The organism is Embleya sp. NPDC025285 (assembly GCF_055558835.1).
In genome coordinates this window covers 115,343-161,018 of sequence record NZ_JBVHLU010000007.1, presented here as the reverse complement: position 1 = coordinate 161,018, position 45,676 = coordinate 115,343, and the positions used below count along the sequence as shown (strand labels likewise).

Genomic DNA, 45,676 nt, shown 5'->3' with positions numbered 1-45,676 from the left:
GGACCGCGACGGCAGCATCCTCAGAAGCGCCGAGTACCGGCCCGCGACCGCCGACTTCAAGGTCACCAACCCGCACAACGCCGACTTCCAGATCTGGGACCGCGACGGCAGCATCCTCAGAAGCGCCGAGTACCGGCCCGCGACCGCCGACTTCAAGGTCACCAACCCGCACAACGCCGACTTCCAGATCTGGGGACCGAACACCGCCGGCGGCGCCCACCCGGTGCTCAGGGAGGCCCGCGCCCTCGGCGACGGAACCCACCAGGTGTTCCACGCCCCCCGTACCGGGCCGACGCAGGGCTTCCAGATCTGGGACGCCCAGGGGGTCGTGCTCAAGAACGGCGCGCACATCCCGGGCAAGAACCTCTTCAGGGTCTCCGGCGTCGACGACGCGGCCCGGGACTTCCAGATCTGGGGACCTCGCCAAGCCGACGGCACGCACGCCGTACTGGCCGACGCACGCCGGCTGGCCGACGGTCGATACCAGGTGTTCGACGGCCCGACCGGCGTCGCGGGTCGCAACTTCGAGGTGTGGGCGAACGACGCCTTCAAGGTCGAGGGCCATGCCATACGCGGCCGAAAGGTCACCCATGTCGGCGAGCGCCTGTCCGACTCCGGCGAGTTCAGGGTGACCGACCGGCTGCACGGCACGTGGGAGAAGTGGGACGGCCCCGACCTGTTCGACCACAGACTGCTCGAGTACCCGCTCGGCGGTCCGATCGCCGGCGCCACCCGCCGCATCGATCACGTCACCCTCACCTGGCAGGACGTACGCCCCGCGGGCGCCTCGGTCGGCCACGACCTGGGCTGGGAACACATGCCGTTCCGCAAGGGCACGGTGGAGAAGTGGCCCGCCGGCCCCGACGGCAGGGACAACGGGATCCGTCGACTGGTCGACGGAGACGGCACGACCGTCTACACGCGCGATCCCTCCGGCGCCCACGAGGGGCACTGGATCGAGGGCTTCCGGGACCACGCGGGCAAATGGACGTGGGTCGAGAAGACCGCCGGGCACAGCCCGATCGCCTCCGGCACGCGCTACATCCGCTGGGACAACACCGCCTATGACGTCATCGACGGCGTCTTCGAGCTCAACGCCCGTCACCTGTTCGGCGGAAAGGTGCGCGACTTCTACCCGCAGCTCGACGGCGGGATCCTGATCACCGAGAAGACCGGCTTCCGGAACTGGAATTGGCACAAATGGGAGGCGAACGGCACGCTCCAGGCCCAGGGCGAGCTGCGCTTCCGGTTCGATCCGAACTTCGGCTTCAAGGCCCGGGTCACCCATGTCAAGGGCGATGCCGGTGCCGCGATGCAGGATGTGGCCGACCGCGGGCTCGTCGCCTTCGAACGATTCGCGCCGATGCGCGGCGGGCTGGGGAAGAAGTTCTTCTCCGCACCCGACAAGGCGCGAAGCACCAGGCAGTACACGTTCGAGCCGAGCGTGCAGCCGACCGAGCAGTTCAAGCACTACATCGAGCGAAACTACGTCAACGAGGAGTCCGCGACCTTCTCGAAGTTCGGCGACCTCGAGCTCAAGGCGCGCCGTATCTGGCAGCAGCGCTTCAACGTTCCGTTCTTCCCCGGCAAACCGGACTTCCCCGGGAACCTGTTCACTGGGGACGACCGACTCTTCCGGCACTGGGAGGTCTCCTGGACGGCCGCCGACGGGACGATCGAGCGTGCGGTGCGTTTCCAGCGCCTGGACGGCACGTGGCAGGACTTCAACCTGAACGGCGAGCTGCTGCGCGAAAGTCGCGTGCTGCTGGACGGCCGCAGGATCGAGTTCACCGCCGACACTCCGGGCGGAGGCGGAACCTGGCGCGAGGTGGGTGGCACCGAGACGGGGGTGCGCGAGTTCGGCGCGGATCGCCGCTGGGCCGACTACAAGACCGTCCCGGGGACCGATGAGCGCGTCCTGGTCCGCGAAGTCGTCGACCGCAAGGGCACGGTCCGCGAGTACCAGGGCGATCTGGGCCGCACCGGGCCCTGGGTGGACCGCAACCGATTCGGCCAGATCGTCGAACGCCGCGACGCGCTCGACAGCGGCGGTTTCGTGCACGCGAGGATGGACGGTAGGCCCGACGGCCGCTTCACCTGGCAGCGGTTGGACGAGCACGGTATGGCGCTGCCCGGCGCGGAGAACACCGGCTTCCGTACGACCAACCGCGGCGGCGCGCAGATGTGGGGCGAGGGCTTCGACGACGGGTTCAAGGACTTCCGCAGGATCGGTGATCGAGACGTCCTGGTGTACGAGCACAAGTCGCTCGGCGACGGCCGGATCGCGGTGATCGAACGAGGAGCCGCGGACCGGTACACGACCACGGTCAGGACCCGCACCGGGGAGATCCAGGCACATCCCGGCGGGCATTCGGTGAATCACGTCGACGCCGGTGGCAAGTACTGGCGCGACGAGATCGAGGTGGGCGGCGTCACCCACACCATCCGCGAGGGTCGCGGCGACGCGATCCGCGAATACCGCGTCGGCCCGGACGGCATCCCGAACACCCGGCACTGGGACGACCTCCGCAACGGCGCGAAGATCCGCTCGTTCGAGCCGATCACCCACCAGGGCAACGTCGTCGGCTACCTGGAGAAGGATCTCGCCTACCTCCAGCAGCGGTTGTACGACGCCGACGGCAACGTCGTGGTGCACCAGGGCTTCTCCACGAAGATCTTCGAGAAGATGCCGGCCGCCGACCCGGGTGTGCTCAACCGGATCAAGTCCTGGGCCCATCCGGACAAGCTCGGCGCCACGGGCGTCGACTCGCGGTTCAAGCTGGTCGGACGCGCCGTGGACCACCACGGCGCGTTGAACGAGTTCCGCGGCTACAACCGCGGCCTCGCGGACACCAACCGACGGCACTGGGGTGCGCCCGACGCGCTGCGCGGCACCAGGGAATGGACCTTCGAGCAGAAGGTGTGGACCAAGGTCGGCATGGAGTTCACCCAGGACTTCGGCCTCTCGGTGCTGGCCGGCATCATCACCGAGCTGATCAACGACGGGAACGTCTCCGGCACCGACTGGGGCAGGATCTTCCTCAACTCCGCGGTGTCCGCGAGCTTCGCCGGGCTGATGGCGCGCCTGCACGAACTCAAGTTCCGTCCCGGCTCGTTCTCCCCCAAGCAGTTCAAGGACGGGCTCACCGCGAACGACTTCGGCAAGCCGTTCAACACCAACCCCTACTTCGGCGACAACTGGAAGACCGACTGGGCCAACTTCGACACCGCGCTGCGCTGGCGGTCGGGCCTGTACAAGTTCGGCCTGGGCCTGGCGGTCAACCCGCTCGTGGCTTTCGTCAACGGCTCGATCAACGCCGCGGTGTTCGGCGACAAGAACGGTGTCAAGCACTACGGCCTGGACGCGCTCGCCTACGGCGGCGTTGCGGCGCTCGGCTCACTGGCCGGCGGCGCCTTCGGTCCCGGCGCCCTCAGGTTCGGCGTGGACGCCTACATGGCGGGCCGGTTCTGGCGTAAGTCCGGAGTCCTGGACATCGGCATCAAGCTCGGCGAGAAGCTGATCGACGCGCAGCTCAACAAGCTCTTCCAGGGGTGGCTCGGGTTGAACGACAAGTACCTCCCGCACCCCACACCCGAGAACGGAACCAAGCCGTGAGTGTGTTCGGCAACCGCGGCGGCGCCCGCGGCAATCGCGGCGACCGCGCCACGCGGGGCGCGGGAGCGCGCCGCACCATCGCCGAGCTGATCGACGCCGCCCCTGACGGCGCCCGGGTCCTGCTCGCGCCCGGCGAATACCGCGAACACGTCGTACTCGACCGCGCCGTGGTCCTGGTCGCCGAACAGGGGCCCGGCAGCGTACGCCTGACGGGTGCTCAGGATGTCGCGCTTACCGTGCGCGGCGGATCCGGGGCGGGCGTCGAAGGCGTCGTGCTGATCGCCGCCGACGCGGACGCGCCGGCCGTACGCGTCACCGGCACCGCCGAGGTGGCCTTCGACGAGTGCCGCGTCATGGGTGGCCGGGTGGCGATCGCCGACGACGCCCGGGTCCGGCTGAGCGGCTGCCGAATATCCGGCGCCGGCGTGGCCGGCGTCTCGGTGTCGGACCGGGCCCGGCTGGCGATGACCGGCTGCCGGGTGCTCTCCGTGGACGGCGCGGGCGTGCTCGCGGCCGGCTCGGCCGGCGTGACCCTGGCGGACTCGGTGATCGTCGAGGCGGTGATCGGGCTGGAGGTGCGGGACCAGGCAGGCGTGCAGGTGCGCGGCTGCGCCTTCCTGCGTTGTGCGCGCAACGCGGTACTCGCCGAGGACGGCGCGGCCCTCGGCCTGGACGCCTGCCGCTGTGCCGAGAGCGGCGAGGACGCGGTGCTCGTGCGCGGCGGCGCGAAGCTGACCATGCGCGGCACCGCGATCGAGCGCGCGGGCGCCTCCGGGCTGGCCGCGATCGGTCGGGCCCACGCGAGCGTGCTGGACTGCCAGATCGTCGCCTCCACGCTCAGCGGCGCGGTCGCCGACGAGGATTCCCGCCTGGACGTGATCGGCGGACTGATCCGCTCCACCGGCGCCAACGGCGTCTTCGCGCGCGGCCGGGCCCGGGTCGGCCTGGACGGGGTCGCCGTCGCGGACACCACGTTCACCGCCGTGCACCTGGACGAGCACGCGCACGGCGAGCTCGCCGCGGTCGTCCTGGGTCCGACCCCCGAACACGGCCTGTGCCTCGCGGGCGCGGCCGGCCTCGGCGCGGACGGGGTACTGGTGCGCTCCGCCGAGATGACCGGCATGCACCTCGGTGGCATCGGCACCGCCCGGTTGACCGGGTGCGCGGCGCACCACTGCGGCACCGGGCTGCGGCTCGAGGAGGATCTCGACGCCGGGGTCGAGGACTGCGCGTTCACCGTCACCGGGCGGGCCGGGATCGAGGTGGGTCCGCGGGCCCGGCCCACGCTGCGCCGGGTCCGGGTGGCCCGGGCCGGGACCGCCGGCGTGGTCGTGCACGAGGGTGCGACGCCCGTGTTCGAGGACTGCGCGGTGACCGACAGCGCGGGTTCGGCGATGGTGGTGTGGACCGACGCGGCGCCGGTGGTCCGGTCCGGCTCGCTGACCGGCGCGGGCAAGAACGGCATCTTCCTCAAGGGCGGCGCCAAGGGCGAGTTCACCGACTGCGTGGTGGGCGGATCGGCCTATCCGGCGGTGTACGTCGCCGCCGGGGCCGCACCGACCCTGCGTGACTGCTCCTTCCGGGACTGCCCGAGCGACGCCACGATCGAGGACCCGGACGACACGTCGGCGGTGTTCACCGACTGTGTCGCGCGTGGTGTGGCGGACACAACGGTGTCCGGTCGGAGTTCGTCCGCGACCGCGCCGCTCTCCGGGCGGGAGCCCGAGCCGGGCGACCCGGTCCCCGCGCCGGCGGATCTGACCTCACTGCTCGCCGAGCTCGACGACCTGGTCGGTCTGGCCCGGGTCAAGCACGACGTGGCCACGCTGGTGCAGCTCATGCAACTGGTGCGCCGCCGCGAGGAGGCCGGGCTGACCCCGCCGCCGCTCAGCCGGCATCTGGTGTTCGCGGGCAACCCGGGTACCGGCAAGACCACGGTGGCCCGGCTGTACGGACGGATCCTGGCCGCGCTGGGGATGTTGACGCGCGGTCATCTGGTGGAGGCCGATCGCGGCGCGTTGGTCGGCGAGTACGTCGGGCACACCGCGCCGCGCACCACGGCGGTGTTCCGCAAGGCGCTCGGCGGCGTGCTGTTCATCGACGAGGCGTACTCGCTCACCTCCGCGGGCGGGAGCGACTTCGGTCAGGAGGCCATCGCCACGCTGGTCAAGCTGATGGAGGATCACCGCGACGACGTGGTGGTGATCGTCGCGGGCTACCCGGACGAGATGCACCGCTTCATCGACTCCAACCCCGGCCTGGACTCACGCTTCAACCGCACCGTGGTGTTCGAGGACTACGCCTCCACCGACCTGGTCAGGATCGTCGAGCACCAGGCCGCGGCGTACGAGTACACCCTCGACGAGTCGGCCCGCGCGGGCCTGTTGGCCTACTTCGACTCGGTCCCGCGCGATCGGCGGTTCGGCAACGGTCGCTCCGCGCGGCAGGCCTTCCAGGAGATGACCGAGCGGCACGCCCGGCGGATCTCCGCGATGGCCGAGGTGACCGCGGCGGACCTGGTCTCGCTGCGCGCGCCCGACCTTCCCGATCTCGTTCCGGCCGCGCCCGATCAGGCGTGAGCGGCCGAACCGACCCGAAAGGCACGACATGGCCGAACTCCCCAACCCCGAACCCGACTTCGGGCACGCCTTCGCGCGCTCGGTGCGTACGCCCCGGCGGCCGCTGCGACCCGGCCGCCGGGTGTGGACGGTGAGCCTGGGCATGCCGGCGCTCGCGGCGGCCGGTCTGGCCGTGGTGACCATCGCCTCGGCGATCGAGTTCGGTGGTGACGACGGCGGTCACCGCAAGCCGGTCGCGCAGGCGGCGCCGATGCAGGACAAGCCGGTCCAGGTGACGCCGCCGAGCGCCTCGACGCCGCCGCAGAACACCGCGATCTCCGGGAGCGACACCGGCGTTCCGCCCGGCGATCCCGGCCCGGGCAACAGCGCACCCGGCGCGGGCGCCCCCGCCGGCGGCTCGGCGTACCCGCCCGACTACCCCACCGGCGGCAACGGTTCGTCCGGAACCGGCAATTCGGGTGGTTCGGCCTCGTCTGGCGGCTCGACCGGAACCTTCGGTGGCGGCGGCTCCACGCCCGGCGCGCGCGCTCCGCTCTCCGGTTCTCCCGGCGGCGGCACGTCTTCGAACCCCGGGACCACGCCGGGAGGTTCCGCCCCGAAGCCGGCCGTCCCGCCGCCCGCGCAGCCCGGCTCGCTCGCGCCCAAGCAGACCTTCACCGGCGTCTCGGGCTACGGCTGCGCGAACAGCGGCGCGAGCGGTTTCGCCGAGGTGGGCCGCTACAGCGACGGCTCCAAGGGCTGGTACACCGTGGGCAGCGGCGGCTGGAACAAGGACGGCTGCAACGGCAGGTTCGACGCGGTGCCGATGTCCGGCGACAAGAACAAGGACGACACGAGCGCACGGGTGTTGTGGTGGTTCGACGTCGGCTCGGCCACCCGGCGCTGTCAGCTCAGCGTGTACGTACCCGCCGGCAACGGCCGGGACGTGGGCGGCAATCCCGCGCAGTACTACGTGCTGCGCGGCAAGGAGGACGACAAGACGGGTACCTGGTACGACAAGTTCACCGTCGACCAGGTCTCCAACAAGGGTCGTTGGGTCAGTGCCGGCACCTTCCCGGTGAGCAACGGCAGGATCGCCGTCAAGCTGGTCACCCGCGGCGTGGACTGGGGCGGCACCGCGGGTGCGCATCTGGCGGCCGGTCAGGTGCAGGCGAACTGCACGGGCTGACCCGGGCCGAACGCGACGATGTCCGTGCCCGATCCCCACGATCGGGCACGGACATCCGTGCGCACGGCGGCCTCGGGTTCAGGAGACCTCTTCGGCCATCGATTCGCCCGCCGGCCGCTGCGGAGGCAACATCCGGGTCGGGTCGACCGGGGAGTGCGTGATCGGCGCGGTCCACACGATGGGTCTGGGCAGCGGGAACGTCTCGCCGCGGTCGAAGCGGGTGCCCCCGGGGCGGGCCGCGGCCTCCCGACCCGGGTCCTCCGCGGGCAGCGTGGCCACCGGCACCGGGAAGCCCGGGTTGACCCCGCCGGCGGCGGTGATCCCGGTCGGGCGCAACAACACTCCGATGGTGCGCCACAGAATGGTCAGGTCGACCCGGGCGCTGCGGTTGCGCACGTACCAGAGGTCGTATTCGATCCGCACCGGCCAACTGAGCGCGTTGCGCCCCTGGACCTGGGCCCAGCCGGTCAGTCCGGGCCGCACGTCGAGCCGGCCGCGCTGGCGCCGCGTGTAGTGCACCACCTGACTCGGCAGCGTCGGACGTGGCCCGATGATGCTCATGTGTCCACGCAACACGTTGATCAGTTGCGGTAGTTCGTCCAGGCTAGTGGTACGCAACAACTGTCCGGTGCGGGTGATGCGGGTCGCGTCTGGTTCGTCCGGAAATCGCGGGTCGTGCATGGTGCGGAACTTGAGGATCTCGAAGTCTCGGCCGTGCAGGCCGCTGCGTGTCTGGCGGAACAGTACCGGCCCACCCATGGTCGCGCGGATCATCACGTGTATCGCGAGCAGGACCGGCCCCAATAGGACCAATGCCAGCACGGCCACGGTGATGTCGAACAGTCGTCGCATGCCATGCCCCTCCCCTGGTGTGGCGTTCGTTGTGGCGTCTTCCGGGCGTCGGCGGTGTCTCCCTCACCGGTCGTCGCCCACTGTGTGCGTCAAGTCCAGCCCAGGCCGCGGCGCTTGGCCACGGCCCGGTAGGTGTCGATCGAGATGCCCGCGACCTTGCGCTGGTCGAACTCGGCAAGCGCGCGGCGCCGGGCCGCGGCGCCGAGTTCGGCGCGCAGGTCCGGTTCGGTGATCAAACGGTCGATCGCGGCGGCCAGTGCTCGAGGGTCGCCGGGTGGTGCCAGGAGCAGGTGTTCGCCGTGGGTGCCGATCTCCCGGCAGCCTCGGATGTCGCTGAGCACCATGGGCAGCGCGCAGGACGCGGCCTCCATGGCGGATCGTGAGAATCCCTCGCGGTGCGAGGGCAGCACGAACACGTCCAGCGCGTTGTACACGGCGGGCATGTCGGCGCGCGCGCCCGGGAATTCGACCTGTGACCCGTGCACGGCGCGGGACACCGCGTCGGTCTTGTCCGGGTCCTCGGGTCCGATCCACACGAATCGGGCCTTGCCCGCGAGCAGTCCGGCAGCTTCCACGTACTCGAGGATGCCCTTCTCGGCGACCTGCCGCCCGACTCCGCCTACCAGTAGTTCATCTTCGGCCACGTTCAGTGCGCGCCGAACGGCCGCGCGGGCCTCGGGATCGGGTCGAAAGCGGGCCAGGTCGGTGCCGTTGCCGACCACGCGCGATCGCCATCCGGGCACGGCCCGGCGCAGCGTGGCGTGGTCGGTGGCGTTCTGGTACAGCTCGGCGTGCGACGCGCGGGCGGCGATGCCCTCGGTGCCGAGCACGAACGCGCGCCGGACCCACGGATCGCCGGGGCGGATCCACAGGCCGTGGCAGGTGTTGACCACCACCGGAACGCCGGTGGCGCGGCCCAGGATCCGGCCCAGCACCCCGGTCTTGGGGTTGTGTGTGTGCAGCACATCCAGGCACAGTCGGCGCAGGGTACGCACCAGTTCGGCGGCGGCCGCGGCGTCGCTGCGCGGACTCCAGGCGCGGGTGAGCGAGTTCAGGGGTACGTGGGTGACGCCCAGTTCCTCGACCTCGGGGACGTAGGGGCCGGACGCGCTGATCCCGAAGGTCTCGAAGCCGGCCGCGACGTCCTCCTCGAGTTCGGTGCGCAGGAGCAGGGCCAGGCTCATGTCGATGGTGGTCAGGTGCGCGACCCGCAGGGGTCGGCCGCCCGGACCGCGCGGCTCACGCATGCGCACCGGCTTTCTTGCCCAGGCCGACCACGGCCGCGTAGGCGCGTTCCTGGGCGAGCCGGCCGCCGAGTTTGGCGCGGAAGAACGCGGGTGGGTCGGTGCGCCGGACCGGGACCCGGCGCAGCCGGATCGGGTCGCAGCCCGGGAGGTTGCGGCCGAGCACGCCGGTGGCGGCGCTGCGGAATCGGCAGCGCAGCGCGTGTTCCATGTCCGGGACGGCGATGCCCCACGGATAGGCGAAGTGCGCCGGCCGCAGGCCGAGTCGGCGCTCGATGTCGTCCGAGGCGGTGTCGAGTTCGGTCGCGGTGAGCGCCTCGGGGCGGGCGTGGCTGTGGGTGTGGTTGCCGATCGTGGCCAGGCCGGATTCGGCCAGTTCGGCCACCTGGTCCCAGCTCAGCGCGGGGGATCCGCCGCTGGTGCCGGTGGAGCCTTCCCAGCGCATGCGTTCGCCGATGCAGCCGGTGGCGAGGTAGAGGGTGAACGGCAGTTCTCGGCGCTGAAGTTCCGGCCAGGCGTTGGCGTACACATCGGCGAAGCCGTCGTCGAAGGTGAGCACGATCGAGGGCGTGCGGTCTCCGGCCGCCAGCCGGTCCACGGCGGTGTCCAGCGAGACCACGTGCGCGCGCGGGAGCAGATCGAGTTGGGCGCGGAACGCCTCAGCGGGCAGGTCCAGTTCGTCGCGTGTGCCGCCGCCGACCCGGTGGTAGATGAGCAGCGTCGCGCCGGGTGCGGGCTCGCGGGCGAGGGCGGTGGCGGCCAGGCCGCGTTTGAGCGTGGCGCGCACGCGGTCGCCGCTGATGGCGGTCATCGGGTGGTGCCCTTCGAGGTGAGCCGGGTGGGAGCGGTGCGGGCGACCGGCCACGGGACCGGTTCGGGTTCCTGGCGGAGCGGGGTGCCGGGGGTGCCGGCGGGGTCGAGCGGGTACAGGCGCAGGGTCTCGCCCAGGGCGGTGGCCACGCTGCGGGCCGCCTCGTCGGGGTGTGGGGAGTGCGGTCGCTCGCGGTCGGTGCCCAGTGCGGCGATCGTGTGCACGGTGCGGTCGGCGCCGAGGTGGACCAGGGTGTGCGGTTGTTCGCCGACCAGCCACCACGTCTCGCCCCGGGCTCGGCCGGCGTCGACCACGTCGGTGCCCCGGTAGCCGCAGGCGAGGGCGATCGGGCGGTTGTCCTCGATGCCGGCCTCGTGTACCGGGTCGAGTTTGTGGCCGGCTTCGCCCTGCGGGTTGATCGCGGGCGCGATCACCGTCTCGGCGACCAGGGTCGGTTCGGGGCCGGCGGACTTGGCGCGACGGACCCGCAGATGTTGTTCGACCGACATCCGGGTGGCCCGGGCGAAGCCGCGCGCGGGCAGTGTGGCGGCGAGCAGGGGCCGGTCGCGGACCGCCTCGATGTCCCACAACGCCGGTCGTTCGGGCGCCAGCCGCAACTTCTGCGGGGTGCGGGTGGGCATCAGGTCGACCAGGCGCGGGCTGCTGCCGGCCGGCCAGGGTTCGCTCAACACCCGCTCCTGGGCCTGCCATTGCACGACGGTGCCGATGCCAAGGGCGGCGAAGCGTTCGTCGTAGGCGGTGGAGTGCCAGGTGGCCACGTCGCCCAGGCGGAACCACAGGTGCATCGCGGCGGGTACGCCGTCCACCCGCAGGATGTACAGCCGTGCCCAGTCGTGCCGCACGGCGCGGGCGATCAGGTCGCGTCGTGCGTCCGCCGCGGCGGGCTGGAGCGGGCCCTTCCAACTGCGGGCGAACAGGTCGGTGTAGATCGCGAATCCGGCGTCGAGGTCGCGCTCGTGCGTGCGTCCGGCGCCGCCGATCTCGTCGACGGTCAGCTCCCAGTGCGCGCGGACCCGGGCGGCGAAGCGGTGCGCGTAGCGGTCGAAGCTGCGGAACCGGGCCTTGTGGCCGGCCCAGCCGCCTTCGACGCCGGCGAGCATGTCGCAGGCCTTCTCTCGGGCGGAGACGGTGTAGCCGCACGCGCGCAGCCCGGCGATCAGTCGGTGGGTCTCCGGGTCCCGGCTGGGCATCCGGTGCAGGCGCAGTTCGCGGATGCCGGTGCGGGCGAGCGCGTCGGCGATCGAGTCGGCGCCGTGCGGTTCGTCGGGGTGTACGACCACGTGGCTGCGCGGTCGGCGGTGCGCGGAGAACACGCCCCAGCGGTCGGCGCCGATCCGCTCCAGCGGGAGCAGCGCGCGCGGCTGGTCTGCCTCGTCGAGCACGGACACCACGCGGATGTCGTCCAGCGGGTCGTGGTGGCCGTGCAGCGTGGAGGCGAACCACGCGTGGGTGTCGAACGGGTCGGCGTGTACGCCGCGCGCGGCCACGAGCCGGTCCCAGGACGCGGCGAACGCGGTGTCGATCTCCAGGGGGTGCATCGGGCGGGCCCGCATCAGGCCCCCTCGGCACGGCTCAGCGCACCGCGTGTGCGCGCGCTCGCGATGGCGGACACGGCGGCGGCCGACGGTGCGGCGGGTTCGATCGTGGGCGGTCCCCACGCGCGGGGCCAGCGCAGGCGCGGGTCGCGCACGGGCACCGCGTCCAGATAGCGGACGGGCGACGCGAGCAGGTCGGCCAGCATCAGCGCGATCGCCTCCAGGGTGTAGGTCGGGTCGTAGCGCACGACCTCGCGCAGGGTGGGAACGACTTCGCCGGTATCGACCCGGGCCACCGCCAGCGGAGCGGCGCCGATCCGGTACCAGCGGTCGTGCGGGCCCCATTCGGCGCGCATCTCCTGCGGGCCCCTGCGTGCGCAGGCCACGGTGAGCAGGCGCAACGTGGGCTGGTCCAGGATCAGTTCCGGACTGGGCAGGGCGGGGACCTCGGTCGCGGGTCTGGCCTCGAGCCGGCGGGGGATGCCGGATGTGCCGGGTTCGCTCGCCGTCGCCCGGGCGCGCAGGCCGCGGACCCGGGCTCGGGCGGCGATCGGTACCGCGCGCTGCACCTCGCGGGCGCCGCGCAGCAGCGGCAACACCCGGCGCGGTACCCGGGCCGCGCACACGTCCAGCAGCGGGGGCCTTTCGGTGCTGATCCGGTCCTTGAGCGGGCTGGCTCCCGGCAGCAGGTCGATCAGGGTCAATCCGCCCTCCGCGAAGGCCAGTTCCTGGGCGCGCCAGTGCACCACGTTGCCCGGTGAGAGCATCGCGGCCGCCGGATCGTAGGCGACGGTGTGCCAGTGCACGACCGGGCCGATCCGTACGCCCAGGCACGACGCGATCGCGCGGTCGTCGGCGTAGAGCACGTACAGCCGGGCCATGCCGCGCGCGTCGAGCGCGTGGGTGAGCAGTCGGCGGCGTTCGGGCGAGGCGCCGAGCCGCCCCTTCCAGCTCAGGTCGAACAGTTCCTCGTGGTCGGCCAGGCCGGCCGCGAGCGGCGGGGTGCCCGGTGCGCCGAACGCGGCGACCCGCAACTTCCACAGTTGTCCGGCCCGGCGGGTGGTCTGCCCGACCGCGCTGTCGAAGCCCCGGTGGCGGGCCCGGTAGGCGGACCAACCGTCGGTGGTGGTCTCGATCATGTCGGTCATCCGCTCGCGCACGTCCACCGCGTAGCCCGCCTCGCGCAGCGCGTCCAGCAGGGCGTGCGTGGCGGGGTCGCGGCCGGCCATTCGATACAGGGTCAGTTCCCGGATGCCGCCGCGGCGCAGCTCCGCCGCGAGTTCGTGGAGCACGGCGGGTTCCGGGTCGGTGGTGCCGATGACGACACGTGTCCGCTCGCGTTGGCCGCGCCCGAGTTCGTGCGCGCGGCCGGCCGAGTCCAACTCCAGAGGGAGCAGGGCCAGCGGGTGGTCACCGTCGAACACACCGGGTATGCGCACGTGTTCGGCCCGATGCGGACGGCTCGCCAGCCACGACGACGCCCAGGCGTGGGTGTCGAAGACGTCTGCCTGAACCCCCCGCCCGACCACCAATTCGTCCCACGCGCGTGCGAGATCGACCTCGATCTCCTCGGCGCGCAGGGTCGATGCACGATTGACCATCGCCCGGCCCCCACCTCGCGGTCCCGATGTGAGCAGCATCGGAACGTTTGTGCCCGACCGGCGCCCTCCGCCCCCACACGGTTGGGACACGAGTCGCCCGCCGACCAGATTAGGCCGGATGGGTCACGCGTGAAGGGTGTTTCGCAATCCGTCCACGAGTCGTGCGTGATGTTCCCCGATATCCGGGGTCCGTGGTCTTGCCCGGATGTGACCGGCGGGCGGACGTTCGGTGACCGGCTGACGGGAGGTGACCCCGCTGTTACGGTTCCGGCAGCGGGAGCCGCGTGGCTGGGGAGGCTGGGGTGGGCGGTTCGATGGTGGGGTCGGTACGGGCCGGGGGCGACGCTTTGTTGCGGCGGTCTCCGGCGCAGGTGTGGTTCGTTCGCCGTGCCCGGCTGCGGCTGGCGGTGCTCGGGTACCACGGGATCTCTGATCCGGCGACGTTCGCGGGGCAGTTGGACCGGCTGCGTCGGGTCGCCCGGCCGGTGTCCCTGGACGAGGTGGAGTCGGCGCTGGAGAAGCGGCGCGCGTTGCCCGCCAAGGCCGTGCTGTTGACCTTCGACGACGGTGAGCGCAGCATCCTGGAGCACGGCCTGCCGCTGCTGCGCGAGCGCGGCGTCCCGGGCGTGGCCTACGTGGTGGCGTCGGCGATCGACTCGCGTACGCCGTTCTGGTGGCACGAGGCGGACCGGTTGGTCGCCGCAGGGGCACGGGTGGCCGGGGAGCCGGAGCGCTCGCCGAGCGGATGGGTGGCGTATCTCAAGACGGTGCCGCAGGAACGGCGATTGAGCCTGCTCGCCGCGCTGCGAGCGGGCCACGAGGCGGTGGACACCCCGCAGTTGACCGGCGCGGACCTGCGCACCCTGGAGTCGGGCGGGGTGCGGGTGGAGAACCACTCGCTCACGCATCCGCTGCTGGACCGCTGCGCCGACGCGGACGTGCGGGCCGAGGTGGTGGACGCGCACGAGCGGTTGACCACGCTGCTCGGTCGCGCACCGAGCTCGTTCGCGTATCCGAACGGGAACTGGGACGTGCGGGCCGAACGACTGCTGGCCGAACTCGGCTACCGCACCGCGTTCCTCTTCGATCACCGGCTCGGGCCCCGGTTGCCCGACCATCCGCTGCGAATCTCCCGCCTGCGGGTCGGGTCCAACACCCGTCCCGACCGGTTCGCGACGATCCTGTCCGGGCTGCATCCGGCCGTACACGCGCTGCGCGGCGGACGTTGACCTGCTTGAATCGGCGGGTTGTTCGGGCCGGCGGGACGGGTCCGATCGACGGAGAGATCCGGGGGGATCACCGTGCTTGCTCTGCCCACGCTGTTGCGCTCGCCCGGCGAGTTGGCGGCACTGGTTCCGTCCTGGCGCGCGCTGGTCGCCGCGACGCCCGGGACGTCGTACTTCACCACGCCGGATTGGGTGTTGGGCTGGACCGAGTCGTTGGGCCGGGACCAGGCCGGGCGGGTCGTGGTGGCGGTGTGGCGCGCCGAGGACGGCGGCGCCGAGGCGGTGGTGCCGCTGCTGCGCACCCGTGAGCGGCTGCACCCGCGGCTGCCCGGCGGCGTGTCGAGTTGGACGCTGCTGGGCACCGGGCCGGGCGCCGCCGACCACTGCGGGTTCGCCGTGGATCCGCGCCGGCATCAGGACGTCCGCGCGTGGCTGGCTTCGCTCGCCCGGCGGCGCACGATGGTCTTCCCGCATCTGGACGCCACGACCGGTGATCCGTTCCTGCCGCCCGGCGCGCGCGAGATCGAGCGCACCGCGTGCCCGGTGATGCCCGCCGACCCGGCCGCGCTGGGTTCCGCGCGGCACCGGCAGGGCGTGCGGCGCAAGGCCAAAAGGCTGGCCGAGGACGGGGTCACGTTCACGTGGGTGCCGCCCGAGGCGATGACCGCCGAACTCTTCGACGAACTGCTGCGGCTGCACCGGGCGCGGCGGGAGGCGATCGGCGGATCGAGCGCGTTCGACGCGACCCGACGCCCGCTGCACGCGGCGCTCGCGGCGCGCTCGGACGCCGGTCGCGGGCCGTGCGCGCTGGTCGCACGCGATCCGGCGGGCCGGCCGGTGGGAATCCTGTACGGGTTCCTGTGGCAGGACACCTTCGCCTACTACCAGTTGGGCTGGGACCCGGCGTACGCGAAGGCGAGCCTGGGCACGGTGCTCTTCCACGAGACGCTCACCGCACTCGCCGCGCGCGACGTGCGCACCTTCGACTTCCTGCGCGGGGCCGAGGAGTTCAAGCACCGGTTCGGTGCGACGGATCGTTACGACACGACATGGCTGGTGGCCCGCGGGCCGGGCGGTGCGCTGCTGGGCGCCAAGTCCGCGGCCCGCCGGGTCCGGGATCGCCGGTCTCGGCCGGTTCGGGGGGAAGCGTGAAGGACCGCATCAGGCTCGTGCACGTGGTGTGGCGGTTGAGCGTCGGCGGCGGGATCCCGCAGGTGAGCCGACAGGTGCTGGCCGGGCTCGACCCGGAGCGCTTCGACTGTCACGCGATCATCGCCAGGCCGGCCTGGGAGGAGGACGAACTCGGCGAGTTGGGGCCGAATGTGACGGTGCATTCGCTCGACCACGAGGGTCCCACCCGGCCGCCGGACGAGATCCGGCTCGGGATGCGGATCGCGGGCCGCGTCCGCGAGTTGCGGCCCGACGTGCTGCACGCGCACAGCGGAACGGCCCGGCTCTCGCTGCCCGCCGCCCTCGGCTCCCCCGGGCTCCCCCGGGTGTTGGAGGTGCACGAGCCGCTCAAGGACGGTCTGCACTCGCGGCTGACCAACGGCATCGAGGTCGGCATGGTCAAGGCCGCCGGCTTCCGCCCGTTCGCGCACTCGACCCATGTCCGGGACGCCACGGCGGCGATCGTCGGGTGGCGGCCGGAGCGGATCCCCCTGGTGCCGTTGGGTGTCCCGGTCCATCAACCGGACCCGGCGGCCGGGGTCGCGCTGCGCGCCGAGTTGGGCATCCCGGCCGAGGCGCTGGTGGTGGTCGGTGTCGGCCGGGCTCCGCAGAAGAACATCCCGCTGATGGTGCGCGTCGGCGCGGACGTGGTGCGCAAGCTCGGCGACGCCGGTCCGCCCGTGGTGTTCCTGGTGATCGGTCGTCAGGAGCCGGAGGTCCCGGCGCTGATCGCGGAGCTGGGCGTCGGGAAGCAGGTCCGGGTGGTCCCGCCCCTGGCGCGGCTGAGCGACGCGTTCGACGCGGCCGACCTGTTCCTGTCCACGTCGCACTACGAGGGCTTCGGGCTCGCGGTCGCCGAGGCGATGATGGCGGGCGTACCGGTGGTCGGCACCGCGGTGGGCGGCGTGACCGACGTGGTCGCGGACGGGGTCACCGGCCGGCTGCTGCGCGCGGGCGACCGGGGCGGGTTGGTGATGGCGTGCCGCGAACTCCTCACCGACGACGCGCTGCGAGCCCGAATGGGCGCGGCGAGCCGGGAACGGGTGCTGGCGCGCTTCACCCGGCAACACATGCTCGACGGCTTCGCCCAGGTCTACGAGCGCGCGGCGCTGCGACGTCGCCGGGGGTAGGTGGACGGCGGGGCCGGGCCGGGGGGCGGTCGACCCGGCCCGGCCCGACCGCGCGCCCGGTTGCGCGAACGGGCCCGAGCCGGACCGGCTCGGGTCGGAGCAGGCCGCGTCGGCGCGCGGGTCAGCCGGTGGCCGGCCAGTCCCAGTGCGGGACTTCGCGGAGCGGGTGCAGTTGTTCGTCGGTCTCGGCGTGCGAGTTCTGCTTGGCCACCTGCGTACCGAACTCCACGTGGGAGCGCAGCGCCTCCCGAAACGGTGCGTCGGCGGGGAGTTCGGCCGCGTCGGCGGCGGCCAGGTACAGGTCGACGAAGCGTTGGCGCTGTTCCTCGGTGATCCGCAGGCCGCGATGCACCTCGATCAGATGCGGGAAGCCGCCCATGTTCCGGCTGAAGTCGTCCGGGCCGCCGAAGGTTTCGGCGGTGAAGGCGGTCAGGTGGTCCACGTGTTCCGGGCGTCCCGCGCCGAACAGGGGCTGAAGCAGCGGGTCGGTCAGGACGCTGCCGTAGAAGATGTCGATGAACCGGCGCAGACCTTCGTGTCCGCCCGCGTGCTCGAAAAGCGTCTCCATGGCCCCTCATCCCAGACAGCGCGGGGGCCGGCTGTCAACTACCCGTTACCTGCCGAGTTCGGCCAGGATGCGATCGGCGACCGCGGGCCACGTCATCGTCGCGCGCAGTTCCACGCCTCGCGCGAGCGCTCGGTCGCGAAAGCCGGCGTAGTCGGTGCCCAGCCGCGCCAGAGCGTCGGTCAGCGCGTCAACATCCCCCGGCGGCACGGTGATTCCCGCGTTGCCCACGATCCACGGCTGATTGCCGACCGTGGAGGCCACACACGGCAGGCCCCGGGTCAGACCCTCGACCAGGGCGATCCCGAACGCCTCCATGTGCGTGGGGATCACCACCGCGTCCGCCGCGTCGTACGCCGCGCCCATCGCCGCGTGCGGCACCCGGCCGAGCACCCGCACCCCGGGCGGCGGTGGGCCGTCCGGGCCACTGCCGACCAGGGTCAGCCGCCGGCGCGGGTCGCGCGCGTACAGCCGGGCGAAGGCCTCGAGCAGGATCGGGCCGCCCTTGAGCTCCCACTGCGTGCCCACGAACAACAGTCGGGGCGGATCCGCGGCGCGCGGCCCGGGGTCCGCCGCGGCCGGGTCGACGTTGGTGCCCGCGCCCACCACGTGCACCCGGTCCGGCGCCAGGCCGTACTCGGTGACCAGCACGTCCGCCGTGCTGGGGCCCATCACGAACACCCGGTGCGCGCCCAGGAGCAGCCGTCGCTCCCGGGCCAACCACCCTGCCGTGTAACGGGATCGGTGGATACCGCCGACCGCCGCGCCCTCCAGGCCCACCCGGTCGGTGTACACGCCGTAGCGCACCCCCGCCGGCGGCACCAGCGCGGGCAGCGTCTGCACGATCAGCACCGGGTCGCGCACACCGAGCAGCCCTCGGGCCCGCACTCGTCGGTCCAGCGCCGCCGTCCAGGCGTCGGTCTTGGTCCACGGCGTCCCCGCTCCGGCCCGGCGCGCCTCGCGCACGGCCCGCAGCCGCGCGCCGGCCAGGCCCGGTGCGCGGGCCAGCGGCATCAAGTCGTGCGCCCGCACCGCCGTGCGCTCCGCCAGCGCCCGGCGCAGCGCCGGCACCGAGCCGGAGAACGCCCCGACATGCAGCATGGTCAGGCCGGTCGGCTCGCTCATCCGGTCGCGGTCCCGCGCCGGTCGCGGGTCCGCCGGCGCAGGGCCTGGCCGCGCTGGGTCGCCTTGAAGCCGACCAGTCGGCCGCCGACCCGGACCGCCTCGCCCACCCGGCCGCGCACGACCGGCCGTTCGGTGCGGGCCTGTTCGTACCACTCGACCACTCGCTCGGCCTGGCGTTCCAGCGCGAATCGCTCGTGCACCAGGTCCAGCGACCAGGTGCCGATCCGCTCGCGTTCGGCCTGGTCCCGCAGCAGCGCGCCGAGTTGGCCGACCAGCGGATCCCGCTCGACCGGTTCCCGGCCCGCGCCCAGGCCGTAGAAGCCGAGCGCGTCGAAGTCGCCGATCGTCTCCGGTGTCACCGGCTTGCTGAAGCCCTGTTCGCCGACCACGACGGTGGGCTTGCCGAAGGCCATCCCGCGCAGCACCGAACTGCCCATGCCCACCACGATGTCGGCCAGCGCGTAGGCCGGGCGCGGGTCGGCCATCTCGCCGGTGAGCACGATCGCGCGCCGGCCCAGGGCAGCGTTCAGCCCGGCGGCCCTGGCCTGGAGTTCACCCTCGATGGAGCCGCCACCGACCATCACCAGGCGCAGTCCGGAGACCTCCGGGGACAGCCGGGCCACGGCGTCCATCGTGCGCTCCAGGTGTTCCTGCTTGAGGTGCTTGGCCAGTCGCGACACGATCACCACCGTGGGCGCGGGTTTGAGCAGCCCGTGCTCGGCGGCGAACGCGTCCACGTCGACGTCGGGCGCGCTGCCGTTGACCGCCGAGGTGACCGGGTGGTCGATCGCGGTGTCCACGGGCGGTTCGAGCAGGTGCACCCGCGCGCCCTCCAGGCCGCGCAGCTCGCCGGTCTCCTCGTACAGCTCGCCGTAGCCCACGGTGAGCGGAACGCCGGTGCGCGGGAAGTACGGCGGCAGGCTGCCCATCGACATGACGGTGCCCAGCACCGGCGTGCCGCGCGGCACGAACGCGCCGAGGAACGCCTCGACCAGTGGCCAGTACTCGTAGGTGTGCACGACGTCGATCCGATGGCGGCGCACCGCCGCGGCGATCGTCCGGGAAACCGCGGGCGAGGGCCGCACGTGCGCCCGCTCGGGCAGTGCGAGCAACGGCAGCCCGGCGGCGGCGACCCTTTGCCGCAGCGGGCCCTGACGACCCATCACCCACACCTCGTGGCCCAGGTCGCGCACCGCGCGGGCCAGGTCCACGGCGTTGATCGAGCTGCCGCCGAGTTGCATGTCGTGCGGACACACCAGGATGCGCACGCTCGTTCACCCCTCCCAGGTGTGGTCGACGTACACCGGCGCGGCCAGCACGACCGCGCGCGGCGGGGTGTCCAGCTCGGGTCCGGCCACGTCGAATTGCTTCGCGGGATGCCACGCGGTGAGCGGATGGCCGTCCCGGTCGTACACCCCGATCCACAGCGCGTAGCGCCCGCGCGGCAGCGGCAGTCGGTCCAGCGTGCACTTGACCCGGTTGCCCGACCAGCCGAACTGCACGTCCCGCCGGGTGGTGAAGACCGGACTGGCGGTGCCCTCGGTGACCCCGATGTGGACCGTGGCGGGTCCGCGGTAGTCACCCGCGAAGTCCGCCTCGACCACCATCGAGCGGTTCGTGGTGGGGCCGGCGGTCTCCACGCCGCGTACGTCCACGTACGTGGTCCGGATCGCCTCGTCGGTGCGGGTGCGGGCCTCGGTCTCCTCCTCGACGCTGTCGCGATATCCGCGCAGCGCCTGCCGGATCGGTCCGTCGGTGCGGATCTCGCCCTGTTCCAGCCAGATTCCGCGCGTGCAGATCGACTCGACCGACGCGAGGTCGTGCGAGACCAGGACGAGCGTGGTTCCCTGTTCCAGCACCACCCGCATCCGGTCCAGGCACTTCTGCTGGAACAGCGCGTCGCCGACGGCGAGTACCTCGTCGACCAGGAGCACGTCCGGTTCCAGGAACGCGGCGACCGCGAAGCCGAGCCGCATCTGCATGCCGGAGCTGTACCACTTGACCTGCCGGTCGATCGCGGTGCCCAACTCGGCGAAGTCCACGATGTCGTCGAACCGCTTGGCCACCTCGGCCCGCTTCAGACCCAGCAACGAGCCGTACAGGAAGGCGTTCTCACGCCCGGTCAGGTCCGGGTGGATGCCCGCCCTGACCTCGATCAGCGCGCCGACCCGGCCGCGCACCTGGAGTCGGCCGGCATAGGGGTACATCACGCCGGTGAGCATCTTGAGCAGCGTGGACTTGCCCGACCCGTTGGAGCCGATCAGGCCGACCGCCTCGCCGGGGTCGATGTGGATGTGGATGTCGCGCAAGGCCCAGCGCCAGTCGGCCTGGTCGCGGCCGGAGAGCTTGCGCGCGATCCGGCCGAGGTTGTCCCGCAGCAGCATGCGCTGGCTGTCCGCGCGAAAGCGTTTCCACAGGTGCTGGGCCTGGATGGTGCCCAGCGGGAGGGTTCCCGGTTTGCCCGGCGCGGCCATGGTCGTGGTGCGGCTAGGCGACATCGGCGATCCCCGCCTCGAGCTTCTTGAAGATCTTGTATCCCACGAACAGGAGCACGGTGGCCGACGCGGCGGCGGCTCCGGTGAGTTCCCAGTCGGGTTGTTGTCCGTACAGGATCGCGCGCCGGTAGCCGTCGATCACCGCGGCGAGCGGGTTGAGGATCACGTACGGGAGCAGCCAGTCCTTGGTGATCTGGTCCATGCCGTAGGCGACCGGGGTGGCGAACATGCCCATCTGCATGAGCAGGGGCAGCACGTGTCTGATGTCGCGGAAGTAGACCACCGCGGCGGACAACACGAGCACCACGCCGAGGGTGACCTCGAATTGGATCAGCAGCAGGATCGGCAGCGCCCAACTGGTCGCCGCGGGTGGTGTGGTGTACGCCGCGAAGAGCACGGCCAGCACCGAGGAGGCGATCAGCATGTCCACGGTGGCCACGATCACGGTGGCGAACGGGAAGACCTCGCGCGGGCAGTAGACCTTGTTCAGCAGCGGCCCGTTGGACACCAGCGACGACGAACCCTGGGTCACCGAGGACATGAAGAAGGTCCACGGCAGGAGGCCCAGGTAACTGAACAGCGGGTAGGGCACGTTGTACTTGTGCGCGGTGTCGCTGAGGTTGCCCACCCGCTGGAAGACGACGGTGAACACCACCATCAGCAGGACGGGCGTGATGATCGCCCACGCGAAGCCGAGAACGGCTTGTTTGTAGCGGGCCTTGAGGTCGCGCTCGGCCAGCGTGCGGACGAGTTCGCGCGAGTGCCACAGTTCGCGGACGCCTCGGATCAGGCTGGTGCGGCGTTTGAACTTGAGTTCCGGTGGTGGCCCCTTGATCTCGGGGTCGGGTGCCTGCGCTGCGGCGATCCGGCCCGTACCGCTGCCCACGCCCGCTTGCGGGGCCGCGTGTCGTCCGGTTCCGGTGCGACTGTCGATGGTCGGCGTGGTCGCTCCCCCGTGGCCCGCGTCGGGCGCTCCGTTGACGTGTGTTCGGTGGTCGGCGGGTTCGTCGACACTGCCGCCCGGCCGCGCGTGCCGGCCCACCCGGCCGACACCGTCGACCCGGCCCAAGCCGTCGCCGGGCATGCCGACGGCACCCCCCACATACTCCCCCACGGACTCCCCCTCCCTGGTTCGACAACAACCTTGGCACATGCGATCTCCCCACGAGTCGCATTCGGCCGTTCGGGAACCGGCGCTCCCGCCCTACCTCTTCCCCACCATGCGGTTGCGGGCGGTCACCGGCTCCGCTCGTCCAGCAGCGTGATCCACGCGTCCACCACGGTGTCCATCGCGTGACGTTCCAGGCAACGCTCCCTGGCTGCCCGGCCCATGGCGTCCCGGTCGGCCAACACCCGGCGGATCGCGGCGACCAGCGCCCGCGGGTCGCCGGAGCCCGGGCCGACGTCGGCGAGTGCGCCGGTGACCCCGTCCACGACCACGTCGCGCACGAAGCCCACATCGGTGGCCGCGGCCGGGACCGCGCTCAGGCCCGCCTCGACCAGGACGCCCGGGACACCCTCGCTGGTACTGGACAACACCAGCGCGTCGGCGGCCCGGTACACCGGGCCGAGGTCGGCCAGGTTGCCGGTGAAGGCGACCCGCCCGGGCGAGCGCCGCTCGGCGAGCGCCTCCAGGCTCGACCGCTCGGGGCCCTCCCCGGCCACGAGCAGGTGGTACAAGGGCCGTTCGCGCTCGGTGGCCTCGGTCTCGGCCTGTTCGGTGACGGCACCCGACGCGGTGTCCCGCTCGCCGTCCTCGAGCAGCGCGAACGCCTCGATCGCCAGCGCGACCCGCTTCTCCGCGGCCAGCGCGCCGACCACCGCGAGTACCCGCGCGCCGGCCGGCAGCCCCAACTCGGCGCGAGCCTTGGCCCGGTCGTCGCCCTCCGGCGGCAGGAAGCGTTCCGGTCGCCGTCCGTTGGGGATCGCCCGGACCCGATCCGGGGGCAACCGGTAGGTGCGCAGCAGCACGTCCCGGCCCATCGGCGACACCGAGGCGATCGCCGCCGCCCGGCGCAGCATCAGCCCGACCCGGGCGCGGCGCAGCGCGTCCCGGGCCCAGTGTCGGGGGTCGCCGATGTTGACGTAGACGAACGGTGTCCCGGTCCCGGCGAGTGCGATCCCGCAGGCGTCCAGCGTGGTCGAGCCGTGCGCGATCACCAGGCCCACGCCCGCGGCCCGGCGGCGCAGTTCGCGCAGCGTGCGCGGGTGCAGCCGGCCCGGTCCGAGCACCGGGATGTCCATCTCGCCCGTGCCCGCGAGCGCGACGACCGACGACGCACGGCCGCGGTCGCGCAGCGCGGCGTCCAGGTCGTGGGCGAACGCCTGTGAGCCCCGGCGTCGGGGGTCGGTCACGACGTGCAGGACCCCACGCCGGTCCGTCGTTGTCCCCATGAGGTGACAGGTTGTCACGAATCCCGCCCCGCCGGGGGCGTATCGATGACATGCTCAGCCGTGAGGGGTGGGGGCGCCCTGTGGTCGGCGTTTTTCGGGGAGTTGGCGGGGGATGGCAGAGGTGATGCAGTGCACGTGCTCCAGGTGATCGACAGCGTGGATCGGGTCGGCGGCGCCGAGCGGGCGGCGGTGGCGATGGCCCCGGAGCTGATTCGTCGGGGGATCACGCTGGATATCGCGTATCTCCTGGATCTGGACGGATTTCAACCGGAGTTGGCCGAGGCCGGGGTGACGCTGTTCGGCGTGCACCGGAATTCGCGGGCGGGTTCCGCACGCGGGCTGGCGCGGGTGATCCGCGATCGCCGACCGGACCTGGTGCACACGACCTTGTACGAGGCGGACATCGCGGGGCGAATCGCCGCTCTGGCCAGCGGTGTTCCGGTGGTCTCCAGCCTGGTGAACAACTCCTACGGTGCCGAGATGCGGGATCAGCCCGGGATTCGGCCGTGGAAGCTGCGCGCCGCCCAGGGCCTGGACGCGGCCAGCGCGCGCGGCGTGCGGCGGTTCCACGCGTTGACCGAGCACGTGGCCGGTGTGATGTCCCGCCGACTGGGGGTGCGCCGGTCGCGGATCGACGTGGTGCCGCGCGGGCGTGATCCTCGACCGCTGGCCGCCGCCCGCGAGCGCCGCGAGCGCACTCGGGCCGCGCTGTGCCTGGGGCCGGACGTCCCGGTTCTGGTGACGGCCGCTCGGCAGGAGTACCAGAAGGGCTTGGACGTACTGATCACCGCGTTCGCCCGGGTGCGTGCCGAGGTGCCGGACGCGGTCCTGCTGCTGGCCGGTCCGGCGGGTGGTCGCACCGAGTCGTTGCGCCGACTGGCCGCCGAGACCGGCGGAATCGGGGATTCCGCCGGCGCGGCGGAGCCCGTACGGTTCTTGGGACACCGCGACGACGTGCCCGATCTGATGGGCGCGGCCGATGTGTTCGTGCTGCCCTCGCGCTGGGAGGGGTTGGGCAGCGTGCTGATCGAGGCGATGGGTGTGGGGACGCCGATCGTCACCAGCGATCTGCCTCCGGTGCGCGAGATCACCGGGGCGGGCGACTGTGCGGCGTTGGTGCCGCCGGACTCGCCCGAGGCGCTGGCGGCGGCGCTGGTCTCGGCCCTGACGGAGCGGGAGAAGACCGCGATACGCACGGAGGCGGCGTATCGACGTTTCGGCGAGGAGTACACGATCGACAGCGTTTGCGACCGGATGGTCGCGTTCTATGCCCGGGCACTCGACCCGCGAGCCGGCCGTGACGTGTCGTCAGGTCCGGTGCGGTGACCGCCACCCGAACACGTCCGGTCGGATCTCGACGGAATCTCCACACTTCCGGCACAGTCCTGGGGTCGTTCGGCACCCCGTTTGCTCTACGTTTGGCCTGCCCCGCGGTCTGCTCTCGGGGCGGCAACTCGAACCGGAGGGGGACCGGTGGAAACCTCTAGCTACTTCTCCGTTCTCCAGCGCCGTTGGCCGCTGGTGCTCGCGTGTCTCGCGATCGGACTGCTCGCCGGGTTGATCCTGACCCCCTCGGACCCCAAGGGCACCGGGAACCAGTGGACCAGTTCGGTCAACGTGGTGCCGGCGCCGAACTCGGCGAAGGAGTTCAACCTCGCGCCCGTACAACTGATGACGGACGGCGGCGAGGTGGCCCGCCGGGTGGCGAAGCGGCTGAACAACCCCGATCCGGCCGTGCTGGCGTCCAAGGTCACCTCGCAGCTCAACCCGGACCTGGGCCTGGTCCAGATCTCCGCCAAGGCGCCCACCCGCAAGGTGGCCGAGGAACTGGCCACCGCGTGGGCGCAGGAGACCGTGTCCGCGTTCGCCGACTCGCAGCGCAGGACCCGGCAGGGTCAGGCGGACAGCATGACCGCCCAGTTGGACAAGCTCAAGACCGACATCGACGGTCTGGAGAAGAGCACCACCAACGCGCCGGTGGGCAAGAAGGCAACGCTCCAGGCGGAGTTCGACGCCAAGCGGGTGCAGTACACCACGCTGGTGGGTCAACAGCAGGAGTTGGTGAACCCGCTGAACGACCCCAAGGTCGAGGTGATGGACGGCCTCAAGAGCACGCCGGACTCCACCACGAGCATCCTGGCGCCCACCTCGCGGCCGTTGCGGATCGCCCTCGCGGCGGCGCTCGGGCTCGCGCTCGGGCTGATCGCGGCGCTGATGGTGGACCGGATGGACGTACGGCTGCGCGGGCGCATCCAGTTGGAGGACGCGTTCGGCCTGCCGGTGATCGCCGAGGTACCGCGGGCGACCCGGCGCCAGCGGGCGGGACACGCGGTGCTGGTCGCGGGTCGACCGGACAGTCCGGTCGCGGAGGCCTATCGCACGCTGCGCTCGGCGTTGCTGCTGTCCGGCCCGCCCGGGCTCGCCTATCGACTCGGCGGCACCGACCCCCGGCAGACCCGGGGCACCGCGATGCCGGTGCGTCGGATCAGCGACCCGGCGCCGGTGATCCTGGTGGTGTCGCCGCGCCCGGGCGACGGGCGCACCAGCACGGTGGCCAACCTGGCCGCGGCGCTGGCCGAGGCGGGCCGCTCGGTGCTGGTCCTGGACTGCGACTTCCGCAATCCGGCCACCCACCTGTATCTCGGCGCCAAGCCGGGCAAGGGCATGTCCGAGGTGCTGCTCGCCGAGCAGGAGATCGACCTCGGGGACGTGGTGCGCAGCACGAACATTCCGAACGTGCGGGTGATCACCGCAGGAGCCCCGGCCGCCTATCCGGCCGCACTGCTGTTGCGCGCGGGCGAGGTGGTCCAGCGGGCCCGGCACCACGCGGACGTGGTGCTGGTGGACAGCGCGCCGCTGCTCTACGCGAACGACACCAACGACCTGGTGCAGCACGTGGACGCGATGCTGGTGGTGGCCCGCAGCGGCAACCTGACGGCCGATCAGGCCTCCCGGGTGGGCGAGCTGTTGACCCGTACCGGGGTGCCGATCGCCGGTGTCACGCTGCTGGGGGTGGACCCGACCCGGTCGATGGGTGGCGGTCTCAAGCGCGGTCCGCGCACCGGCGCGGTGGGCCGGATGGGCGCCGGCGCGAGCCTGGTGCTGCGCGGTCGCTCGGCCGAGCCGACCCCCGACGCGGACGAGGACGTCGAGCGTCCCGCGCCCAGTTGGGCCAAGCGCGGCGAACTGACCGAGGGTGAACCCGAGTCGGCCGCGAGCGGTCGCGGTGCGCATCGCGCCGATCCGATCGGCTCGGCCGAGGACGCGGACTCCGGCTTCCGGATCCAGTCGGCGGCGGAGCGGGCGCTGCACAACGGCTCCGGCGACGGTGCGCACCTGGGACCGCACTTCGATACGTGGTCCACCGTCGAACTCGGCTCGGAGGATCGCTGATGGGTGACCGCGTTCGTGTCCTGTGGCTCGCCAAGGGTCTGGGGCGCGGTGGCGCCGAGCAGTTGCTGGTCAACTGCGCGCGCCGACTGGACGACGAACGCTACGAGGTCGAGGTCGCCTACGTCTTGCCGTGGAAGGACGCGCTGGTGCCGGCCCTGCGCGAGTTGGGCATCACGGTGCACTGCCTGGGTGGCGGGCGGGTCTGGCCGGTGCGGCTGCGCGCGCTGTTGCGGGCGCGCGAGTACGGCCTGATCCACACCCACATGCCGGTTCCGGCGGTCGCCGCTCGGATGTTCTCCGGCAAGGTGCCGATCGTGCACACCGAGCACAACATGTGGCCGCGCTACCGGCGGCTCACCCGGATCGCCAACGCCTGGACGTACCGGCGCAACAACGGCGTGATCGCGGTCTCCGCGGCCGTGGCCGAGAGCATCGAGCCGGCCCGACTGCGGCGCGGCACCGTGCCGACGGTGATCCATCACGGCCCGGACCTGGGCGACGCGTTCGCCGGCCCGGGCGCGCGCGAGCGGGCCCGGCAGGCGCTGGACCTGGACCAGGACGCGTTCACGGTCGGTTCGGTGGCCAACTTCACGCCCAAGAAGGACCAGTTGGGCCTGCTCGCGGCGCACGCGCTGGTCCTGGAGCGGCATCCCGGGGCGGTCCTGGTGCTGATCGGGTCCGGCCCGCTGGAGGCGACCCTGCGCGAGCGGGCGAGCCGGCCCGACCTCAAGGGCTCGGTGGTCTTCGCCGGGTCGCGCGGCGACGTGCCGGCGTTGTTGCCGGCCTTCGACGTGTTCGCGCTGAGTTCGCGTCAGGAGGGGCTGCCGGTCTCGTTGATGGAGGCGATGACGGTCGGATTGCCGTCGGTGGTGACCGCGGTGGGCGGGATGCCGGAGATCGTCACCGACGGGGTCGAGGGCGCGGTGGTGCCGGCCGGTGACCCGGCGGCGTTCGCCGACGCGTTGGTGGCCTTCGCCGCCGAACCCGCGCGTCGGCGCGCGTGCGGCGAGGCCGCGGCCGAGCGCTCGGACGAGTTCGACGTCGCGGGGGCGCAGCGGCGGATCGAGGACGTGTACGCGAGAGTGCTGGAGGGATCGCGGTGAGTGGGCCAGAGGTCGGGAGTTACCCTTTCACCGTCCGAGAGTTGGGCAAACACGACGAACCCCGGGTGTTGGCCCTGTTGGGCGACGCGCTGTCCGGCGGGCCGACCGGGGAGCGCACCCCGGAGTTCTTCCGATGGAAGCACAGGGACAACCCGTTCGGTGCAAGTCCCGGGCTGGTCGCCGAGGCGGACGGCCGGGTGGTCGCGGTACGGCTTTTCCTGCGCTGGGAGTTCGTGCTCGGTGGCGAGGTGGTCCGGGCGGTGCGCGCGGTGGACACCGCGACCCACCCGGACGTCCAGGGCCGGGGTCTGTTCCGCCGGTTGACCACCGAGTTGCTGGAGCGGATCGAGGTGGACACCTCGCTGGTGTTCAACACCCCGAACGGCAACAGCCTGCCCGGCTATCTGCGGATGGGCTGGCACGAGGTCGGGAAGGTACCGGTCTCGCTGCATCCGATCCGGCCGATCGCCTTCGCGCGCGGGCTCAAGGAGCTGCGCGCCACCGGAGATCTCTCCGGCACCTCGCAGTCCTGGAACTCGGAGGATCCCGCGGCCCGGTGCCGCTTTCCGACTGCTCGTCAGTTCTTCTCCGATCCCAAGGCGGCGGTGGGCTTCGACGAGTTGGTCGCCGAGGCGGACGCGGGCGACGCGGCGATCGGCCACGACAAGCTGCGCACCGCGCTCACCGGCGACTTCCTGCGCTGGCGCTACGGCGACGCGCCCGGACTGGACTACCGGGTGGTGGCCTCGTACAAGAACGGCGAGTTGACCGGCGTGGTGTTCGGGCGCCCGCGTCTGCGCGGCCCGCTGGTCGAGTTCACGCTGTCCCAGATGGTGGTGCGCCCCGGCGACCGCGACACCGCGCGCAAGCTGTTCTCCGGGGTGGCCATGTCCGGGTGCGACCACGTCGCCACCCATCTGGCGCGCGGCTCGGAAGCGGCCAGGGCCGCCCGCTACGCCGGGTACGCCACACCGCCGCGCACCGGCATGCTGCTGGTCGCGCGCACCGTGCACCCGCACCCGATCGACGTCCACGACCTGCGCTCGTGGCAGCTCTCCCTGGGGGACTTGGAGGTCTTCTAGCCAGCCGGCGAGCCGCCGCCGGACCGGTCCGAACCGGTCCCCGCGGCACCGCCGCCCGACGCCGCACCGGTTCGCCGTCCCTGCAAGGAGCTCCGTTGTCGTCCCGTCTTGCGCCGTACGCCCGGTGGGTGCCTCCGTCGCGGCTGCCATGGGGTTCCCTGCTCGCGCTCACCGCGGTCGGCTTCTACGTCTCGGTGTTCGCGTGGGCGATGGAGTATCGCCCGTACGACACGTGGGGCGCGCTGATCGTCTTCCCGCTGCTGCTCACCATCAGCGTGCCGCTGCTGTCCCGGTTCTCCCGCGACGAGCCGCCATGGGTACGGCGGTTGGTGATCGGCGCGCTGGTCGCCAAGTTGCTCGCGTGCTTCGCCCGGTACTGGATGTCCTTCGTGCTCTACGAGGGGCGCGCGGACGCGGCTACCTACGACCTGGTCGGGCGGGCCATCGCGCCGCACTTCCGGGACGGCGACTTCACCGTGGACATCGGTCGCAAGGTGATCGGCACCGGTTTCATCATGATCGTCACCGGGATCGTGTACGCGATCGTCGGGCAGTCGTTGCTGGCCGGCTACCTGGTCTACTCGTGGCTGGGGTTCTGGGGTCTGTACCTGTTCTGGCGCGCGTTCAACGTGGCCTATCCGGACGGCGATCGGCGCCGCTACGGCAAGCTGCTGTTCTTCCTGCCTTCGCTGCTGTTCTGGCCCTCCGGGATCGGCAAGGACACGTGGATGATGTTCACGCTGGGCCTGGCGGCCTACGGCGTGGCGCTGCTCCTGGTGCGCCGGCGCGGGGCGTTCGTGTTCCTGATCCTGGGGGCGGTGGGCACCACGATGGTGCGCCCGCACGTGACGGTGCTGCTGCTGTGCGGGCTGTGTGTCGGCTATCTGCTCCGCAATCGTCCGCAACAGGCTTCCGCGCTGGGCCCGTTGCGGGCCGGCTTCGGGATCCTGGTGCTCGGGGTGGGTTGTGTGCTCGCGCTCCAGCAGGTCGGCACCTTCTTCGGTACGCCGGGCATCGGGGCCGCGCAGGCCAACCAGGTGATCGCCAAGACCCAGACCCAGACCGCGCAGGGCGGTTCGGCCCAGGCGGTGGACGATTCGGCGGCGCTGTCCATCTCACCGGCCGCGTTGCCGCAGTCGCTGGTGACCGTGCTCTTTCGGCCGTTCCCGTTCGAGGCGCACAACATCCAGGCCCTGGTCGCGTCGCTGGAAGGCGTCGTGCTGATGGGCCTGTTCGTGGTCGCGCTCCCCCGGTTGAAACGCATCCCGGGGCTGCTGATCCGAAGACCCTACGTGGCCTTCGTGATCGTCTACACGCTGGTGTTCGCGCTCGCGTTCGCGAACATCCGCAACTTCGGCATCCTCACCCGCGAACGGGTCCAGGTGTTCCCGTTCGTCCTGGTGTTGCTCGCGGTGTCGAAGCCGGATCGCACCGAGACCGAGAAGGGCGGGAGTTCGGAGCGGAAGCGGCGGCGGGCGATGGGGCGGCACGCGACGCCCCTCGCGGCCGATTCCGGTGGTGGGGAGACGAGTTCGATCAGTCCGGGGAATCCCGGTGAGTCCAGGGGGGATGCGATATGGCGGTGACCGGCAAGCCGGCGGTGCTCGGTGGGGACGCGACGTTCGCGGAGGGCCTGCCGCTGACGCGCGTGCATGTGCCCGAGCGGGAGGAGTTGGCGCGGCGGCTGGACACGATCCTGACCAGCGGTCGGTTGACCGACGGTGCCACGGTGCGCGAGTTGGAGGAGGACGCGGCCGCGCGGCTGGAGGTGCCGTACGTGGTGGCGGTGTCGAACTGCACGAGCGGGTTGATGCTCGCCTTGCAGGCGTTGGGGGTGAGCGGGTCGGTGGCGATGCCCGGTTTCACCTTCTCGGCCACCGCGCACGCGGCGCACTGGGCGGGGGCCACCCCGGTGTTCGCCGAGGTGGACCCGGACAGCCTGACCCTGGACGCGACCGACGCGGCCGCGCTGCTGGCCGAGTCGGGCGCGTCCGCGTTGATGGCCACGCACGTGTACGGGACGCCGTGTCGCGTCGAGGAGTTGGCGAAGGTCGCGGACGACGCGGGGGTGCCGATCGTCTACGACGCGGCGCACGCGCTGGGCAGCCGGCGGGCGGGCACCCCGATCGGCGGCTTCGGCGCCGCGGAGGTGTTCTCGCTGAGCCCGACGAAGGTGGTGACCGCGGGCGAGGGCGGGTTGATCGCGACCCGGGACGAGGGCTTGGCACAGGCCTGCCGACTGGGTCGGGGGTACGGCAACCCGGGCGACTACGACTGCCTGTTCCCTGGACTGAACGCGCGGATGTCCGAATTGCACGCCGCATTGGCGCTGGTGTCGCTGCGCGGTCTGCCGGAGCGGGTCGCGGCCCGCTCGCACCTGGTGGGTGTGTTCGCCGACGCGATCGCCGACGTGCCGGGGCTGCGGCTGCCGGTGCTCGCCGACGGCGACGTGTCCACCTGGAAGGACCTGACGCTGGTCGTCGACCCGGACACGTTCGGCCTGGACACGCCTACGCTGGCCCGGGCGCTGAAGGCGGACGGGATCGACTCGCGCCGCTACTTCCACCCGCCGGTGAACCGGCAGAAGGCGTACGCCCACCTGCCCGCGCGGCCGTTGCCGATCACCGACGACGTGTCCTCCCGGGTGTTGACCCTTCCGCTGTGGTCGCACATGGACGAGCCGACGGTGCGCCGGGTCGCGGACACGGTGATCCGGCTGCACGAGCACGCCGCCGACGTACGGATCGCCTCCGTCTGAGCGGCCTCGCCCGAAGCGTCGGCCGGTGCGCGTTCGACCCGGCCGGCGCTGGGGCCTCCCGTCGGGGCCACCGTCGGGAGAGGGTGGGTGAACGGCCGGCGGCGCTCGCTCAGTCGAGTTGCCGGGCGAACTCGCCGGCCAGGTCCGATATCTGAGCGGGCGTCAGCGTCTCCGAGGAGACCTGCAGCATGGCCACGCCCGGGCCGTTCACGTTCAATCGGACCGCGGCCACATGCCCGTTGCCGACCGGGACCACCTGGTGCGGCCCGATCGTGGCCATCTTGTCGGCGAACGCGCTGAGGTCCTGCACGGCCGCGTCGGCGTCGCGCTGGATGATCGGCAGGGCCATCATGACCGGGTGCCCGCGCCGCGAGGCGTACGTGGCCACGTCCAGTTTCGCCGCGCCGACCCGGTAGGAGCAGGTCACCTCGACGCCGTTGGCCCGCTGAGTCGGCGTGAGGTTCGAGTACGGGTCGCGTGCCGCGGCCTCGTCGTCGGACCACCCCTCGCTAGCGGTCGTGACCGGCTCGCCCGGGGTGACCGCGCCGTCCAGGTGGATCTTCGCGGTCGCCGCGGCGACGTCGTACGGCAGCGGGCACGGCAGGGCGCCGTTCTCGCTGATCGGCCGGACCGCCTGTCGAAGCTTCTCGATGTTCAACCGCCCCGAGGACAAGGATGCGGCGTCGTCACCGTCGCCGCTGCACGCGACGAGTCCGGTGAGAGTCAGGACCCCCGCCGCACATACGGCGAGGGCCCGGCCGGGAAGATGCTGCAAACCGATCATTCACGCAGCGTATCGAGGCCCGATCGGCCCCTGCTCAGCCCATCGGGAAGACCTCGAAGGCGGCCGCGAACGGGGTGCCCAGCCGCGAGCCGGCCGCCCGGCCCATGCCCTCCAGGAACTCCCCCGCGTCCGCCATCTGCCCCTGGCCCAGCCCCGCCAGATAGGCCGCGTGTGCCTCCAGCGACGCGACACCGATCGCGAAGTGCTCGGTGGTGTCCACCGCGTGCCGCGACTGCGGCGAGCCACCCGCCCACACCGCGCGCACCCCGCCCCACGGCTCGTGGCCCTCGGCGAGCAGCTCGCGGAACACCCACCGGTTGCCCGCGTCGCGTACCGCGTCCACGACCGCCCGGCCGACCGCGATGTGGTCGGCCTGGTTCAGGAAGACGCCGCCCCACGTGTCGCGGAAGTTGCCGGTGATCACGATCTCCGGCCGGTGCCGGCGGACCACGCGGGACAGGTCGCGGCGCAGCGGCAGGCCGTACTCGATCACGCCGTCCGGGTAGCCGAGGAACTCGACCGTGTCGACGCCGACGATGCGCGCCGACTCGATCTGTTCGGCCTCGCGCAGCGGGCGACACTCGTCCGGGTCGAGTCCGTCGATGCCGGCTTCGCCGCTGGTGACCATGACGTAGGTGATGTGCTTGCCCTGCCGGGTCCAGCGGGCGATCGCCGCGGCGGCACCGTATTCGAGGTCGTCGGGGTGCGCGACGATGGCGACGGCGCGCTCCCAGTCCTCGGGCAGCGCCTCGTACGGTTCGGGCCGGGGTTCGGTGGTCATGCGTGGTCCTTCCCAGGTGGCCGCACGGGCCGGTGCTACACGGACGTCGTCATCCTTTCAGCGGCCGATAGGATTCGTATCCTCATGAGCGCCACGATCGTCGTCAAAGACCTTGCCGCCGGACACGGTGACCGTGTCCTGTTCTCCGGATTGGACCTGGTGATCGCCCCCGGCGACGTCGTGGGTCTGGTCGGGGTGAACGGCGCGGGCAAGTCCACCCTGTTGAAGCTCCTCGCCGGGCTGGCCGAGCCGGAGGCGGGAGCGATCCAGTTGAGCCCGCCGACCGCGTCGGTGGGCCATCTGCCGCAGGAGCCGGAGCGGCGCCCGGGCGAGACCGTGCGCGCGTTCCTGGCCCGGCGCACCGGGGTCGCCGCCGCGCAGGCCGCGCTCGACACCGCGACCGAGGGCCTGGTCGAGGGCCGCGCGGGCGCCGACGACGAGTACAGCATCGCGCTGGATCGCTGGCTGGACCTGGGCGGCGCGGACCTGGAGGAGCGGGCCGAGGAGGTCGCGGCGGATCTGGGCCTGGCGGTGGACCTGGATCGCGAGATGACCGCGCTGTCCGGCGGCCAGGCCGCGCGCGCGGGGCTGATGTCGCTGCTGCTCAGCCGGTACGACGTGTTCCTGCTCGACGAGCCGACCAACGACCTGGACCTGGACGGGCTGGACCGGTTGGAGCGGTTCGTCACGGGGCTGCGCGCGGGCACCGTGGTGATCAGCCACGACCGCGAGTTCCTGGCCCGGACGGTGGACCGGGTGGTCGAACTGGACCTGGCCCAGCAGCAGATCCGCAGCTACGGCGGCGGCTACGACGCGTACCTGGCCGAGCGCGAGGTGGCCCGCCGACACGCGCGCGAGGAGTTCGACGAGTACGCCGACAAGCGCGGCGACCTGGAGGCCCGGGCCCGGATGCAGCGCGGGTGGATGGACAAGGGCACCCGCAACGCGCGCCGCAAGTCCACCGACAACGACAAGATCAGCCGCAAGACCCGGTCCGAGGCGAGCGAGAAGCAGGCGTCCAAGGCCCGCCAGACCGAGCGGATGATCGAGCGCCTGGAGGTGGTCGAGGAGCCCCGCAAGGAGTGGGAGCTGCGGATGGAGATCGCCGCGGCGCCGCGCGCGGGCGCGGTGGTGGCCGCGCTGCACGGCGCGGTGGTCGAGCGCGGCAGCTTCACGCTGGGTCCGGTGACGTTGCAGATCGACTGGGCGGATCGGGTCGCGATCACCGGCGCGAACGGCGCGGGCAAGTCGACGCTGCTGGCGGCGCTGCTCGGACGGGCCGAGTTGACCGGCGGTCGGGGTTCACTGGGTTCGGGTGTCGTGGTCGGCGAGGTGGACCAGGCGCGCGGGTTGTTCCTGGGCGACCTGCCGCTCCTGGAGGCGTTCTGCGCGGTGGTCCCGGACCTGCTCCCGGCCGATGTGCGTACGCTGCTGGCCAAGTTCGGGCTCAAGGCGGCGCACGTGCTGCGCCCGGCGGCGACCTTGTCCCCGGGTGAGCGCACCCGCGCCGCCCTGGCCCTGCTCCAGGCCGAGGGGGTCAACCTGCTGGTCCTGGACGAGCCGACGAACCACCTGGACCTGCCCGCGATCGAGCAGTTGGAGTCCGCGTTGGAGTCCTACGAGGGCACGCTGCTCCTGGTCACCCACGACCGGCGGATGTTGGAGGCGGTGCGCACCACCCGGCGGATCGAAGTCGCGGACGGCCGGGTCACCGAGGTGTGATCCGTCGTTAGAATCCGAGGTCATGAACGAACTGCCGCCGGGTGCGAACCAATCCTTGCCGGGCGGCGTCGTGCGCGTACGCGTGCCCGGCCCCTTCGACATCTCCGCGCTGATCACGGGTGAGGACCGACGGGTGTCCGGCGACGCGGACTTCGTCTTCTTCAACCAGGTCTCGGCGCCGGGGGTACGGCTGGGCGGGGACACCGTCACGGTGGACCCGACCGGCCTGCGGGCGGGCGCCACGCGCGTGACGGTGGTGATCAGTCCCGCCGACACCACGCACACGCTGGGCGAGTTGCCGCCGCCGGCGATGACGCTCACCGGTGCGAGCGGCACACTGCTGGCGCGGTTCACCCCGCCTCGGCCGCGCGCCGAGACGGTGTTGTTGCTGGCCGAGATCTACCGGCGCGGTGCGGGCTGGAAGGTGCGCGCGCTGGGCCAGGGCTACGCGGACGGGCTGGCCGGGATCGCCCGGGACTTCGGGGTCGAGGTCGAGGAGCAGACCCAAACCCCGTCGGGGCTCTCCGAGTTCCAGCGCGGGGTGGTCGAGCTGACCAATGGCGAACGGGCCCGGCACGGCCTGCGCGCCCTCGTGCCACAGCCACAACTGACCGCGTGCGCACAGGCGTTCAGCGCGGACATGATCAACCGCGCGTTCTTCTCGCACACCGATCCGGACGGCCGCGAGCCGTGGGACCGGGCGATCGCGGCGGGCTATCTCTACAGCCGGATAGGGGAGAACATCGCGTGCGGGCAGCGCACGCCGGCCGAGGTGGTGCAGGGCTGGATGGACAGTCCCGGCCATCGCAAGAACATCCTCACTCCGGAGTTCACCGAGATCGGTGTCGGGTATGTCACCGGCGGCACCTACGGCACCTCGTGGACCCAGGTCTTCGGCACCCCGCGATAGCGCTCCCGGAGCCGGTGTCGAAGCTTCCCGGATTGGCCCGAACGGGTACAAAGCCGAGGCCGACGCCGGCCCCGACGGGAGCGTTGCCGTCCGGGTACGGGCACCCGGCCGCCCTCCCCCGCCGAACCGGCAACCGGGTGCGAGGGAGCCCGATGACGGTGCGCCATACTCGGTTGTTCGAGGCGAGGGAGATCACGTGCAGCTTGAGTTGGATCCGCCTTACGGCGTAGGGCCGATCAAGATCGGCATGTCCATGGACGAGGCAGAGGCGGCTCTGCGCGAACTCGGAGGAGATCTGTCGGGACGCACTCGTGGGTTCGCCCACTTCGGTGCGGACCTCTCGATTCATGTGGTGAGCGACAAGGACGGACTGGTCGAGGCAATCGAGGTGCACCGGTCCGAGGACGACTTCGCGGACACGGTGTTGTGTCTGGGCGTCGACGTCTTCGGTACGCCGGCCGTCGACGTCACCCGACTGCTCGGTGAACTGACACCCGTCCGGGTGGAGACCGAGGGGGCCTCGTTGGTGGCCCCCGACCTGCTGGTGGCCCTGTGGCAGCCGTTCGTGCCCGGACACGGCAACAACAACGGCGTCGTCGGCGAGGGCCTGTACTTCCGCACCGCTCTGGTGGCCGGTCCCGGCTACTACGACAAAAGCGGGCAACACCGGGCGATCCACATCGGATGACCGGTACCCCATGAACCGAACCGGGCGGCCCGGCCGCCCGAGTGTGTGACCTGTCCGCTCGTCCGGCGAGGCATTCGCCGAGCGGGTGGAGTCCGGAGGGATCGCGACCGGGATCGAGGCGGGGGCCGGCGTCTCGGTACGCGAGACCGCGTCGTGGCACGTCGACGAACGACAACCGTGGATCGCCGCCGAGGACATGCTCGGCAAGGTCCACGACGTCGTCGACGGGTCGCACGGCCGGCCGGATTCCACCGCTCGGCGCCTCGCCGGCGGGCCGGACGCGGCGTCGGGTGCGGGCCGGTGGATCGGCCGTTGGTTTGCGTCGCGATCGAGGCCCACGAGGCCGCCACGGCCTCGTGTGGCGGGCCGTGGGAGCCGCCGGGACGCGCGACCCGCCGGAGGCCCGGAGGCCGCTCACACGGCGACGGTGGACGTCGGGGAGTCCCGGAACGAGTGCCCGCGAGTCCGCGGGCAGGCGAGTCCGAGGGTCCGCGAGTCCGCGAGTCCGCGAGCAATCGGAGTCCGAGAGTCCGCGGGCGATCGTTTTCGGACGGTCGGCCGGCCCGGTGATCCGATCGCCGTGCAACGCGTATTCCGTCGCGATCGCGGTGGGCGCGGAGGTACCGTCCGTCGGTCGTGCGGATGTGGGGGCACGCTCGATCGCCGAGCGGCAGGGCTTCGCCGACGCGCGGAACGATGCCGTCAGCGTGGGCGTCGGAAGGCGGCCTCGCGCGGTCGCCCCTGGGGTCCGCCTCGGTCTGCGCCTCGAACCGTCCGCCTCGGACCGATCGCCTCGACGCGTCCGCCGCGGACCGTTGGCCCCGGACCCTTGGCCCCGGACCGTCCGCCTCCGGCGATATGCCGGCTCCCGCAAGCTGCGGGAGCCGGCATCAGGTCAGCGCGCTGCCAGGATTCGCCCGCTTACCTCGCCGAATCCGATACGAGTGCCGTTCGGACCGGGGGCGGTAGCGGTGATCGTGACCTCGTCGCCGTCCTCCAGATAGGTCCGGGTGGACCCGTCCGGGAGTTTGAGGGGGTTCTCGCCGTTCCAGGTGATCTCGATCAGCGCGCCGCGCTGGTCGGCCTCGGGGCCGCTGACCGTACCGGAGGCGAACAGGTCGCCCGGGCGCAGCGCCGCGCCGTTGACGGTCATGTGCGCGAGCTGCTGCGCGGCCGTCCAGTACATCGCCGCGAACGGCGGCCGGGAGATCAGGTGGCCGTTGAGCCGGACCTCCAGGGCCAGGTCCAGGCCCCACGGTTCGCCGGCGCGGTCGTCCAGGTAGGGCAGTGGCTCGACGTCGCGCGCGGGGGGTGCCACGCGTGCGACGCCGAGTGCTTCGAGGGGGACGATCCACGGCGACACCGAGGTGGCGAACGACTTGCCCAGGAACGGGCCGAGCGGGACGTACTCCCAGGCCTGGATGTCCCGGGCGGACCAGTCGTTGACCAGGCACACGCCGAACACGTGGTCGGCGAAGTCGGCGAGCCCGACCGGCGTGCCGAGTTCGGAGCCGGCGCCGACCACGAAGCCGACCTCGGCCTCGATGTCCAGTCGGCGGGTGGGCCCGAACGAGGGCACCGCGTCGGTGGGTGCCTTGCGCTGCCCGCTGGGGCGCACGATCGGCGTGTGCGAGACCACCACGGTGCCCGCGCGGCCGTGGTAGCCGATGGGCAGGTGCTTCCAGTTCGGGGTCAACGGCTCGGAGCCGGGCCGGAAGATCCGACCGAGGTTGCTCGCGTGGTGCTCGGAGGCGTAGAAGTCGATGTAGTCCGCGACCTCGAACGGCAGCCGCAGCACCACTTCCCGACGCGGGATCAGGTGCGGTTCGATACTCGCCCGCAGCTCGGGGTCGGTCAGCCAGGTGGTGAGCGAGGCGCGTACCGCGGTCCAGGTCGCCCGGCCGGCCGCCATCAACTCGGTCAGGCTCGGCGCGTCCAGCACATCGGCCGGCGCCCCGACCGCGTGCGCCGCCGCGCCGGCGTCCAGCACGAAGTCGCCGATCGCCACCCCGACCCGCGGCCGGTCCGGCTCGCGGTCGGTGGCGAACACGCCGTAGGGCAGGTTGTCGATGCCGTACACCGTGTCGGTCGGCAGCGGGACCCAGGTGGTGGGCATGAGACGTCGGGCTCCTCGATCGGATCAGTCGCGCTGGTGCGGGGGTTCGCCGAGCAGACCCAGGGTGAGTGCGTCCTGGAGCGGCTCGGCGACGCTACAGGTGCCGTACGAGGTCAGGTAGCCGCGCAGGCGGGTGCGCTCGGTCAGGGTCAGGTCGTGCGCCATCCGGGTGAGTTCGGCGCTGTCGCGGATCGCCAGCAGGTCGGCGAGCGCGTCCGGTTCGGCGCCGGCAACGGCGTGGTGGGTGGCGAGCATCAGGTTGAGGTACCCGTGGTGCTCGAAACCCGTGGTCGGGTCGGTGTGCCGCACGGCGTTGTGCAGCCCGGCCGTGACCTTGAACGGCAGTTCGCGGATCCGGCACGCGTACACGAACGCGGCCAACTCGGCCTCGTCCGGGAACGCGTGCGCGGCGGTACCGCCGGTGCGGAACTTGGGCCGCCCGTACGTGCCGGCGAGATTGTCCAGGTCTGCGTCCAGGCCCGCGCCCTTGAGGACCTCGACGTAGCCCGCCGTCATCTCCGGCAGGTGTTCGTGCAGCGCCGCGACCGCCTTGCCGATCTCACCGTCGCCGGCGACCTCGATGCCCTCCAGGAACAACCCGGGGGCGCTCAGGATGGTGCGTACGGCGGGACCCACCGAGGCGGGGCCGCCGGGAGCCACGAGCACCACACGCAGTGGCTCGCCGGAATCGGCGAGCGCGAGCAGGTCGGGCACGTGTGCCGCACCGACCAGGAAGTTGCGCACGAACGGCGCGAACCACTCGACGCGGTACACCCGGTGCGCGGGCACCGCCTCGGCCATCGGGGCGTTGCCGGGTGGGAACAACGCGGCGTCGTCCCACAGTCCGGTGAACAACGCGTGGTGCAGGGTCTCGGGTGCCTCGGTGGATGCGCTCATGGTCCGGGCGCCTTCCCGGCCCAGGTCCACGCGTAACCCGGATCCTCGCTCGCGATGCCGCCCTCGCCGACACCCAGCGGGCTGAAGGTGTCCACCATGACCGCGAGCTCGTCGAAGAACTCGATGCCGATGCTGCGCTCGTAGGCGCCGGGCTGCGGCCCGTGCGCGTGCCCGCCCGGGTGCAGCGAGATCGATCCTTGGCCGATCCCGGACCCCTTGCGGGCCTCGTAGTTGCCGCCGCAGTAGAACATGACCTCGTCCGAGTCCACGTTGGAGTGGTAGTACGGCACCGGGATCGACAGCGGGTGGTAGTCCACCTTGCGCGGCACGAAGTTGCAGATCACGAACCCCTGCCCCTCGAACACCTGGTGCGCGGGCGGCGGTTGGTGGATCCGGCCGGTGATCGGCTCGAAGTCGGAGATGTTGAACACGTACGGGTACAGGCACCCGTCCCAGCCGACCACGTCGAACGGGTGGGTGGGGTAGACGTAGCGGGTGCCGGTGATCTCGCCGCCCAGGCCGCGGTGCTTGACCAGCACCTCGACGTCCGTGCCCTCGGCCAGCAGCGGTTGGACCGGCCCGCACAGGTCGCGCTCGCAGAACGGCGCGTGCTCGAGCAGTTGGCCGAATCGGGAGAGGTAGCGCTTGGCGGGCGTGATGTGCGAGTTGGCCTCGATGCAGTACGCGCGCAGCGGCTCCTCGGTGCCGGGCACCCACCGGTGGGTGGTGGCACGCGGCAGGATCACGTAGTCGCCGGGGCCGACGGTGAGCGCGCCGAACACGGTCTCCACCGTTCCGGAGCCGGACTCGATGTACACGCACTCGTCACCGAGCGCGTTGCGGTACAGCGGGGAAGGGCTGCCCGCGACCACGTAGGAGATCCGTACGTCGCCGTTGCCCAGCACCAGCCGCCGACCGGTGACCGCGTCGACGGCCTTCCACTCGTTGTCCGCGAACAGCTCGTGCAGCTTGAGGTGGCGCGGCTTGAGCGGGTGGTTGGCGGTGACGCTCTGGTCGGGGACCTCCCACACGCTCGCGTCGGCGATCGCCGACGGGATCGCGCGGTGGTAGAGGAGCGAGGAGTCGGAGGTGAAGCCCTCCTCGCCCATCAGCTCCTCGTAGTACAGGCCGCCGTCCGGGCGGCGGTGCTGGGTGTGCCGCTTCGGCGGCACCTCGCCCACGCTGCGGTAGTACGCCATGACTGCCCGACTCCTCCGTCCGCTCCCGCTGCCCTGTCGGCCCGTGTCCTGCCGGCCGCCGCCGTACGCGACGGCCGGCCCCGCGGCCTAGAGGTTGCCGCGGCGCTCCTGCTCGCGCTCGATCGCCTCGAACAGCGCCTTGAAGTTCCCCTTGCCGAATCCGAGCGAACCGTGCCGCTCGATCAGCTCGAAGAACACCGTCGGCCGGTCCTGCACGGGCTTGGTGAAGATCTGGAGCAGGTAGCCGTCCTCGTCGCGGTCGACCAGGATCTTCAGTTCGCGCAACGTCTCGACCGGTACCCGGGTCTCGCCGGCCCATTCCCCGAGCGTGTCGTAGTAGCTGTCCGGGGTGGACAGGAACTCGACGCCCATCTCGGCCATCGCGCGCACCGAGGCCACGATGTCGCCGGTGGCCAGCGCGATGTGCTGGACGCCGGGGCCGCCGTAGAACTCGAGGTACTCGTCGATCTGCGACTTCTTGCGGCTGACGGCGGGCTCGTTCAGCGGGAACTTCACCCGGTGGTTGCCGCTGGTGACCACCTTGGACATCAGCGCGGAGTACTCGGTGGCGATGTCGTCGCCGACGAACTCCTTCATGTTGGTGAAGCCCATGACGCGGTTGTAGAAGGCGACCCACTCGTCCATCCGGCCGAGCTCGACGTTGCCCACGCAGTGGTCGATGGCCTGGAAGTAGCGCTTGGGGTGGGCGGCGGGCTTGCCGCGGAACAGCGGCTCGGCGGCGACGAAACCGGGCAGGAACGGGCCCTTGTAGCCGGACCGGTCCACCAGCGTGTGCCGGGTCTGGCCGTACGTGGCCAGCACCGCGGTACGCACCGTGCCGTGCTCGTCGGTGTCGTCGTGCGGCTCGACCAGCACGGTCGCGCCGTTCTCCCGGGCGAAGGCGATGGCCTTGTCGACGTCGGGAACCTCGATGGCGATGTCGGACACACCGTCACCGTGGGCGGCGGTCGCGACGCCGACCTCGGTGCCGGCGTGAACCTCGCCGGTGATGCGGAAACGTGCCTTGCCGGACACGAGCACGTACTCGGCGACGTCGCGGCTCCCGGTCTCGGGACCGCGATAGGCGACGCAGGTCATCCCGAACGCCGTCGAGTAGTAGTGCGCGGCCTGCTTGGCGTTGCCGACGAAGAAACGAACATGGTCCATCGCGACGACCGGGAAGGGGTCTCCCGCCGGGTCGTGCTCGACGGCGCCGACGAGGGCGTCGGTGTCTTCAAGGGTGGTGAAGGTGCTCATGACGCGCGATCCCCTCGGAAAGGAACGGATGCCGGAAGTACACTTCCGAATGCAACATCTGACAAGGTTCGATCTGCGAGCTATGCAATTTGCCTAGATGGGCGGCCCGTATGCGGGATGATCTACAGGATTCGCGCAGCACGCTCGACGAATTGGACGTGCGTCTCATCCGGGCCGGCCGACTACACCCGCGGGCGGGCATGTTGGAACTGTCCCGGGTGATCGGTGTCTCCCGCGCCACGGTCCAGGCCCGCCTGGAGCGGATGGAGGCGGCGGGGGTGATCACCGGCTACGGCCCCGAGGTCGATCTGGTCGCCGCCGGGTACCCGGTTCTGGCCTTCGTCACACTGGAGATCGCCCAGGGCGGCCTGTCCGGCGTGGCCACCGCGCTGAGCGCGGTCCCACAGGTGCTGGAGGCGTACGGGACGACCGGCATCGGCGACGTGCACTGCCGGATCGCCGCCACCTCGAATCAGGACCTGCAACAGATCCTGATCGACATCAACCGCATCCCCGAGGTGGTCCGCTCCACCAGCGTCATCGTCTTGTCCGAGGTAGTCCCGATGCGCACCCTCCCCCTCCTCGAAGCCCAGGAACGCCGCCGCCCCAGCCGCGTCCCGTCCCTGCGCGACACCAACGCGCCCCCGCCCCCGGAAGGCTGAACCAAGCTCGACCGACGCGGCGGACAGGACGCGGGGACAAGGCGCGGCGGACAGAGCGCGACACCGCGACCCGAACCGGCGCCCGGGCGGCCGGCGGGTGGCCGGACCGGGAATCCGGGGGTGGTGGCGGTGGGGCAGGGCGACAACGGGGGGTGTGGCCCGAGAGAATGCCGGGGGCAGGCTTGGTGATGAGGTGGATCGGGACGTGACGATGTCGGTGTCGGGGCAGCAGGGTTCGGAGCAGGGCGCGCAGCAGGATGTGCATCGGCGGATCGCCGAGGAGCTCGGGGTTCGGGAGGGGCAGGTCAGAGCGGCGGTCGAGTTGCTCGACGGCGGGGCCACCGTGCCGTTCATCGCCCGGTACCGCAAGGAGGTGACCGGGACCCTGGACGACACGCAGTTGCGCAACCTGGAGGAACGCCTGCGCTACCTGCGGGAGCTGGAGGAGCGCCGTACCGCCGTGCTCGCCGCGATCGAGGCGCAGGGCAAGTTGGACGACCCGCTGCGGGCGCAGATCCTGGCAGCGGACTCCAAGGCCCGGCTGGAGGACATCTACCTCCCGTACAAGACGAAGCGGCGGACCAAGGCGCAGATCGCCCGCGAGGCCGGTCTGGAACCGCTCGCGCTCGGCCTGCTGGCCGACCCCTCGCGCGACCCGGCCGCCGCGGCGGAGGCATTCGTCGACGCGGACAAGGGTGTCGCGGACGCGCAGGCGGCGTTGGACGGCGCGCGCTCGATCCTGGTCGAGCGGTTCGCCGAGGACGCCGACCTGATCGGCGCGCTGCGCGAGCGGATGTGGACGCGCGGGCGCGTGGTGGCCAAGGTGCGCGAGGGCAAGGAGGAGGCCGGCGCCAAGTTCGCCGACTACTTCGACTTCGCCGAGCCGTTCACCCGGCTGCCCTCGCACCGAATCCTGGCCATGTTCCGGGGCGAGAAGGAGGACGTACTCGACCTGACCCTGGCGCCCTCGACGGACGAGGAGGTCGACGGCCCGACCGACTACGAGCGCTCGATCGCGCACGCGTTCGGCATCGTCAACCGCGACCGCCCGGCCGACAAGTGGCTCGCGGACACCGTGCGCTGGGCCTGGCGTACCCGGATCCTGGTGCACCTGGGCATCGACCTGCGCGGTCGGCTGCGGCAGGAGGCCGAGGACGAGGCGGTCCGGGTGTTCGCGGCCAACCTGCGCGACCTGCTGCTCGCCGCGCCGGCCGGCACCCGCGCCACGATGGGCCTGGACCCGGGCCTGCGCACCGGGGTCAAGGTCGCGGTGACCGACGACACCGGCAAGGTGGTCGCCACCGAGACGATCTACCCGCACGAGCCGCGCCGCCGCTGGGACGAGTCGATCGCCACCCTCGCCAAACTGGCCGCCGCGCACCGGGTGGACCTGATCGCGATCGGCAACGGCACCGCATCCCGCGAGACGGACAAGCTGGCAGCCGAACTGATCTCCAAGCACCCCGAGTTGGGCCTGACCAAGGTGATGGTGTCCGAGGCGGGCGCGTCGGTGTACAGCGCCTCGGCCTTCGCCTCGCAGGAACTCCCGGACCTGGACGTGTCGTTGCGCGGCGCGGTCTCCATCGCCCGCCGACTCCAGGATCCGCTGGCCGAGTTGGTCAAGATCGACCCGAAGTCGATCGGCGTCGGCCAGTACCAGCACGACCTGTCCGAACTGAAGTTGTCCCGCTCGCTGGACGCGGTGGTCGAGGACTGCGTGAACGCGGTCGGCGTGGACGTCAACACCGCGTCCGCGCCGCTGCTCACCCGGGTGTCCGGGATCGGCGCGACGCTGGCCGGCAACATCGTGCAACACCGGGACGCGAACGGCCCGTTCAAGACCCGGCGCGACCTGAAGAACGTCGCGCGACTGGGCCCGAAGGCGTTCGAGCAGGCGGCGGGCTTCCTGCGGATCCCGGCCGGGGACGACCCGCTGGACGCGTCCTCGGTACACCCGGAGGCGTACCCGGTCGTCCGCAAGATCGCCGCGGCGGCGGGTGGCGACGTCCGGACCCTGATCGGCGCGGCGCCGAGGCTGCGCGCGCTGGACCCGAAGGCGTTCACGGACGAGAAGTTCGGTCTGCCGACGGTGACCGACATCCTGCGCGAGTTGGAGAAGCCGGGGCGTGACCCGCGGCCGGCGTTCAAGACGGCGACCTTCAAGGAGGGCGTGGAGAAGCTGTCCGACCTGCAACCCGGCATGCTCCTGGAGGGTGTGGTCACCAACGTGGCCGCGTTCGGCGCGTTCGTGGACGTCGGCGTGCACCAGGACGGCCTCGTACACGTCTCGGCGATGTCGAAGACGTTCGTGAGCGATCCGCACGACGTGGTCAAGTCGGGCGACGTGGTCCGGGTCAAGGTGCTCGACGTGGACATCCCGCGCAAGCGGATCTCGCTGACACTGCGGCTGGAGGACGAACCGGAGCAGCGCGGGGCGCGTGGCGATCGGGGCGACCGGGCCGACCGCGGTGACCGCGGCCCTCGCGGCCCTCGGCCGGAGCGCGGGGCTCGCGACGGTCGGCCTCAGGGCGACGGGCGACAGAGCGGTGGCCGGCAGGGTGACGGGCGGCAGGGCGGTGCGCGCCAAGGCGGCGGCTCGGGCAGTGGTCAGGGCGGTGGCCAGGGCCGGCGCGCGACTCCCCCGAAGCAGAGCCGAGGGCCGCAGGGCCCGGCCGGAGGCGGCGGCGCGATCGCGGACGCGCTGCGGCGGGCCGGCTTGGTCGAGTGAGGACGTGAAGTAGGGCAGGGCGGTGGGATGAGGGCGGTGATCGCGGCCGGGCGGGACTGTGGGA

At 71.9% G+C, this 45,676-nt stretch carries 34 protein-coding genes; 17 read left to right on the top strand and 17 right to left on the bottom strand.

The features are described 5' to 3' along the window. The 3 genes from ACZ4FV_RS07025 to ACZ4FV_RS07015 all read left to right on the top strand — a co-directional run. On the top strand, nt 1-3,616 hold a 3,616-nt coding region (locus ACZ4FV_RS07025; protein ID WP_465322061.1), incomplete at its 5' end, for a hypothetical protein. After that, nucleotides 3,613-6,195: a right-handed parallel beta-helix repeat-containing protein gene (locus tag ACZ4FV_RS07020; RefSeq protein WP_465322059.1), complete on the top strand. Its 2,583-nt coding sequence runs from the start codon at nt 3,613-3,615 to the stop codon at nt 6,193-6,195. The genes ACZ4FV_RS07025 and ACZ4FV_RS07020, both read left to right, overlap by 4 nt. A 28-nt stretch (nt 6,196-6,223) precedes the next feature. Further along, a complete protein-coding gene (locus ACZ4FV_RS07015) occupies nt 6,224-7,363 on the top strand; it encodes a hypothetical protein (protein ID WP_402237539.1) in 1,140 nt (379 codons plus the stop codon). 78 nt (nt 7,364-7,441) lie between these two features. On the opposite strand, the gene ACZ4FV_RS07010 is transcribed toward ACZ4FV_RS07015, so the two are convergent. The 5 genes from ACZ4FV_RS07010 to ACZ4FV_RS06990 all read right to left on the bottom strand — a co-directional run bounded on the left by ACZ4FV_RS07010 (nt 7,442) and on the right by ACZ4FV_RS06990 (nt 13,427). Continuing rightward, nucleotides 7,442-8,215, bottom strand: coding sequence for a sugar transferase (locus ACZ4FV_RS07010; RefSeq protein ID WP_395859353.1), 774 nt, complete (start codon nt 8,213-8,215; stop codon nt 7,442-7,444). 89 nt (nt 8,216-8,304) lie between these two features. Beyond that, entirely contained in the window at nt 8,305-9,462 is a 1,158-nt protein-coding gene (locus tag ACZ4FV_RS07005) for a glycosyltransferase (RefSeq protein WP_402237542.1), read from the bottom strand. Continuing rightward, on the bottom strand, nt 9,455-10,270 hold the full coding sequence (locus ACZ4FV_RS07000; protein ID WP_402237544.1) for a polysaccharide deacetylase family protein: 816 nt from the start codon (nt 10,268-10,270) through the stop codon (nt 9,455-9,457). The genes ACZ4FV_RS07005 and ACZ4FV_RS07000 overlap by 8 nt, the downstream gene beginning before the upstream one ends. Beyond that, nucleotides 10,267-11,844 carry a GNAT family N-acetyltransferase gene (locus ACZ4FV_RS06995; protein ID WP_402237547.1) on the bottom strand — a complete coding sequence of 526 codons (1,578 nt, stop codon included), beginning with the start codon at nt 11,842-11,844 and terminating at the stop codon, nt 10,267-10,269. The genes ACZ4FV_RS07000 and ACZ4FV_RS06995 overlap by 4 nt, the downstream gene beginning before the upstream one ends. Next, complete coding sequence (locus ACZ4FV_RS06990) at nt 11,844-13,427, bottom strand: GNAT family N-acetyltransferase (protein ID WP_402237549.1); 1,584 nt, start codon at nt 13,425-13,427, stop codon at nt 11,844-11,846. The genes ACZ4FV_RS06995 and ACZ4FV_RS06990 overlap by 1 nt, the downstream gene beginning before the upstream one ends. Before the next feature lie 302 nt (nt 13,428-13,729). On the opposite strand from ACZ4FV_RS06990, the gene ACZ4FV_RS06985 reads away from it, so the two are divergent. The 3 genes from ACZ4FV_RS06985 to ACZ4FV_RS06975 all read left to right on the top strand — a co-directional run bounded on the left by ACZ4FV_RS06985 (nt 13,730) and on the right by ACZ4FV_RS06975 (nt 16,953). Then, nucleotides 13,730-14,656, top strand: coding sequence for a polysaccharide deacetylase family protein (locus ACZ4FV_RS06985; protein WP_402237551.1), 927 nt, complete (start codon nt 13,730-13,732; stop codon nt 14,654-14,656). 72 nt (nt 14,657-14,728) lie between these two features. After that, complete coding sequence (locus tag ACZ4FV_RS06980) at nt 14,729-15,805, top strand: GNAT family N-acetyltransferase (protein ID WP_402237554.1); 1,077 nt, start codon at nt 14,729-14,731, stop codon at nt 15,803-15,805. Then, nucleotides 15,802-16,953 (top strand): glycosyltransferase family 4 protein, encoded by a 1,152-nt coding sequence (locus ACZ4FV_RS06975; protein WP_395859360.1) that lies wholly within the window; start codon nt 15,802-15,804, stop codon nt 16,951-16,953. The genes ACZ4FV_RS06980 and ACZ4FV_RS06975 overlap by 4 nt, the downstream gene beginning before the upstream one ends. Before the next feature lie 121 nt (nt 16,954-17,074). Here the strand turns inward: ACZ4FV_RS06975 and ACZ4FV_RS06970 are convergent, their stop codons facing one another. From ACZ4FV_RS06970 to ACZ4FV_RS06945, 6 genes are all read right to left on the bottom strand, one after another. Next, a complete protein-coding gene (locus ACZ4FV_RS06970; RefSeq protein ID WP_402237557.1) occupies nt 17,075-17,521 on the bottom strand; it encodes a globin domain-containing protein in 447 nt (148 codons plus the stop codon). A gap of 45 nt (nt 17,522-17,566) precedes the next feature. Beyond that, a complete protein-coding gene (locus ACZ4FV_RS06965) occupies nt 17,567-18,643 on the bottom strand; it encodes a glycosyltransferase family 4 protein (protein WP_402237560.1) in 1,077 nt (358 codons plus the stop codon). Then, a complete protein-coding gene (locus ACZ4FV_RS06960) occupies nt 18,640-19,911 on the bottom strand; it encodes a glycosyltransferase family 4 protein (protein WP_402237563.1) in 1,272 nt (423 codons plus the stop codon). Before ACZ4FV_RS06960 ends, ACZ4FV_RS06965 begins: the two co-directional genes overlap by 4 nt. A 6-nt stretch (nt 19,912-19,917) precedes the next feature. After that, entirely contained in the window at nt 19,918-21,141 is a 1,224-nt protein-coding gene (locus ACZ4FV_RS06955; protein ID WP_395859364.1) for an ABC transporter ATP-binding protein, read from the bottom strand. Next, nucleotides 21,131-22,222 carry an ABC transporter permease gene (locus ACZ4FV_RS06950; RefSeq protein WP_395859365.1) on the bottom strand — a complete coding sequence of 364 codons (1,092 nt, stop codon included), beginning with the start codon at nt 22,220-22,222 and terminating at the stop codon, nt 21,131-21,133. The genes ACZ4FV_RS06955 and ACZ4FV_RS06950 overlap by 11 nt, the downstream gene beginning before the upstream one ends. A gap of 152 nt (nt 22,223-22,374) precedes the next feature. Beyond that, on the bottom strand, nt 22,375-23,532 hold the full coding sequence (locus ACZ4FV_RS06945) for a glycosyltransferase family 4 protein (RefSeq protein ID WP_395859366.1): 1,158 nt from the start codon (nt 23,530-23,532) through the stop codon (nt 22,375-22,377). Nucleotides 23,533-23,661: 129 nt separating this feature from the next. Between ACZ4FV_RS06945 and ACZ4FV_RS06940 the strand changes: the two genes are divergently transcribed. From ACZ4FV_RS06940 to ACZ4FV_RS06915, 6 genes are all read left to right on the top strand, one after another. Continuing rightward, nucleotides 23,662-24,858: a glycosyltransferase gene (locus ACZ4FV_RS06940; RefSeq protein WP_395859367.1), complete on the top strand. Its 1,197-nt coding sequence runs from the start codon at nt 23,662-23,664 to the stop codon at nt 24,856-24,858. A 147-nt stretch (nt 24,859-25,005) separates the two neighbouring features. Beyond that, nucleotides 25,006-26,925, top strand: a complete 1,920-nt coding sequence (locus ACZ4FV_RS06935; protein ID WP_395859368.1) for an AAA family ATPase — start codon at nt 25,006-25,008, stop codon at nt 26,923-26,925. Continuing rightward, nucleotides 26,925-28,028 carry a glycosyltransferase gene (locus ACZ4FV_RS06930; RefSeq protein ID WP_395859369.1) on the top strand — a complete coding sequence of 368 codons (1,104 nt, stop codon included), beginning with the start codon at nt 26,925-26,927 and terminating at the stop codon, nt 28,026-28,028. Before ACZ4FV_RS06935 ends, ACZ4FV_RS06930 begins: the two co-directional genes overlap by 1 nt. 41 nt (nt 28,029-28,069) lie before the next feature. Further along, entirely contained in the window at nt 28,070-29,110 is a 1,041-nt protein-coding gene (locus ACZ4FV_RS06925) for a GNAT family N-acetyltransferase (protein WP_395859370.1), read from the top strand. 95 nt (nt 29,111-29,205) lie between these two features. Further along, nucleotides 29,206-30,696, top strand: coding sequence for a hypothetical protein (locus tag ACZ4FV_RS06920; RefSeq protein WP_395859371.1), 1,491 nt, complete (start codon nt 29,206-29,208; stop codon nt 30,694-30,696). Further along, entirely contained in the window at nt 30,687-31,868 is a 1,182-nt protein-coding gene (locus tag ACZ4FV_RS06915; protein WP_395859372.1) for a DegT/DnrJ/EryC1/StrS family aminotransferase, read from the top strand. Before ACZ4FV_RS06920 ends, ACZ4FV_RS06915 begins: the two co-directional genes overlap by 10 nt. Nucleotides 31,869-31,977: 109 nt before the next feature. Here the strand turns inward: ACZ4FV_RS06915 and ACZ4FV_RS06910 are convergent, their stop codons facing one another. Both ACZ4FV_RS06910 and ACZ4FV_RS06905 read right to left on the bottom strand, forming a co-directional pair. After that, nucleotides 31,978-32,652 carry a hypothetical protein gene (locus tag ACZ4FV_RS06910; protein WP_395859373.1) on the bottom strand — a complete coding sequence of 225 codons (675 nt, stop codon included), beginning with the start codon at nt 32,650-32,652 and terminating at the stop codon, nt 31,978-31,980. Nucleotides 32,653-32,686: 34 nt separating this feature from the next. Continuing rightward, nucleotides 32,687-33,433 carry a PIG-L deacetylase family protein gene (locus ACZ4FV_RS06905; RefSeq protein ID WP_402237576.1) on the bottom strand — a complete coding sequence of 249 codons (747 nt, stop codon included), beginning with the start codon at nt 33,431-33,433 and terminating at the stop codon, nt 32,687-32,689. A gap of 84 nt (nt 33,434-33,517) precedes the next feature. Here ACZ4FV_RS06905 and ACZ4FV_RS06900 point away from each other — a divergent pair, with 84 nt between their 5' ends. The 3 genes from ACZ4FV_RS06900 (at nt 33,518) to ACZ4FV_RS06890 (ending at nt 36,753) form a co-directional block, all read left to right on the top strand. After that, nucleotides 33,518-35,155 (top strand): ABC-F family ATP-binding cassette domain-containing protein, encoded by a 1,638-nt coding sequence (locus ACZ4FV_RS06900; RefSeq protein ID WP_465322056.1) that lies wholly within the window; start codon nt 33,518-33,520, stop codon nt 35,153-35,155. Between the two features lie 22 nt (nt 35,156-35,177). Beyond that, nucleotides 35,178-36,065, top strand: a complete 888-nt coding sequence (locus ACZ4FV_RS06895) for a CAP domain-containing protein (RefSeq protein ID WP_395859376.1) — start codon at nt 35,178-35,180, stop codon at nt 36,063-36,065. A gap of 196 nt (nt 36,066-36,261) precedes the next feature. Further along, on the top strand, nt 36,262-36,753 hold the full coding sequence (locus tag ACZ4FV_RS06890) for a hypothetical protein (protein WP_395859377.1): 492 nt from the start codon (nt 36,262-36,264) through the stop codon (nt 36,751-36,753). Nucleotides 36,754-37,648: 895 nt separating this feature from the next. On the opposite strand, the gene fahA is transcribed toward ACZ4FV_RS06890, so the two are convergent. The 4 genes from fahA to hppD form a co-directional block, all read right to left on the bottom strand. After that, nucleotides 37,649-38,869 (bottom strand): fumarylacetoacetase, encoded by a 1,221-nt coding sequence (gene fahA / locus ACZ4FV_RS06885; RefSeq protein WP_465322054.1) that lies wholly within the window; start codon nt 38,867-38,869, stop codon nt 37,649-37,651. 24 nt (nt 38,870-38,893) lie between these two features. Beyond that, on the bottom strand, nt 38,894-39,766 hold the full coding sequence (locus ACZ4FV_RS06880) for a hypothetical protein (RefSeq protein ID WP_395859379.1): 873 nt from the start codon (nt 39,764-39,766) through the stop codon (nt 38,894-38,896). Next, nucleotides 39,763-40,965 (bottom strand): homogentisate 1,2-dioxygenase, encoded by a 1,203-nt coding sequence (locus ACZ4FV_RS06875; protein WP_395859380.1) that lies wholly within the window; start codon nt 40,963-40,965, stop codon nt 39,763-39,765. The genes ACZ4FV_RS06880 and ACZ4FV_RS06875 overlap by 4 nt, the downstream gene beginning before the upstream one ends. 87 nt (nt 40,966-41,052) lie before the next feature. Beyond that, the gene (gene hppD / locus ACZ4FV_RS06870) at nt 41,053-42,132 is read right to left on the bottom strand and encodes a 4-hydroxyphenylpyruvate dioxygenase (protein WP_395859891.1); all 1,080 of its coding nucleotides are present in this window, start codon (nt 42,130-42,132) and stop codon (nt 41,053-41,055) included. Between the two features lie 200 nt (nt 42,133-42,332). On the opposite strand from hppD, the gene ACZ4FV_RS06865 reads away from it, so the two are divergent. Then, nucleotides 42,333-42,884, top strand: coding sequence for an Lrp/AsnC family transcriptional regulator (locus ACZ4FV_RS06865; protein ID WP_402237583.1), 552 nt, complete (start codon nt 42,333-42,335; stop codon nt 42,882-42,884). A 211-nt stretch (nt 42,885-43,095) separates the two neighbouring features. Then, entirely contained in the window at nt 43,096-45,612 is a 2,517-nt protein-coding gene (locus tag ACZ4FV_RS06860; protein ID WP_465322075.1) for a Tex family protein, read from the top strand. Nucleotides 45,613-45,676 lie beyond the last annotated feature (64 nt).

What these genes read in the sequence shown, in the direction of transcription:
- ACZ4FV_RS07015 (WP_402237539.1), top strand. Translation starts at nt 6,224, where the DNA reads ATGGCCGAACTCCCCAACCCCGAACCCGACTTCGGGCACGCCTTCGCG.
- ACZ4FV_RS07010 (WP_395859353.1), bottom strand. Translation starts at nt 8,215, where the DNA reads ATGCGACGACTGTTCGACATCACCGTGGCCGTGCTGGCATTGGTCCTA.
- ACZ4FV_RS07005 (WP_402237542.1), bottom strand. Translation starts at nt 9,462, where the DNA reads ATGCGTGAGCCGCGCGGTCCGGGCGGCCGACCCCTGCGGGTCGCGCAC.
- ACZ4FV_RS07000 (WP_402237544.1), bottom strand. Translation starts at nt 10,270, where the DNA reads ATGACCGCCATCAGCGGCGACCGCGTGCGCGCCACGCTCAAACGCGGC.
- ACZ4FV_RS06995 (WP_402237547.1), bottom strand. Translation starts at nt 11,844, where the DNA reads ATGCGGGCCCGCCCGATGCACCCCCTGGAGATCGACACCGCGTTCGCC.
- ACZ4FV_RS06990 (WP_402237549.1), bottom strand. Translation starts at nt 13,427, where the DNA reads ATGGTCAATCGTGCATCGACCCTGCGCGCCGAGGAGATCGAGGTCGAT.
- ACZ4FV_RS06970 (WP_402237557.1), bottom strand. Translation starts at nt 17,521, where the DNA reads ATGGAGACGCTTTTCGAGCACGCGGGCGGACACGAAGGTCTGCGCCGG.
- ACZ4FV_RS06965 (WP_402237560.1), bottom strand. Translation starts at nt 18,643, where the DNA reads ATGAGCGAGCCGACCGGCCTGACCATGCTGCATGTCGGGGCGTTCTCC.
- ACZ4FV_RS06955 (WP_395859364.1), bottom strand. Translation starts at nt 21,141, where the DNA reads ATGTCGCCTAGCCGCACCACGACCATGGCCGCGCCGGGCAAACCGGGA.
- ACZ4FV_RS06950 (WP_395859365.1), bottom strand. Translation starts at nt 22,222, where the DNA reads ATGCCCGGCGACGGCTTGGGCCGGGTCGACGGTGTCGGCCGGGTGGGC.
- ACZ4FV_RS06945 (WP_395859366.1), bottom strand. Translation starts at nt 23,532, where the DNA reads ATGGGGACAACGACGGACCGGCGTGGGGTCCTGCACGTCGTGACCGAC.
- ACZ4FV_RS06930 (WP_395859369.1), top strand. Translation starts at nt 26,925, where the DNA reads ATGGGTGACCGCGTTCGTGTCCTGTGGCTCGCCAAGGGTCTGGGGCGC.
- ACZ4FV_RS06915 (WP_395859372.1), top strand. Translation starts at nt 30,687, where the DNA reads ATGGCGGTGACCGGCAAGCCGGCGGTGCTCGGTGGGGACGCGACGTTC.
- ACZ4FV_RS06910 (WP_395859373.1), bottom strand. Translation starts at nt 32,652, where the DNA reads ATGATCGGTTTGCAGCATCTTCCCGGCCGGGCCCTCGCCGTATGTGCG.
- ACZ4FV_RS06905 (WP_402237576.1), bottom strand. Translation starts at nt 33,433, where the DNA reads ATGACCACCGAACCCCGGCCCGAACCGTACGAGGCGCTGCCCGAGGAC.
- ACZ4FV_RS06900 (WP_465322056.1), top strand. Translation starts at nt 33,518, where the DNA reads ATGAGCGCCACGATCGTCGTCAAAGACCTTGCCGCCGGACACGGTGAC.
- ACZ4FV_RS06895 (WP_395859376.1), top strand. Translation starts at nt 35,178, where the DNA reads ATGAACGAACTGCCGCCGGGTGCGAACCAATCCTTGCCGGGCGGCGTC.
- fahA (WP_465322054.1), bottom strand. Translation starts at nt 38,869, where the DNA reads ATGCCCACCACCTGGGTCCCGCTGCCGACCGACACGGTGTACGGCATC.
- ACZ4FV_RS06880 (WP_395859379.1), bottom strand. Translation starts at nt 39,766, where the DNA reads ATGAGCGCATCCACCGAGGCACCCGAGACCCTGCACCACGCGTTGTTC.
- ACZ4FV_RS06875 (WP_395859380.1), bottom strand. Translation starts at nt 40,965, where the DNA reads ATGGCGTACTACCGCAGCGTGGGCGAGGTGCCGCCGAAGCGGCACACC.
- hppD (WP_395859891.1), bottom strand. Translation starts at nt 42,132, where the DNA reads ATGGACCATGTTCGTTTCTTCGTCGGCAACGCCAAGCAGGCCGCGCAC.
- ACZ4FV_RS06865 (WP_402237583.1), top strand. Translation starts at nt 42,333, where the DNA reads ATGCGGGATGATCTACAGGATTCGCGCAGCACGCTCGACGAATTGGAC.
- ACZ4FV_RS06860 (WP_465322075.1), top strand. Translation starts at nt 43,096, where the DNA reads ATGTCGGTGTCGGGGCAGCAGGGTTCGGAGCAGGGCGCGCAGCAGGAT.